Annotated in this window: 47 protein-coding genes, 2 tRNA genes and 1 pseudogene (1 of these 50 running past the window's edge); 27 read left to right on the top strand and 23 right to left on the bottom strand. The window is 63.9% G+C overall.

The window, feature by feature from the left end:
• The 5 genes and pseudogenes from AWB82_RS23260 to AWB82_RS23240 form a co-directional block, all read left to right on the top strand.
• Window positions 1-1199, top strand: partial view of an MATE family efflux transporter gene (locus AWB82_RS23260; RefSeq protein ID WP_086971440.1) — the 3' portion only. It extends 163 nt beyond the left edge of the window; the window shows 1199 of its 1362 coding nt (coding positions 164-1362); its start codon lies beyond the left edge, outside the window; the stop codon is at window positions 1197-1199.
• 117 nt (window positions 1200-1316) lie between these two features.
• Complete coding sequence (locus tag AWB82_RS23255) at window positions 1317-7313, top strand: Ig-like domain-containing alpha-2-macroglobulin family protein (protein ID WP_086971399.1); 5997 nt, start codon at window positions 1317-1319, stop codon at window positions 7311-7313.
• Window positions 7314-7317: 4 nt separating this feature from the next.
• Window positions 7318-9564, top strand: a complete 2247-nt coding sequence (pbpC, locus tag AWB82_RS23250) for a penicillin-binding protein 1C (RefSeq protein ID WP_086971398.1) — start codon at window positions 7318-7320, stop codon at window positions 9562-9564.
• A gap of 204 nt (window positions 9565-9768) precedes the next feature.
• Window positions 9769-10353, top strand: a complete 585-nt coding sequence (locus AWB82_RS23245; RefSeq protein WP_086971397.1) for a ComEA family DNA-binding protein — start codon at window positions 9769-9771, stop codon at window positions 10351-10353.
• 139 nt (window positions 10354-10492) lie between these two features.
• Window positions 10493-10969: pseudogene (locus AWB82_RS23240) on the top strand (YidB family protein); the annotation flags it as partial.
• A gap of 63 nt (window positions 10970-11032) precedes the next feature.
• Here AWB82_RS23240 and AWB82_RS23235 read toward each other — a convergent pair.
• The 4 genes from AWB82_RS23235 to AWB82_RS23220 form a co-directional block, all read right to left on the bottom strand.
• On the bottom strand, window positions 11033-12379 hold the full coding sequence (locus AWB82_RS23235; RefSeq protein WP_086971393.1) for a HipA domain-containing protein: 1347 nt from the start codon (window positions 12377-12379) through the stop codon (window positions 11033-11035).
• A complete protein-coding gene (locus tag AWB82_RS23230; RefSeq protein ID WP_086971392.1) occupies window positions 12369-12686 on the bottom strand; it encodes a helix-turn-helix domain-containing protein in 318 nt (105 codons plus the stop codon). Before AWB82_RS23230 ends, AWB82_RS23235 begins: the two co-directional genes overlap by 11 nt.
• A 210-nt stretch (window positions 12687-12896) precedes the next feature.
• Window positions 12897-15494, bottom strand: coding sequence for an ATP-dependent chaperone ClpB (gene clpB, locus AWB82_RS23225; protein ID WP_086971390.1), 2598 nt, complete (start codon window positions 15492-15494; stop codon window positions 12897-12899).
• Between the two features lie 179 nt (window positions 15495-15673).
• Window positions 15674-16183, bottom strand: coding sequence for an Rrf2 family transcriptional regulator (locus AWB82_RS23220; protein WP_086971438.1), 510 nt, complete (start codon window positions 16181-16183; stop codon window positions 15674-15676).
• A gap of 297 nt (window positions 16184-16480) precedes the next feature.
• Between AWB82_RS23220 and AWB82_RS23215 the strand changes: the two genes are divergently transcribed.
• Entirely contained in the window at window positions 16481-17026 is a 546-nt protein-coding gene (locus AWB82_RS23215) for a group III truncated hemoglobin (protein ID WP_086971435.1), read from the top strand.
• A 5-nt stretch (window positions 17027-17031) separates the two neighbouring features.
• On the opposite strand, the gene moaE is transcribed toward AWB82_RS23215, so the two are convergent.
• The 3 genes from moaE to AWB82_RS23200 are packed head-to-tail and all read right to left on the bottom strand — an operon-like array spanning window position 17032 to window position 19004.
• Window positions 17032-17505 (bottom strand): molybdopterin synthase catalytic subunit MoaE, encoded by a 474-nt coding sequence (moaE, locus tag AWB82_RS23210; RefSeq protein WP_086971388.1) that lies wholly within the window; start codon window positions 17503-17505, stop codon window positions 17032-17034.
• A gap of 1 nt (window position 17506) precedes the next feature.
• On the bottom strand, window positions 17507-17764 hold the full coding sequence (gene moaD / locus AWB82_RS23205; RefSeq protein WP_061178639.1) for a molybdopterin converting factor subunit 1: 258 nt from the start codon (window positions 17762-17764) through the stop codon (window positions 17507-17509).
• A gap of 13 nt (window positions 17765-17777) precedes the next feature.
• Window positions 17778-19004: a molybdopterin molybdotransferase MoeA gene (locus AWB82_RS23200; RefSeq protein WP_407643036.1), complete on the bottom strand. Its 1227-nt coding sequence runs from the start codon at window positions 19002-19004 to the stop codon at window positions 17778-17780.
• 243 nt (window positions 19005-19247) lie between these two features.
• On the opposite strand from AWB82_RS23200, the gene AWB82_RS23195 reads away from it, so the two are divergent.
• The 6 genes from AWB82_RS23195 to AWB82_RS23170 all read left to right on the top strand — a co-directional run bounded on the left by AWB82_RS23195 (window position 19248) and on the right by AWB82_RS23170 (window position 24364).
• Window positions 19248-19793 carry an NUDIX hydrolase gene (locus AWB82_RS23195; RefSeq protein ID WP_008349294.1) on the top strand — a complete coding sequence of 182 codons (546 nt, stop codon included), beginning with the start codon at window positions 19248-19250 and terminating at the stop codon, window positions 19791-19793.
• A gap of 49 nt (window positions 19794-19842) precedes the next feature.
• Window positions 19843-20574: a leucyl/phenylalanyl-tRNA--protein transferase gene (aat, locus tag AWB82_RS23190; protein WP_086971385.1), complete on the top strand. Its 732-nt coding sequence runs from the start codon at window positions 19843-19845 to the stop codon at window positions 20572-20574.
• A gap of 112 nt (window positions 20575-20686) precedes the next feature.
• Entirely contained in the window at window positions 20687-21514 is an 828-nt protein-coding gene (locus AWB82_RS23185) for an arginyltransferase (protein WP_086971383.1), read from the top strand.
• Window positions 21515-21619: 105 nt separating this feature from the next.
• The gene (locus AWB82_RS23180) at window positions 21620-22642 is read left to right on the top strand and encodes a quinone-dependent dihydroorotate dehydrogenase (RefSeq protein WP_086971381.1); all 1023 of its coding nucleotides are present in this window, start codon (window positions 21620-21622) and stop codon (window positions 22640-22642) included.
• A 121-nt stretch (window positions 22643-22763) separates the two neighbouring features.
• Complete coding sequence (locus AWB82_RS23175) at window positions 22764-23564, top strand: cystine ABC transporter substrate-binding protein (RefSeq protein ID WP_086971378.1); 801 nt, start codon at window positions 22764-22766, stop codon at window positions 23562-23564.
• 140 nt (window positions 23565-23704) lie between these two features.
• Window positions 23705-24364: an amino acid ABC transporter permease gene (locus tag AWB82_RS23170; protein WP_086971432.1), complete on the top strand. Its 660-nt coding sequence runs from the start codon at window positions 23705-23707 to the stop codon at window positions 24362-24364.
• A gap of 37 nt (window positions 24365-24401) precedes the next feature.
• Here AWB82_RS23170 and AWB82_RS23165 read toward each other — a convergent pair whose 3' ends face one another.
• The 4 genes from AWB82_RS23165 to AWB82_RS23150 all read right to left on the bottom strand — a co-directional run bounded on the left by AWB82_RS23165 (window position 24402) and on the right by AWB82_RS23150 (window position 28705).
• Window positions 24402-25388 carry a Gfo/Idh/MocA family protein gene (locus tag AWB82_RS23165; protein WP_086971376.1) on the bottom strand — a complete coding sequence of 329 codons (987 nt, stop codon included), beginning with the start codon at window positions 25386-25388 and terminating at the stop codon, window positions 24402-24404.
• A gap of 157 nt (window positions 25389-25545) precedes the next feature.
• Entirely contained in the window at window positions 25546-26301 is a 756-nt protein-coding gene (locus AWB82_RS23160; protein WP_086971374.1) for a FadR/GntR family transcriptional regulator, read from the bottom strand.
• A 484-nt stretch (window positions 26302-26785) separates the two neighbouring features.
• Window positions 26786-27937: a glycosyltransferase family 4 protein gene (locus tag AWB82_RS23155; protein ID WP_086971430.1), complete on the bottom strand. Its 1152-nt coding sequence runs from the start codon at window positions 27935-27937 to the stop codon at window positions 26786-26788.
• Between the two features lie 234 nt (window positions 27938-28171).
• The gene (locus AWB82_RS23150; RefSeq protein ID WP_086971373.1) at window positions 28172-28705 is read right to left on the bottom strand and encodes a GNAT family N-acetyltransferase; all 534 of its coding nucleotides are present in this window, start codon (window positions 28703-28705) and stop codon (window positions 28172-28174) included.
• A 377-nt stretch (window positions 28706-29082) separates the two neighbouring features.
• Between AWB82_RS23150 and AWB82_RS23145 the strand changes: the two genes are divergently transcribed.
• The 3 genes from AWB82_RS23145 to AWB82_RS23135 all read left to right on the top strand — a co-directional run bounded on the left by AWB82_RS23145 (window position 29083) and on the right by AWB82_RS23135 (window position 33342).
• The gene (locus AWB82_RS23145) at window positions 29083-30111 is read left to right on the top strand and encodes a DUF1839 family protein (protein WP_086971371.1); all 1029 of its coding nucleotides are present in this window, start codon (window positions 29083-29085) and stop codon (window positions 30109-30111) included.
• A gap of 1029 nt (window positions 30112-31140) precedes the next feature.
• A complete protein-coding gene (locus tag AWB82_RS23140; protein WP_086971370.1) occupies window positions 31141-31887 on the top strand; it encodes a Crp/Fnr family transcriptional regulator in 747 nt (248 codons plus the stop codon).
• A 33-nt stretch (window positions 31888-31920) separates the two neighbouring features.
• A complete protein-coding gene (locus tag AWB82_RS23135; RefSeq protein WP_086971428.1) occupies window positions 31921-33342 on the top strand; it encodes an undecaprenyl-phosphate glucose phosphotransferase in 1422 nt (473 codons plus the stop codon).
• A 75-nt stretch (window positions 33343-33417) separates the two neighbouring features.
• Here the strand turns inward: AWB82_RS23135 and rpiA are convergent, their stop codons facing one another.
• From rpiA to rnr, 6 genes are all read right to left on the bottom strand, one after another.
• A complete protein-coding gene (gene rpiA, locus AWB82_RS23130) occupies window positions 33418-34107 on the bottom strand; it encodes a ribose-5-phosphate isomerase RpiA (RefSeq protein WP_086971368.1) in 690 nt (229 codons plus the stop codon).
• Between the two features lie 66 nt (window positions 34108-34173).
• Complete coding sequence (locus AWB82_RS23125) at window positions 34174-34569, bottom strand: SirB2 family protein (RefSeq protein ID WP_086971367.1); 396 nt, start codon at window positions 34567-34569, stop codon at window positions 34174-34176.
• Between the two features lie 18 nt (window positions 34570-34587).
• Window positions 34588-35421: an N-acetylmuramoyl-L-alanine amidase gene (locus tag AWB82_RS23120; protein WP_086971425.1), complete on the bottom strand. Its 834-nt coding sequence runs from the start codon at window positions 35419-35421 to the stop codon at window positions 34588-34590.
• A gap of 5 nt (window positions 35422-35426) precedes the next feature.
• Window positions 35427-36377 carry an HNH endonuclease gene (locus tag AWB82_RS23115; RefSeq protein WP_086971365.1) on the bottom strand — a complete coding sequence of 317 codons (951 nt, stop codon included), beginning with the start codon at window positions 36375-36377 and terminating at the stop codon, window positions 35427-35429.
• Between the two features lie 40 nt (window positions 36378-36417).
• Window positions 36418-37161, bottom strand: a complete 744-nt coding sequence (gene rlmB, locus AWB82_RS23110) for a 23S rRNA (guanosine(2251)-2'-O)-methyltransferase RlmB (protein WP_061120393.1) — start codon at window positions 37159-37161, stop codon at window positions 36418-36420.
• Between the two features lie 103 nt (window positions 37162-37264).
• Window positions 37265-39811 carry a ribonuclease R gene (rnr, locus tag AWB82_RS23105; protein ID WP_407643035.1) on the bottom strand — a complete coding sequence of 849 codons (2547 nt, stop codon included), beginning with the start codon at window positions 39809-39811 and terminating at the stop codon, window positions 37265-37267.
• A gap of 174 nt (window positions 39812-39985) precedes the next feature.
• Here rnr and AWB82_RS23100 point away from each other — a divergent pair.
• The 3 genes from AWB82_RS23100 (at window position 39986) to AWB82_RS23090 (ending at window position 41865) form a co-directional block, all read left to right on the top strand.
• Window positions 39986-40072, top strand: a tRNA-Leu gene (locus tag AWB82_RS23100).
• A 136-nt stretch (window positions 40073-40208) separates the two neighbouring features.
• Window positions 40209-40295 (top strand) — tRNA-Leu (locus AWB82_RS23095).
• Between the two features lie 352 nt (window positions 40296-40647).
• Window positions 40648-41865: an MFS transporter gene (locus AWB82_RS23090; RefSeq protein WP_086971362.1), complete on the top strand. Its 1218-nt coding sequence runs from the start codon at window positions 40648-40650 to the stop codon at window positions 41863-41865.
• Between the two features lie 51 nt (window positions 41866-41916).
• On the opposite strand, the gene AWB82_RS23085 is transcribed toward AWB82_RS23090, so the two are convergent.
• Together AWB82_RS23085 and AWB82_RS23080 are read right to left on the bottom strand one after the other, a co-directional pair.
• The gene (locus AWB82_RS23085) at window positions 41917-42351 is read right to left on the bottom strand and encodes a hypothetical protein (RefSeq protein ID WP_086971360.1); all 435 of its coding nucleotides are present in this window, start codon (window positions 42349-42351) and stop codon (window positions 41917-41919) included.
• A 200-nt stretch (window positions 42352-42551) separates the two neighbouring features.
• Entirely contained in the window at window positions 42552-43127 is a 576-nt protein-coding gene (locus AWB82_RS23080) for a hypothetical protein (RefSeq protein ID WP_200818189.1), read from the bottom strand.
• Window positions 43128-43401: 274 nt separating this feature from the next.
• On the opposite strand from AWB82_RS23080, the gene AWB82_RS23075 reads away from it, so the two are divergent.
• From AWB82_RS23075 to AWB82_RS23035, 9 genes are all read left to right on the top strand, one after another.
• Window positions 43402-45894, top strand: a complete 2493-nt coding sequence (locus AWB82_RS23075; protein ID WP_086971357.1) for an acyl-CoA dehydrogenase — start codon at window positions 43402-43404, stop codon at window positions 45892-45894.
• A gap of 44 nt (window positions 45895-45938) precedes the next feature.
• A complete protein-coding gene (locus tag AWB82_RS23070; RefSeq protein WP_086971356.1) occupies window positions 45939-47366 on the top strand; it encodes a 3-oxoacyl-ACP reductase in 1428 nt (475 codons plus the stop codon).
• 13 nt (window positions 47367-47379) lie between these two features.
• Complete coding sequence (locus AWB82_RS23065) at window positions 47380-48288, top strand: MaoC/PaaZ C-terminal domain-containing protein (RefSeq protein ID WP_086971354.1); 909 nt, start codon at window positions 47380-47382, stop codon at window positions 48286-48288.
• Entirely contained in the window at window positions 48285-49580 is a 1296-nt protein-coding gene (locus AWB82_RS23060) for an acetyl-CoA C-acetyltransferase (protein ID WP_235023406.1), read from the top strand. The genes AWB82_RS23065 and AWB82_RS23060 overlap by 4 nt, the downstream gene beginning before the upstream one ends.
• 44 nt (window positions 49581-49624) lie before the next feature.
• On the top strand, window positions 49625-51367 hold the full coding sequence (locus tag AWB82_RS23055; protein WP_086971351.1) for an AMP-binding protein: 1743 nt from the start codon (window positions 49625-49627) through the stop codon (window positions 51365-51367).
• Between the two features lie 15 nt (window positions 51368-51382).
• A complete protein-coding gene (locus AWB82_RS23050) occupies window positions 51383-52270 on the top strand; it encodes a DUF1571 domain-containing protein (protein ID WP_086971350.1) in 888 nt (295 codons plus the stop codon).
• A gap of 194 nt (window positions 52271-52464) precedes the next feature.
• Window positions 52465-52707 (top strand): hypothetical protein, encoded by a 243-nt coding sequence (locus AWB82_RS23045; RefSeq protein WP_086971348.1) that lies wholly within the window; start codon window positions 52465-52467, stop codon window positions 52705-52707.
• A 94-nt stretch (window positions 52708-52801) separates the two neighbouring features.
• On the top strand, window positions 52802-53590 hold the full coding sequence (gene surE, locus AWB82_RS23040) for a 5'/3'-nucleotidase SurE (protein WP_086971346.1): 789 nt from the start codon (window positions 52802-52804) through the stop codon (window positions 53588-53590).
• 89 nt (window positions 53591-53679) lie between these two features.
• Window positions 53680-54144 (top strand): DUF2147 domain-containing protein, encoded by a 465-nt coding sequence (locus tag AWB82_RS23035; protein WP_200818188.1) that lies wholly within the window; start codon window positions 53680-53682, stop codon window positions 54142-54144.
• A 76-nt stretch (window positions 54145-54220) separates the two neighbouring features.
• On the opposite strand, the gene AWB82_RS23030 is transcribed toward AWB82_RS23035, so the two are convergent.
• The 4 genes from AWB82_RS23030 to AWB82_RS23015 all read right to left on the bottom strand — a co-directional run.
• Window positions 54221-54610, bottom strand: coding sequence for a transposase (locus tag AWB82_RS23030; RefSeq protein WP_086971343.1), 390 nt, complete (start codon window positions 54608-54610; stop codon window positions 54221-54223).
• A gap of 143 nt (window positions 54611-54753) precedes the next feature.
• Window positions 54754-55851, bottom strand: coding sequence for a cell division protein ZapE (gene zapE / locus AWB82_RS23025; RefSeq protein WP_086971341.1), 1098 nt, complete (start codon window positions 55849-55851; stop codon window positions 54754-54756).
• A gap of 94 nt (window positions 55852-55945) precedes the next feature.
• Window positions 55946-57376: a dihydrolipoyl dehydrogenase gene (gene lpdA / locus AWB82_RS23020; protein WP_086971340.1), complete on the bottom strand. Its 1431-nt coding sequence runs from the start codon at window positions 57374-57376 to the stop codon at window positions 55946-55948.
• 87 nt (window positions 57377-57463) lie between these two features.
• A partial coding sequence (locus AWB82_RS23015; protein WP_200818187.1) for a 2-oxo acid dehydrogenase subunit E2 occupies window positions 57464-57671 on the bottom strand: 208 nt, incomplete at its 5' end.

Genomic DNA, 57671 nt, shown 5'->3' with positions numbered 1-57671 from the left:
ATATCGGGCTGACGGGAATTCTGGTTGCGTTGCAGCCGATCGCCGGTCAGCTTTTCGGCGCGGGCCGTGAAAGCGAAATCGGCGAGGAGACGCGTCAGGCGTTCTGGCTCGCCGCCGTGCTCGCCGTGATCGGCTTCGTGCTGCTCTTCCATCCCGAGCCGCTTCTGTCGCTCGCGAAGACGCCGCCCGCGCTGCACGACCGCACCGTCGACTATCTGCGCATTCTCTCGTTCGGCCTGCCCGCGAGCCTCGCGTTTCGCGTCTACAGCTCGCTCACGAATGCGGTCGGCAAGCCGCGTCTCGTGATGTTCCTTCAGGTCGGCGGCCTGCTGCTCAAGTTTCCGCTCAACACGTGGTTCATTTTCGGTGGCGCAGGCATGCCCGCGCTCGGCGGTCCGGGCTGCGCGCTCGCGAGCACGCTCATCAACTGGGTCCTCGCGATCGTCGGCATGACGGTGCTATTCAAGGTCGAGTTCTTCCGCCCGTTCGGCATCTTCTCGCACTTCTGCTGGCCGGTCTGGCGGCGTCAGCTCGCACTCCTGCGACTCGGCATTCCGATGGGTCTTTCGTATCTCATCGAGGTCACGTCGTACACGTTCATGGCGCTCTTCATCTCGCGCTTCGGCACGACGACGCTCGCCGGCCATCAGATCGCGGGCAATCTCGGCGCGGTGCTGTACATGACGCCGCTGTCCATAGGCATCGCGTCGTCGACGCTCGTATCGCAGGCGCTCGGCGCGCAACGCTACGACGACGCCCGCTCGATCTCGCGTCACGGCATCGGCATGGCATGCGTGCTTGCGCTCGCGTACGGCGTGATCCTGCTCGCGGCGCGTCCCCAGGTGATCGCGGCGTACACGCCCGATGCCAACGTCATCGCGGCCGCCATGCCGCTCGTGCTCATCATCTTCTTCTATCACCTGAGCGACGCGCTGCAGATCACGACCGCGTTCATCCTGCGCGCGTACAAAGTGACGCTCGTGCCGACCGTGATCTACGCGATCGCGCTGTGGGGCATCGGGCTTGGCGGCGGCTATCTGCTCGGATTCGACGTGGGCGGCGGCGTGCCCGAATGGCTGCAGGGCGCGCGCGGCTTCTGGATCGCGAATTCGGCGAGTCTGGGCGTCGCGGGCGTCGGCCTGTTCCTGTACTGGCGGCGCGTCAGTTCGCGGCATCTGAACAGGATCGACGCGACCTGAACCGCTTGCAATCGATGCGAAGAATTTTCTGAAAAGACATCATGGGTATGCATCGGCGGAAAGATTATCGTAAGGCTCCAGTAGAATTTCGCGTCGGGGAAAACTCGGAGCGAGTGGATGAGCCGCATTACAACGTCACAAAAAAAATGGATTCTGGCCGCAACCACGCTGATCGCCGCGCTGGGCTTCAGCGCTGTGCTTCATCGGGCCGATGCCGCGCGCATCGCGAGCGTGTCGCCGCAAGGCAAGGTCGCGCAAGTGCGGCAGGTCGTCGCCAAGTTCGACGAACCGATGATCGCCTTCGGCAATGCGGCCGCCGCCGCGCCCGGCAAGATCGTCTGTAGCGGCGCGAGCGCATCGGCTACCGCCGGCTCCGGCCGCTGGATCGACGCCAAAACCTGGGCCTTCGACTTCGAGCGCGATCTGCCGCCCGGCGTACGCTGCGCGCTCGACCTGCCCGACAGCCTGAAATCCACGGCGGGCAACGCGCTTTCCGGGCCGCGCCACTTCGCGTTCCAGACAGGCGGGCCGTTCGTCACGCGCATCATGCCGAGCTACGGCGACATCGAAGAGAATCAAGCCTTCGTGTTGCGCCTGAACGGGCCGGCGACGCAAGCTTCCGTGCTTCAACATGTCTGGTGCGAATCGAACGCGCTGGGCAACCGTATTCCGGTTCGCGTCGTCGACGACGCCACCCGCGCGGCGCTGCTCAAGCATTTCAGTCTGGAGAAGGAAAGCGATCGCGTGCTCACGCTCGCGTGCCAGCAAACGTTGCCGTCCGCGACGAAGATGCAGCTCGTATACGGTGAAGGCGTGACGGGACCGAGCGGCATCGCCAACGACGTCGAAAAGCGCTTCGACTTCGACGTGCGCAAACCCTTCGCGGCGAGCTTCTCGTGCGAGCGCGAGAATGCGAAAGCGCCGTGCACGCCGCTGCGCCCGCTGCGGCTGAGCTTCAGCACGCCGATCAGCCGCGCCGACGCGCAGAAGTTCGCGTTACGCGGTCCGAAGGGCAGCGCGGCGCCTCGATTCGATGCGAACGACAAGGACGCGGAAGTGAGCGACATCGAGTTCGCCGCGCCGCTGCCCGAGCGCGCCGATCTCGTCATCGAGGCGCCCTCGAATCTGAAAGACGTGAGCGGTCGCCCGCTCGCGAACGCCGATCTCTTCCCGCTCAAGACCGCGACCACCGCAATGCCGCCGCTCGCGAAATTCTCGTCGGGCACGTTCGGCATCATCGAGCGATTCGCGGAGCCCGGCATGCCCGCGATGCTGCCGGTCACGCTGCGTCACGTCGAAGCGGACCTGCATATGCAAGGGTTCAACTCGGGCACGTCGCAGATCACGAAGCTGAGACTCGACGCCGACACGGACATTCGCCAGTGGATGCGCGCCGTCGATATGTTCGACGGCATTTCGCGGTCGCGCTCGGCGATCGAGAACGACATGCCCGAGATGCTGAATAACGGCATCAAGCCGGTCATCATCCCGAACAGCGACGGCTCGGTGTCGAAGGATCCGGATATCGACGTTCGATCGCTGTCGATGCTCGCGAAACGAAGCGGCGTCGAAACCCTCACGCTGCCCCCTGCCGATCCCAAAGCGCTGCGGCCGTTCGAAGTCGTCGGCATTCCGCTGACGAAGCCGGGTTTCTATGTGGTCGAACTGGCCTCGCCCGCGCTCGGCGCGTCGCTGCTCGGCAAGAATCAGGCGATGTACGTGCGCACGTCGGTGCTCGTCACCAACCTCGGCGTGCATTTCAAGCAGGGACGCGAGAACAGCGTCGTGTGGGTCACGACGCTCGACAAGGGCAAGCCCGTCGCGAACGCGTACGTGCGCGTCACCGACTGCAACGGCGACGAGATCGCCACCGCCAAGACCGATGCGCAAGGCATCGCGAGAATCGGCAAGCCGCTCGTGGCCGAGCGCCGATGCAACGAGCACAGCCTCGCGTGGGGCGGCTTCTTCGTGTCGGCGCGCGTGGACGATGCCGTCAGCGGACCGGACATGGCGTTCGTGACGTCGGACTGGAATCGCGGCATCGAATCGTGGCGCTTCAACGTGCCGACCGACATGAGCGCGGCGCGCACGACGCACGCGCATACCGTGTTCGACCGCACGCTGCTGCGCGCGGGCGAAACCGTGTCGATGAAGCATCTTTTGCGTGTGGAGACGCTCAACGGCTTCGCGTTTCCGACGCGCTATCCGAGCCGCGTGACGATCCGGCACGTCGGCAGCGGACAGACGTGGCATCTGCCGCTCAAATGGGCGGCGGATCATAGCGCCGATTCGACCTTCTCCGTGCCCGCCGCCGCGAAGCTCGGCGAGTACAGCGTGGCGCTCGACGACGGCGCGGCTTCATCGGACGACGACGATAACGACAACGCGATAACGCAGTCGTATGAATCGGGCAGTTTCCGCGTGGAGGAATTCCGCCTGCCGGTGTTCAAAGGCTCGATCTCGGCCGGCGACGCCAAATCGCCCGGCCTCGTGGGGGCGCAAGAAGCGCCGGTCGCGGTGCGGCTCGAATACGTGCAAGGCGGACCGGCATCGAATCTGCCGGTGCAGGTTTCCGCGCTCGTGCGCGATGCCTCGCCGCCCTTCGCTTCGCAATACGAAGCGTTCAGCTTCGCGCCCTATCGCAAGCCGACGGACGACGGCGCGAGCGCGAGCGCCGAAGACGAAGACAGCGAGCAGCAGGACAACACGACGACGAAGCTCATCGCCGACAAGCTGCGGGTCACGCTCGATCGGGACGGCGCGGGCAAGGTCACGGTGAAGCCGCTGCCGACGGTCGATTCGCCGAAGCGTCTCGCGCTCGAAGCGAGCTTCGCCGATCCGAACGGCGAGATTCAGACGATTAGCGGCGGCACGACACTGTGGCCCGCCGCGGTCGCGGTCGGCGTGAAAGCGGGACACTGGGTATCGATTGGCGGTGCACTGCCGGTTCAGGCTATCGCGCTCGATTTGCAGGGTAAGCCCCGCGCGGGCGTATCGGTCGAGATCAAGGCCATCGCACGCGTGATGTCGAGTTCGAGGAAGCGCATGGTCGGCGGCTTCTATGCGTACGACAACCACACCGAGATCAAGGACCTCGGCACGCTGTGCAGCGGCAAGAGCGACGATCACGGCATCGTCTCGTGCGATGCGAAGCTGAAGGAATCGGGCAACGTCGATCTCGTCGCGATCGCCAAAGACGGCGACGGGCGCGCGGTCAACGCGAGCACGTCGGTGTGGGTCACGCGCGCGGACGAGCTGTGGTTCGGCGGCGAAAATACCGACCGTATCGACGTGTTGTCCGAGAAAACGAGCTACGAGCCCGGCGAAACCGCGCGCTTTCAGGTGCGCATGCCCTTCCGCTCGGCAACCGCGCTCGTCGCGGTCGAGCGCGAGGGAATCGTCGAGACGCGTGTCGTCGAACTGAATGGCACGGACCCGACCATCGAGCTGAAAGTCGAGGAGTCGTGGGGACCGAACGTGTACGTATCGGTGCTGGCGTTGCGCGGGCGTATCCGCGAAGTGCCGTGGTATTCGTTCTTCACGTGGGGATGGAAGGCGCCGGTCGAATGGGCGCGCTCGTTCTGGTACGAAGGCCGTCAGTATCAGGCGCCGACGCCGCTCGTCGATTTGAGCAAGCCCGCGTTCCGTTACGGGCTTGCATCGATCAGGGTCGGCACGGCGGCGCACAAGCTCGCGGTCAGCGTGAGTCCGGACGCGAAGTCCTACACCGTGCGAGGCAAGGCGCACGTGAAGGTGAAGGTCGCGATGCCCGATGGCAAGCCCGCGCCCGCTGGCACGCAAATCGCGGTCGCAGCTGTCGATGAAGCCTTGCTCGAACTCATGCCGAATCAAAGCTGGGACGTGCTCGACGCAATGCTGCAACGGCGCGCGTATGGCGTCGCGACGTCGACCGCGCAGATGGAGATCGTCGGGCGGCGTCACTTCGGGCGCAAGGCGGTGCCCGCGGGCGGCGGCGGCGGACACAGCGCGACGCGCGAACTGTTCGACACGCTGTTGCTGTGGAATCCGCGCGTCACGCTCGATGCGAAAGGCGAAGCCACCGTCGAGGTTCCGCTGAACGACGCGCTCACGCGCTATCGGATCGTCGCGGTGGCCACGGTCGGCGCGGGACAGTTCGGTTCCGGCAGCGCATCGATTCAAAGCACGCAGGACTTGCAACTGATTTCGGGATTGCCGCCGCTCGTGCGCGTGGGCGATGCGTTCCGCGCGCAGTTCACGCTGCGCAACACGACTGCGCGGACGATGCGCGTCGTCGTCACGCCGCGTGCCGGCGCGCTTGCGCTCGATGCGCGCACGGTCGAGCTTGCGCCGGAATCGTCGCAGGAGGTGGCATGGGAAGTGACGACGCCCGACGTGCTCGGCGCGGAATCGTCCGCGGCTCTGGAGTGGAACGTGAGCGCGTCCGAGCAAGCCGGACCCAAGGCAAGCGATGCCGTCAAACTGACGCAAAAAGTCGTCGCGGCGACGCCGGTGAACGTGCAACAGGCGACCATCGCACAAGTCGATGGCACGCTCACGCTGCCCGTCGCGCCGCCCCCCGATGCGGGCAAGTCGAGCGATGGCGCGGTGCGCGGCGGCATCGCGGTATCGCTGCAGCCGAAGCTCGCCGATGGCCTGCCTGGGGTGCGCCGCTGGTTCGAGCGTTATCCGTACAGTTGCCTCGAACAGCAAACCTCGCGCGCGCTCGGCCTGATGAACGCAGCGCAATGGCAAGGCGTGCTCACGAAGATGCCGTCGTATCTCGACCGCGACGGTCTCGCGAACTACTTCCCGCCGGCCGACGACGAGCGCCCGACCGGCAGCCCCGCTCTCACGGCGTATCTGCTCGCCGTCACCGATGAAGCCGCGAAGCAGGACCGCCGTTTCGCCCTGCCCGACGATCTGCGCAATCAGATGGCGGCCGGCCTTGCGAATTTCATCGACGGCAAGATCGAGCGCAAGTTCTGGGCGCCGCGCAACGGTCTCGACTTCGAGAAGCTCGCCGCGATCGAGGCCTTGTCGCGCTATGGCCTCGCGCAAGCGCGCATGCTCGGCTCGATCACGGTCGCGCCCGATCAGTGGCCAACATCGGCGGTGCTCGATTACTACGCGATCCTCTCGCGCGTCGAGGGCATTCCCGGTCGCGACGAGAAGCGCGCGCAAGCCGAGCAGATCATCCGCGCGCGGCTGACTTATCAGGGCACGCGCCTCACGTTCTCGACCGAGCGCGACGACGATCTCTGGTGGCTCATGACCGGCGCCGAAACCAACGCCGCGCGCACCGCGCTCATCTTCGCGGATGCGCCCGAATGGAAGGACGAGATGCCGCGCCTCGTCGCGGGCCTGCTCGCGTTGCAGAAGAACGGCGCGTGGCAAACCACGACGGCCAATCTCTGGGGCGCGCTCGCCGTCGGCCAATTCTCGCGGCTTTTCGAAAGCACGCCGGTCACGGGTCTCACGTCGATTCAACTGGGCACGTCGATGCAAAGCGTCAACTGGAGCGCCGCGGCCATGCCTGCGCCCGCTTCGGCCACGCCCGCGACGAAGAGCGCGAACACGCGCAGCGTGATGCTGCCGTGGAGCAGCGCCTCGCTCACGCTCACGCAGGACGGCACCGGCAAGCCATGGGCGACGATCGAAAGTCTCGCGGCCGTTGCGTTGAAGGCGCCGTTCGCGGCGGGCTATCGCATCGTGAAGACCGTCACGCCGGTCGATCCGGCCGTGAAAGGCGTGCTCTCGCGCGGCGACATCGTGCGCGTGCATCTCGACATCGACGCGCAAAGCGACATGACATGGGTCGTCGTCAACGATCCGATTCCGGCGGGCGCGGCGATACTCGGCTCCGGCCTCGGACGCGACTCCGAAGCGGCGACCCAAGGCGAAAAGCAGGATCGCGGCGCGTGGCCGGCGTTCGTCGAGCGCGGTTTCGACGGTTATCGCGCGTATTACGGCTATCTGCCGAAGGGCAAGCTGAGCGTCGAATACACCATGCGTCTCAACAATCCGGGCACGTTCGGCCTGCCGCCGACGCGCGTCGAAGCGCTTTACGCGCCGTCGTCGTTCGGCGCGTGGCCGAATACGCCGGTGGTCGTCAAACCGCTCGCCGGGAAGTGACGCGATGAAGCGCGCAGCGGCTTGCGTCATCGCGTGCGTTCTGTCGGCGGCGGCGCACGCGCAGCCGAGCTTCGACGATGTGCGCGCGAATTGGCGCAGCTCCGACTGGGTGCTGCTCTCACGCGAGGGCGAGCCGCTCGCGCGCACGCGCATCGACAAGCACGCGCGGCGCGGCGACTGGATCGCGCTCGCGGACGTGTCGCCGGCGTTGCGCGAGGCAATCGTCGTATCCGAGGACAAGCGCTTCTACGAGCACGCGGGCGTCGACTGGCGCGGGGCCGCCGCCGCCACGTGGGGCAATCTGTGGAACACGCGCACGCGCGGCGCATCGACCGTGACGATGCAGCTCACCGGTCTTATCGACGACGATGACAAGCCCTCGGGCCGACGCTCGATCGGCGAAAAGGCCGGGCAGTCGATCGGCGCGCTGTGGCTCGAACGCACCTGGCGCAAAGATCAGATTCTTGAGGCCTATCTGAATCTCGTGCCGTTTCGCGGCGAGATCGTCGGTTTGTCGGCGCTATCGCAGACGTTGTTCGGCAAAGCGCCTTCCGGTCTGGACGAACGCGAAGCAGCGCTCGCCGCCGCGCTGGTGCGCGCGCCGAACGCGCCCTATACGAAAGTCGCGGCGCGCAGTTGCGTGATTCTGCGCGACATGCGCTCGCTGCACGGAGTCGCCCGCAGCGTCGATCCGTGTATCAATCTCGACAGCTATGTTCAACTCGCGCTCACCCGCACCGCCTCCGCGCCCGCCTTCGCCCAGGCCGACGACGCGCTCGCGCCGCATCTCGCGCGACGCATCGCGGGCGAAGTGCATCCAACGGCGGGCGCGCGCGTGCGCTCCACGCTCGACGCGCGCCTGCAACGTTTCGCCCGCGATACGCTCGCCCGCACGCTCGCCGAACTGAACGCGCGCGCGCATCCGCGCAACGTACACGACGCGGCGGCCATCGTGATCGACAACCGCTCCGGCGACGTGCTCGCGTGGGTCGGCTCGGCGGGCGGCCTGTCGAACGCGCCGGAAGTCGACGCCGTGCTCGCCGCGCGTCAGGCCGGCTCGACGCTGAAGCCATTTCTCTATGCGCAGGCGATCGACGAGAAGCGCGTCACCGCCGCCACGCTGCTCGACGACGCACCGCTCGATCTCGCTACCGGCGGCGGCCTATACATTCCGCAGAACTACGATCACGACTTCAAGGGCTGGGTGAGCGTGCGCACCGCGCTCGGCTCGTCGCTGAACGTGCCGGCCGTGCGCACGCTCGTGATGGTCACGCCGCATCGTTTCGCGAAGACGCTCGTCGCGCTCGGGCTGCCTTTGTCGCAAGCGGGCGACTACTATGGTTTTTCCCTCGCGCTCGGCAGCGCGGACGTGACATTGGCGACGCTCGCCAATGCCTACCGCACGCTCGCGAACGGCGGCATCGCACGCCCGTTTTTCGATCTCGCGGACGGCCCGAGGGAAGTTCCGTCAGGGCAACGTCGAACCGAACCGGCGGCCACGCGCGTCTTCAGCCCCGAAGCGAGCTTCATCGTCACCGATATCCTCGCCGACAACAACGCCCGCACGCGCACCTTCGGCTTCGACAGCGTACTGGCCACGCGCAGCTTCAGCGCCGTGAAAACCGGCACCAGCAAGGACATGCGCGACAACTGGGCGGTCGGTTTCACTGCGCGATACACCGTGGGCGTGTGGGTCGGCAATGCCGACGGCGCGCCGATGTGGGACGTTTCAGGCGTGACGGGCGCGGCGCCGGCATGGAACGCTATCGTCAACTATCTGAACCGGCGATCGGATAGCCGCGCACCGCAAGCGCCCTCGGGCGTCGTGATGACGCGCGTCACGTATCAGAACGACATCGAGGCGGCGCGCAGCGAATGGTTCGTGCGCGGTACGCAGATGAGCGCCGTCGGTCTCGCGGCGAACGCGGCGCCGCCCGCGCGCAACGCCAACGCCGATGCCGACGCGCAGGCGGCACGTATCGGCGCACCCACGGACGGCACGATCTTCGCGCTCGACCCGGACATTCCGCCCGCGCGCCAACGCGTGTGGTTCGCGCGCGCGGACAACGGCGTGCGCCTCGCCTGGCGGCTCGACGGCAAACCCTATGGCCTTGACGCCCGCGCGGCGTGGTTGCCCTGGCCCGGCCGGCACGTGCTCGAACTGGTGGATTCAAAGGGCAACGTCGTCGATAAAGTCGGCTTCGAGGTTCGCGGCGCCTTTGCGAAAGCGCCCGCCGGCACATCGAAGTGATGCGCGGCACGCCGCCAAGACGGCGGCGTCATCCATCCGGCGGTTCGCAACGTTAAAGATTGTGCGGGGCCGAGGTGCGCGCGGCGGGGTCGTGCACAATGCGAGCGTCATCGTTCGGGACGGTTTTTTGCCCTATCCTTAACGGCATCTTCCCAATTGCCCGAACTTATCGATTCATCCTTCTCTCAAGCCTGGAGTGCCGTCATGCTGAAAAAGCTGCTGATGTTGTGCCTAGCGTTCATGCTGTCCATGGGAACGGCTTTTGCCGCGGTCGATGTCAATACCGCCGACCAGGCCGCACTGGAATCGGTGAAGGGTCTCGGGCCCGTGAAATCGAAGGCGATCATCGACGAGCGCACGCAGCACGGCCCGTTCAAGGACGCCGACGATCTCGCGACGCGCGTCAAGGGTCTCGGCACCAAGTCGGTGACGACTCTGGAGCAGAACGGCCTGACGGTCGGCGGCTCGTCGCTGCCGCCGACGGGCAAGACGTCGAAGCCCACGACTTCGTCGACGCAAGGCGGCAGCGCCGCACCGAACTCGACGGTCAAATCCTCGACCGCGGCCACCGGCGCGACTTCCCCCGCCGCCACGACGGCGCAGACGCCGGCCACGACGCCTGCCGCTCCCGCATCGGGAACCAAGGCGTCCAAGAAGTCGAAGAAGGACAGCGCGGCGTCGGCGTCGGCGAGTGCATCGAGCCCGTCAGCCGCGAGCGAAACGAAGCCCGCCAAGTCGAAGCGCAGCAAGAAAGACAAGGCCGCCAGCGCCGCGGCTGCCAGCCAGTGATTCCTCGGGGAACCTTGTCGAAGGGAAATTGCCTTCGTATGACCATCGTTGAACGGCCGCTCGCGGCCGATGCCCGCACCGCCCGCGCCCGGTTTCGAGCCGAACGCGGCAGTGCAGGCGAACCCACCCCGCAACTTCTCGTAGTGAGACTGCCATGAGCCTACTCGATATCCTCGCCTCCACCCTCGGCAATTCGTCGCAACAACAAGGCGGTCAACCCGCCCAGTCCGGCCAGGCCGCGCTGATCACAGCGGCGCTTGCATTCGTCAACAGCCAGCCGGGCGGTATCATGGGCCTGATCCAGCGCTTCCAGCAACATGGCGCAGGCGATGTCGTCCAGTCATGGATCGGGACCGGCGAAAACAAACCCATCAGCCCCGATACGCTCACGAACGTGCTCGGCCAGGACAACGTCGGCGCGCTCGCCCAAAAGGCCGGCGTCTCGGGCGATCAGCTTTCGGGCATGCTCGCGGCGGTGTTGCCGCATATCGTCGATCGCGCGACGCCGAACGGCCAAGTGCCGCCCGAAGGCCAACTCGATCTGAGCAGCGTGCTCGGCTCGCTCGGCGGCCTGACGGGTCTTTTCGGCAAGAGCGAAGAGCCGAAGCAGGGCTGAACACGCTTTTCGGCATTGCATTCAAAGCCCCGCAGGCATTGCGCCGCGCGGGGTTTTTGCATTTCAGGAAGCCGCGAGTTTGCGTGTCATGTCCTCGATGATCGTGTAGCGGATCACGCGCAGGCACATCAGTTCGCCGCCGAGCGTCGCGGCGAGTTGCGGCCGTGCGGCGAGAAGCGCCGCGTTCTCATCTTCTACGTGCGCGTACAGATCGGCAGCCGCGCGCACGATCGAGGCCGCGAGCGCATCCAGCAGTCGTTCGGCTGTCTTCCGTGCGATACCGAGCGCTTCGCCCGCACGCAGCATCAGCGTGCGGTCGAAGTCGTCGTAGTAGCGCGCGCCGAGTATGTCCCACGCGAACGATACCCGCTTCGGCCAAACGGCCTTCTCATACGACGGCGTGGCGTACGCGGCCACGCTCAGCAGGTCGTAGAAGGGCGCGAGCTGGATGCCTTCGCGTGAAACGAGGAAGCTGAGGTTCTTCAGATGCGCGTCCGAATTGCCCACTAGCACGTTGAACACGAGCCACGAGAAAAGCCGCGCGCGCGCCGCCGCCTGATTGCGGCAACGCGCAGCGAGCGTCGCGAGTTGCTCGACGCTACCCTGCTCGTACTTGAACGTACGCGCGAGATCGAGCAACTGGCACGCGTCGATGCTATGCAGCCGGCGCCATTGTCCCGCGCGCGATTCGCGGTCGAAGCGATCGATGAGATACACCGGGGACGGCACGTAGCGCCGATGCACGACGGGCACGCCGAGCCGCAGCTTGCCGGCGAGCTTCATCACGAACCATTCGTTGATGACCGAGTGCGGATAGTCATTGGTGTCCTGATGATTCGGCTTCAGGATATGCGTCGACGGCGTGCGGCCCGCGGGCTCAAACAGCGAGCCGTCGCGCAGCACAACCGCAAGCTTGTGCTGCGCGCCGGCGAGCGACATGCGCTTGAGCGCGTCGTGTGTGAGCGGCACGCTCGGCAACGCGTCGATGCGGGCCTGCAACGCTTCGTCGGGCAGAAAGCGCTCCGCGGGCGACGGCTCGTCCCTCGCACCGGGCGGATGAAGCGTCACCGAACCCGCCGATTCCGCGCCGTAGTGCGCGAGCAGCGCGAAGGCATCGGCTTCGTTGCGAATGGCGGCATCGCGCGCAAGCAGCGTGCGCTGGCCTTCTTCCGGTAGAAGGTTGTCGAAGTACCACTGCACCGAGCGGCGCGTGCTGCCGTCGCGCGATACGTCCGCTTGCAGCGGCAGCGCGGGACTCAGGGGATAGCCGTCCGCGCTGTCGCGCCATGTCGGCAGATAAGAGAACGACCAGATGTCGTCGTCGGCGTTGAGCACGCCCACTTCGACATCGTTGATGCTCGCAATCAGATTGCGTCGACCTTCGAGCGTCGCGATGTTCTCAGGACTCATCCGTGTGCTCCGGTGCACGACGGCGTTTCGCCGCCCGCTCGACGCGCGCGTAACGCTTGATCTCCTCTCCCGCGAAAAGCTCGCCTGCTTCGTCCGGTATATCGACAATCACGCGCACGCCCAGGCCATCGAGCACCTGAAAAAGTTTGCCCCAATGCACGCTCTCAGCGCCCTTTTCGACCTTACCGAGAAAGCTCTCGCTGATGCCGATGCTGCCGGCGGCGTCGTCCTGGCGAAGCCGCTGCGCCTTACGCGCGGCGCGCACCGCGACGCCGATGTCGTGCGCGTTTCGAATGTCGATTTCCATGATTAAAATCCGTGCAATTGCAAGGAAAAAGTGGACTTATTGTATGTGGTCAAAATAATCCATGCAACTGAACAGATTTCTCGCGATTCGAGCAAATTTGGCGAAGAAACCTGACGATCGAACGGATTATGAAAACAAAAAAAGCAACGAATCGCTCCGTTGCCTTTTTGCATGAATGACCGTCCCGTCACCGGGACGACCCGATCGCTCTCAATGCACCACGCGATCGAACACGAATTTCCCTTCCCGCACGTCGACCGGAATGACGTCCTTCGGGCCGAATCGTCCGCCGAGAATCAGCTTGGCGACCGGATTTTCGATCTCCTGCTGAATCGCGCGCTTCAGCGGCCGCGCGCCGAATAGCGGGTCGTAACCGACCTTGCCGATCTGCTCAAGCGCCGTATCCGACACTTCGAGCTGCATGTCGAGCTTCGCGAGACGCTCCTGCAGACGATGCAACTGAATCCTCGCGATCGACTCGATGTTCGTGCGATCGAGCGCATGGAACACGACGACATCGTCGATACGGTTCAGAAATTCCGGCCGGAAGTGCAGCTTCACTTCTTCCCACACGGCGTCCTTCACTCGTTCCTGCGGCTCGCCGACCATGCCCTGAATGACTTGCGAACCGAGGTTCGACGTCATCACGATCACCGTATTCTTGAAGTCGACGGTGCGGCCCTGGCCATCGGTCATGCGGCCATCGTCGAGCACTTGCAGCAGCACGTTGAACACGTCCGGGTGCGCCTTCTCGATTTCGTCGAGCAGGATCACGCTGTACGGCTTGCGACGCACGGCTTCGGTCAGATAACCGCCTTCCTCGTAACCGACGTATCCCGGCGGCGCGCCGATCAAACGCGCGACGCTGTGCTTCTCCATGAACTCGCTCATGTCGATGCGGATGAGATGATCCTCCGAATCGAACAGGAACGCGGCCAGCGCCTTGCACAGTTCCGTCTTGCCGACGCCCGTCGGGCCGAGGAACAGGAACGAGCCATACGGCCGGTTCGGGTCCGACAGACCCGCGCGCGAACGACGAATCGCGTCCGCCACCGCGCCGATCGCCTCGTCCTGGCCGATCACGCGCTCATGCAGCTTGTCCTCGATCTGCAACAGCTTCTCGCGCTCGCCCTGCATCATGCGCGATACGGGAATGCCGGTGGAACGCGACACGACTTCCGCGATTTCCTCCGCGCCGACTTGCGTGCGCAGAAGACGCGGACGCGTCGGGTTGTTCTGTTCCTGCGACTCGGCCTGCGTCACCTGCTTGAGACGCGCTTCGAGTTCCGGCAGCTTGCCGTACTGCAACTCGGCGACCTTTTCGAGCTTGCCTTCGCGCTGCAAACGCGTGATATCCGCACGCACTTTTTCGATCTCTTCCTTCAGTTGCGCGCTGCCCTGCACCGCCGCTTTCTCGGCAGTCCAGATTTCCTCCAGATCGGAATACTCGCGATTGAGCCGGTCGATTTCCTCTTCGATCAGTTGCAGACGCTTCTGCGAAGCCTCGTCCTTCTCCTTCTTCACCGCTTCGCGCTCGATTTTCAACTGAATGAGACGGCGTTCGAGCTTGTCCATCTCTTCGGGCTTCGAATCGATTTCCATCTTGATGCGCGACGCGGCTTCGTCGATCAGATCGATGGCCTTGTCCGGCAAAAAGCGGTCCGTGATATAGCGATGCGACAACTCCGCCGCCGCGACGATCGCCGGATCGGTGATCTCGACGCCGTGGTGCAGCTCGTACTTCTCCTGCAAGCCACGCAGAATCGCGATGGTCGCCTCGACCGACGGTTCGTCGACGAGCACTTTCTGAAAACGCCGCTCAAGCGCCGCATCCTTCTCGATGTACTTGCGGTACTCGTCGAGCGTGGTCGCGCCAATGCAATGCAGCTCGCCGCGCGAGAGCGCGGGCTTCAGCATGTTGCCCGCGTCCATCGCGCCTTCGGCCTTGCCCGCGCCGACCATCGTGTGAATTTCGTCGATGAAGACGATGGTTTGCCCTTCGTCCTTCGCGATATCGTGAAGCACGGCCTTCAGACGCTCCTCGAATTCGCCGCGATACTTCGCGCCCGCGAGCAGCGCGGCCATGTCGAGCGACAGCACGCGCTTGCCCTTGAGCGTTTCCGGCACTTCGCCGTTGACGATGCGCTGCGCGAGCCCTTCGACGATCGCCGTCTTGCCCACGCCCGGCTCGCCGATCAGCACCGGATTGTTCTTCGTGCGGCGCTGCAGGATCTGAATCGAGCGGCGAATTTCGTCATCACGGCCGATCACCGGATCGAGCTTGCCCGCGCGGGCGCGCTCGGTCAGATCGACGGTGTATTTCTTGAGCGCCTCGCGCTGGCTTTCGGCGTCCTGGCTATTCACCTGCGCGCCGCCGCGCACGGCGTTGATCGCCGCTTCGAGCGCACGGCGCGTGAGGCCGTGTTGCTTCGCGAGACGGCCCACGTCGCCACGATCGTCCGCGACGGCGATCAGGAACATCTCGCTCGCGATGTACGTGTCGTTGAGCTTCTGCGCTTCCTTGTCGGCGGCGTTGAGCAGGCCCGCGAGGTCGCGGCTCACTTGAACGTTGCCGTCCGTGCCCTGCACTTGCGGCAGACGGTTGATCGCTTCGTTCAGCGACGCCTGCAGCGCCTGAACCTGCACGCCCGCGTGCGACAGCAACGAGCGCGCGGAGCCGTCCTGCTGCGCGATGAGCGCCGCGAGCAGATGCACGGGCTCGATGTACTGGTTGTCGCGCCCGACTGCCAGGCTTTGCGCGTCGGAGAGTGCTTCCTGAAATTTGGTGGTGAGTTTGTCGATTCTCATTTTTTAAAAGCTCCAATTCTGAATACGATCAAAATGAGGCGCTTTTTATCACTTTCAAGCGCGGATTAGCGCGAAAAGTGCACTTTTTTGTTCTTCGACAATAACGGCGGCAACCGCCTCAAGCTCAGGATTGACCTGCGGCGTCCGGGTTTCGTTCAATGCGTGGCGCGTCGAATCTCTCAGGAAGACGCACGAATCGGCTCGGACGGACCCGCCGGAAGCGGCACGATGCGCACGATGCCGAGCAGCCGCGCGAGATCGTTCGCGGGTTGCGCGAGTTCGCCGATCGTGTGCTTGTCGAGCTCGGCGAGGAAGGCGTCGCGCGCGAGCGCGAGCACACCGCGCAGACGGCAGCTCGGCTGAATCACGCAGCGCTGATGCGGTGAGGTTTCCAAATTCGCCGACTCACTCGCGAGGCAACCCACGAGCGCGAAATCGCTCTCGGTCTCGCGCACGATATCGCCGATGGTGAGGTCGTTCGTCCGCGACGCGATCCTCAGTCCACCGTTGCGCCCACGCACGGTCTCGACCCAGCCGAGTTCGCCGAGCTGCTGGACGATCTTCATCAGGTGATTCTTCGAAATGCCATACGCATCCGAAATTTCCTGAATCGTCGAAAGGCCGGAAGGTCGAACCGAGAGATAGAGCAGGACGCGCAGCGAATAGTCGGTGTAGTCGGTGAGTCGCATGATCTTGCGCGGAGAAATTTGGATGCAAAAGCGCATCCGTAATTCGACGGGACGCGCGTATCGTCAAAGAGTCCACGTAAAGACGAGGGACGATGACACGAACAGACGCGGCTGACTTACCATCGGCGCACCGCTTGCCGGCGTCGAAGCCCAAAGGCGCGGCACATGAAAAACCATGCCATTCGTACGCCTCTGGCCGCGGGAAACGAATTCGCGCGTGAAAGCGCCATTTTGCGACATCTTGACGTTCTTCGCCCGAAAAATCTGAACCGCTCGCCCCTACTGTTTCACCGATCGATGATGAACACCGAACACCCTTCCACTAACGCGCCGCGCGAACGCGAGCCCACCGAAGCCAACGTCCGCGCGCTGGTCGAAGCCTTCTATCGCCGTGTCGACGACGATCCGCTCCTTGGCCCGATCTTTTCGCGTGCGCTGACCGGCCGCTGGGACGAGCATCTCGCCAAGATGACGACTTTCTGGTCGAGTCTCGTGCTCGGATCGAAGCAATATCGCGGGAACGTGCAGGAGGCGCATCGTCCGATCGACGATATCGAGCCGCAGCACTTCGCGCGCTGGCTGTCGCTGTTTCTGAACACCGTCGAGTCGCGCTACGAACCGGCCGCCGCCGTGCAGTTCATGGAGCCTGCGCTGCGCATCGCGCAGAGCTTGCAGTTGAGCAAGTTCGGCTGGGATTATCAGATTCCCGTCGAGCAGCAGGAACTGCTCGCGGCGCTGAAGCGTCAGCGCACGGGAGGCGCGCCCGAACCGCGCTTTCCCGAACGTCCGGACGCCGAGCCGTTTCCCGCGAAGTTCATCGGCAAATCCGCCGACGGGAAGTGAGGCAGTCAGGACCGCCCGTCTTGCCAGCGCGCGAGCGCCGCATCGTCGGATTCGCGCGCGTCGACCCAGCGCTCGCCCGCTTCGGTCTTTTCCTTCTTCCAGAACGGCGCCTGCGTCTTGAGATAGTCCATCACGAAAGCGCACGATTCGAACGCTTGCGCCCGATGTTTCGCCGTCGTCGCGACGAGCACGATCTGGTCGAGCGGCTTGAGTTTGCCCACGCGATGCACGATCAGCACGTCTGAGCCACGCCAGCGCTCGCGCGCCTGATCGGCGATGGCTTCGAGCGATTTCTCGGTCATGCCGGGGTAGTGTTCGAGCTCCATCGTCTCGACGGCGCTGCCTTCGTTCAGATCGCGCACCGTGCCGACGAAACACGCGATCGCGCCCACTTTAGGATTGTCGGCGCGCAACGCGGCCACTTCCGCGCTGATGTCGAAATCGGCTTCCTGCACGCGGATTCTGGAATGCGTGCTCATGTCAGCCACCCGTGACAGGCGGAAAGAACGCAACCTCGCAGCCCTCGGTAATGCGCTGCGACGGATTCGTCATCACGTGATTGCAGGCCATGCGCAACGCGCGGCCTTCGGCGAGCGCCTCTTCCCACGCGCCGCCGCGCATGCGCAGCCACGCGCGCACGTCGCCGACGTTGACCACCGTGTCCGGCACGCTGACCGTCTCGTTCGCGACGCCGAGCGCTTCGCGCACGCTCGCAAAAAACCTCAGTTCAACTTTCATGTCCAGCTTGTCCTTACCGCATTAGTTCTGAAAATGGGATGAAGCGCACGATCTCGCCCGTGCTGATCGCGTGATTCGGCGGATTGTCGATGAGACCGTCGCCCCACACGGTCGATGTCAGCACGGCCGAGCTCTGGTTCTCAAAGAGATCGAGGCCGCCCGACTCGTTCACCCGCGCGCGCAGGAATTCGTTGCGGCGGTCGCCTTTTTTCTGGCTGAAGTCGGCGCGCATCGAGAAGACGCGCGGCGCGACGTTCTTCACGCCCGCGAGCCGCAGCAGGAACGGCCGCACGAACAGCAAAAACGTACAGAAGCTCGACACCGGATTGCCCGGCAAGCCGATGAAGTACGCTTCGCTGCCCGAATCGCCGCGTCGCACCGCGCCGAACGCGAGCGGCTTGCCCGGTTTCATCGCGATCTGCCACATCGAAATGCGCCCTTCGGCTTCCACCGCCGGTTTCACGTGATCTTCCTCGCCGACCGACACGCCGCCGCACGTCAGGATGAGATCGTGATCCGTCGCGGCGCGCCGCAAGGTTTCGCGCGTCGCGTCCAGCCGATCCGGCACGATGCCGAGGTCGGTCACTTCGCAGCCGAGCTTCGCGAGCAGCGCGCGCAGCGTGAAGCGGTTCGAGTTGTAGATCGCGCCGGGTTCGAGCGGCTCGCCCGGCATGCGCAATTCGTCGCCGGTAAAGAAGATCGCGACGCGCACGGGCCGCACGACATCGAGCTGCGCGCATCCGACCGACGCCGCGAGTCCGAGCGCCTGCGGCGTGAGGCGCGTGCCCGCGGGGAGGATCACCGAATCGCGCCTGATATCCGCGCCTTGCCGCGTGATCCACTCGCCCGCCGCGGGCGTTTGCGCGAACGCGACGCGCCCGTCGTCCGAGACTTGCGCCATCTCCTGCATCACGACGGCATCGGCGCCGGGCGGCACGGTCGCGCCGGTGAAGATGCGCGCGGCCGTGCCCGCCGCGAGCGGCTGGGCCGCGTGCCCCGCCGGGATGCGCTGCGACACCGGCAACGCGATGTTCGCGCCCTCGCTCGCGCCGGCGAGATCGGCCACGCGGACGGCGTAACCGTCCATCGAACTGGTGTGCATCGGCGGGACATCGAGCGGCGAAGTTACGTCGGCGGCGAGGACGCGGTCGAGCGCATCGAGCGTGTCGACGCGCTCGCGAGCGTCGACCCGACGCGCGGCGTCGAGCAGACGGCTGAGCGCCTCGGCGGTGGCGAGCATCGGAGGACGGCTGGAAGCGGCTGGCGTGGATGACATGGCGTTCGTTTCGGACGCGCGCGGCGGCCTGATCGTGAAAGGGATATTGCAATTCCGGTCAACTATTGTAGCGACAAGGCAGGCGTCGCACCTCCGGTTCCGGGCAAGCCAGTCATGCGGCGCGACCGATACCGCGATCCATTTGAGCCCCTCAAAGCCGCCACGGCGCGGTGATACACTCGCAGCACACTTCCCACGTCCATTTCCATGAAATTCTGTTCCCTCTGCGGCCACGAGGTCGGTCTCGCCATTCCGCCTGGCGACAACCGCGAGCGATTCGTCTGCAATAACTGCGGCACCGTTCATTATCAGAATCCGCGCAACGTCGTGGGCACCGTGCCGGTGTGGGACGACAAGGTGCTGCTGTGCCGCCGCGCAATCGAGCCGCGTTACGGCTACTGGACGCTGCCCGCCGGCTTCATGGAAATGCAGGAGACGACGAGCGAAGGCGCCGCGCGCGAAACGCTTGAGGAAGCGGGCGCGCGCGTCGAGATTCAAAGCCTCTTCACGCTGCTCAACGTGCCGCACGTGCATCAGGTGCATTTGTTCTATCTCGCGCGGCTGCTCGATATCGAGGTCGATCCCGGCGAAGAGAGTCTGGAAGTGAAGCTCTTCGAGGAAAGCGAGATTCCATGGGACGAGATCGCCTTTCCGACGGTCGGCCAGACGCTGCGTTTTTTCTTCGCCGATCGCGCCGCCGGCAATTTCACGCTGCACACGGGCGACATCTTCCGCACGCTGCGCGACGGCTGAAACGCACGCCTGTCCGACGAAAACACCGAACGCCGCCCTCCCCGAGAACATGGTTCCCTGGCTCGCCGACGACGATCCCTTCCCGCCCGTCGAGCGCGCGCTCGACGCGGCGAGTGGCGCGCCAGGCCTGCTCGCCGCGAGCGCGGATCTGCTGCCGTCGCGGCTCATCGACGCCTATGGGCGCGGTATCTTCCCGTGGTATTCGGACGGCCAGCCGGTACTGTGGTGGAGTCCCGATCCGCGCATGGTGCTCTTTCCGGCCGAGTTCAAGGTGTCGGATTCGCTGCGCAAGACCTTGCGGCGCGTCGTGCGCGATCCCGTCTGGGAAATCCGCGTCGACGACGATTTTCCGGCGCTGATGCGCGCCTGCGCCGAGACGCCGCGCGACGGCCAGCGCGGGACATGGATCACCTCGGACATCGTCGATGCGTACACGAGCCTGCATCGCGCGGGCAACGCGCACAGCGTCGAGACGTGGTACGACGGCGTGCGCGTGGGCGGACTCTACGGCGTGTCGTTCGGGCGCATGTTCTTCGGCGAATCGATGTTCGCGCACAAGACCGACGCGTCGAAAATCGCGCTCGCCGCCCTCGTCGGACACTTGCGCCGCAATCAAATTGAGATGATAGACTGCCAGCAGAACACGTCGCATCTGGCGTCGCTTGGCGGCCGCGAGATCGCGCGCCGGGCGTTCGTCGCGCATCTGAGACGGGCGACGGCGCAACCGGCGATCGGCTGGCGCTTCGACAAATCCGTCCTTCTCGACGTGCTGGCACGCTGAAAGCTTCAAGCGTAACGCCCGAGCGACACATGCAATGCAGCCGCCGCGCGCCTGAAGACGACTTCGCGCGCCGGTCGGCCGCGACGAGACGACGCCTGCGAGAGCCGCCAACGTGACACATCCGAACGAGCTGCCGCTGTCACCGCTTTCCGCGCTGCAATTCTATGCAACAGCGCCCTACCCTTGCAGTTATCTGGAAGGGCGCGTCGCACGCTCGCAGGTCGCCACGCCGAGCCATCTGATCAACTCCGACGTCTACACCGAACTCGTAAAAGCCGGATTCCGGCGCTCGGGCGTCTTCACCTATCGCCCGTATTGCGACGGCTGCCGCGCCTGCGTGCCAGTGCGCGTGCCGGTCGCGCGCTTCGTGCCGAACCGCGCGCAACGGCGCGTCTCGCGGCTGCATGGCGGTCTCGTGGCAAGCGTCGCGCCGCTGCACTACGACGAAGAGCACTACGCGCTTTATATGCGCTACCAGTCGGCGCGGCATGCGGGCGGCGGCATGGACCGCGACAGCCGCGATCAGTACGAGCAGTTCCTGCTGCAGAGCCGGATCAATTCGCGTCTCGTCGAATTCCGCGAACCCGCGCATCCTGGGCATCCGGACGAGCCCGGCGTATTGCGCATGATCAGCATGATCGACATTCTCGGCGACGGGCTTTCGTCCGTGTACACCTTCTTCGAACCCAATCTGCCGAAGACGAGCTACGGCACGTTCAACATCCTCTGGCAGATCGAGCAGGCCAGAAGCCTCGACTTGCCGCACGTCTATCTCGGCTACTGGATCCGGGAAAGCGAAAAGATGGCGTACAAGGCTAATTTCCGGCCGCTGGAAGGCCTGATCGACGGCAGCTGGACGCTGCTCGATCCCGCGAACACGCACTCCGCCGGCACGCTGCCGATGCCGGGGCGCATCCACGGCCCGAGCCAGCCGAAATAGCCACCAAAGCAGCCACCAAAGTAGCCGCCGAAGCAACCCGGCGCGCCGCCCGAAACCGCTAAAATAGCGGTCTTAAAAAAATTCGCCGTCGCCGGCTTTCATTCCGTGTTCAGCTCCCTCTACCCGATCGCGCGTTCGCATCTCTTCAAGATGGACGCGGAAGACGCTCATCACCTGACGCTGCGCATGCTCGGCGCCGCCGGCCGCACCGGGCTCGCCGGCATGCTCGCCAAGCGCGGCCCCGATTCGCCCCGCACCGTCATGGGCATCACGTTCCGCAATCCGGTCGGACTCGCCGCGGGCCTCGACAAGGACGGCGCGTGCATCGACGGGCTCGCCGCGCTCGGCTTCGGTTTCATCGAAGTGGGCACCGTGACGCCGCGCGCGCAAGCAGGCAATCCGCGTCCGCGCATTTTCCGGCTGCCCGAGGCGAGCGCGCTCATCAACCGGATGGGCTTCAATAACCGCGGCGTCGATCAGTTCGTGGCGAACGTGAAGGCCGCGCATTATCGCGGCGTGCTGGGGCTGAATATCGGCAAGAACGCCGATACGCCGATCGAGCGCGCCGCCGAAGACTATCTGTATTGCCTCGAACGGGTCTATCCGTTCGCGAGCTATGTGACCATCAACATTTCGTCGCCGAACACGAAGAATTTGCGGCAACTTCAGGGCGCGGGCGAACTCGACTCGCTGCTCGGCGCGCTCAAGGAGAAGCAGGCGCGGCTGTCGGATCTGCACGGCAAACTCGTGCCGCTCGCGCTGAAGATCGCGCCCGATCTCGACGACGAGCAGATCAAATCGATCGCGGGCACGCTGCTGGCGCACAAGATCGACGGCGTGATCGCGACGAACACGACGCTCGCGCGCAGCGCCGTGACCGGCATGAAGCACGGCGACGAAGCCGGCGGCCTCTCCGGGCGTCCCGTATTCGATGCATCGAACGAAGTGATCCGCAAGCTGCGCGCGGAAGTCGGAACCGACGTGCCGATCATCGGCGTGGGCGGGATTTTTTCGGGCGAGGACGCGCGCGCGAAACTCGCGGCGGGCGCGTCGCTGGTGCAAATTTACACAGGGCTGATCTATCGCGGTCCCGCGCTCGTGAAAGAGTGCGTCGAGGCGCTCGCGTAAATCCACCCAAGCCATATAAACATAAGCAAACGATATTACGTGGCGATTGCATATTCACTATGATCGCCGCATCTATAAAGTCGCTGCAAGACGCTGTGCCCATCAAGAGGAAAACAATACGATGAAACTGTCCACGCTCAAGAAGCTCGTCGCCGCCAGCCTGATCGGCGCCGCATTCACCGCCGTCACGACGGCCGCCCACGCCGACGATCTGCTGGATCAGGTCAAGCAGCGCGGCACGCTGCGCGTCGGTCTCGAAGGCACCTTCCCGCCGTTCAATTCGAAAGCGCCGAACGGTGAACTGGTCGGCTACGACGTCGATATCGCCAAGGCCGTCGCCGCCAAGCTCGGCGTGAAGCCGGAGTTCGTCACGACCGAATGGAGCGGCATCATCGCGGGCCTGCAGGCTGGCAAGTTCGACGTGATCGTGAACCAGGTCGGCATCACCGATGCGCGCAAGCAGACGCTCGATTTCTCGCCGGCCTACACCTACTCGAACGCGCAACTGATCCAGCGCAACGACGACAAGCGCGAGTTCAAGTCGCTCGAAGAACTGAAGGGCAAGAAGCTCGGCGTCGGCCTCGGCACGAACTACATGGACATGGCGAAGTCGGTGCCGGGCATCGACGTGAAGACGTACCCGGGCGCGCCCGAATATCTGCGCGACCTCGCCGCCGGCCGTCTCGACGCGGCGCTCAACGACCGCCTGATGCTCGCGTACCTGCTGAAGAATTCGCAATTGCCGCTGCGCACGGGCGCGAGCGTCGGCGCGGGCAATCCGTCGGGCATTCCGTTCAAGAAGGGTAATCCGAAGTTCGCGAAGGCGATCGACGACGCGATGACCCAGCTCGAAGCCGACGGCACGTTCGCGAAGATTTCGGACAAGTGGTTCGGCATCGACGTGACGAAGCCGGCGAAGTAAGTCGCGGTCTTCGCGTCACCGGGGGGCGGCATCGTCTGACGATGCCGCCCTTCGTTTTTTCGCTGCCGGTTTATGATGTGCGCTTTGTGCGCGTCGAACGATCCAAACAGCGCACGCGTTCTTTCACCGCCTTCCCCTTCATGTCCACGACATCCCTGCTCGTACAATCGGCGCCCGTGCTGGCGCAAGGCGCGCTACTGACGATCAAGTTCGCGCTCTACTCGATGTTCTTCGGCCTCATCGCGGCCGTCGCGCTGGCGTTGATGGGCATCAGCCAGAGCCGCACGCTCGTCGCGATCGGACGCGGCTACGTCAGCGTGTTTCGCGGCACGCCGCTGCTCGTGCAGATCTTCGTCATCTATTACGGCCTGCCGAGCCTCGGCATCTCGCTCGAACCGACGCCCGCGGGCGTGATCGCGCTGTCGGCGAACGTCGCCGCGTATCTGTCGGAGAGCATGCGCGGCGCGATTCTCGGCATCCACGCCGGTCAATGGCTCGCCGCCTACAGTCTCGGGCTGTCGCGCGGGCAGACGCTGCGTTACGTGATCGGGCCGCAGGCTTTGCGCATCGCGGTGCCGAGCCTGTCGAACAGCCTCATCAGTCTGATCAAGGACACGTCGCTCGTGTCGGTCATCACCGTGACCGAATTGTTGCGCAGCGCACAGGAAGTGATCGCGGCGACCTATCAGCCGCTGCCGCTCTATCTCGCGGCCGCGTTCGTGTACTGGATTCTGTGCAGCGTGCTCGAATTCGTGCAGCGGATTTTCGAGCGGCGTCTCGCGCTGCCCGGACGCCATTGAACCCCAAGCAAAGCCGCTGAAAAGCGGCTTTTTCGCATCAGTCGGTCTCGAAGGGAAACTTCAGATTCAGATCGCGCCGCGCGGCGTCGATGATCGCGATCATGCGCATCGACATCGCGTGCGGCATCACCGGGCTTTCGGTTTCTCCGGCGCGCAGCAGTTCGCAGAAATGCGCGGTTTCGTAGTTGAGGCCGCCGCCCTCGAAGGGCTCGTCGAGTTCGACCTTCCTTCCGTCCGTGTAGGCGATCGTCGCGCGCGCGGGGTTCCACCAGTTCTCGTGGATCGTCGCCGTGCCGAGCGTGCCGCCGATGAGCGCATCGCCGCGACCTTGCAGATCGAGGCCGCAGAACAATTGCGCGATGCCGCGTTCGTGGCGCACGTTCAGGCTCGCGAAGACGTCCACGCCGGTCGCGCCGAGCCGGCCGATGGTCTGCACGTCGAGCGCCTCGCCGAGCCAGTCGACCGCGAGAAACGCCTCGTAGATGCCGATATCGAGCAGCGCGCCGCCGCCCGCTTCCAGCGAGAACGACGGATGGTCGAGCGGCACGTTCGCTATCGAGCAGCCCGCGCGCACGAGTCCGATCTCGCCGATCGGATCGCTTTGCAAATGCTCGCGCAGGCGGCGATAAAGCGGGTAGAACGGCGGCTTCATCGCTTCCATGAAAAGCAGATTCGCCGCGCGCGCCGCGTCGATCATGCGCTGCAGGTCGCGCGCATTCACGGCCGCGGGCTTTTCGCACAGCACGGGCTTGCCCGCCGCGAAAGCGCGCAACGCGTACTGCGGATGGCTGTCCTGCAAGGTCGCGATGTAGAGCGCGTCGATGTTGGCGAGCAGCGCGTCGAAATCGGTGAACCCGCGGGCATCGAATGCATCGGCCAGCGCGCGCGCCGGCTCCTCGCGGCGCGACCAGACGCCCGCGAGCCGCGCCCCTTCGACGTGCGCGAGACTGTCCGCGAAGCGACGCGCGATGCGTCCCGCGCCGACGATGCCCCAGCGTATCGTTGCCGTGTTCGTATGTGTCAAGCCTGCCTCCGTGCGTCGGATTCGTCGTGCGACGCATTGTGCCTGATTGCATCGAATGACGGATTCGCGCGGCGTGCGCAGACGGCAAAAAGCCGGGACATGTCCCGGCTCCGTGCTTCCAACTCAGCGGCCCTCGACCGACGCGTCGAAGAACCCGTCAAACACCCGCGGGCGCGTTCACGTTCGGAGGCGGCGCTGGCTGGCTGTTCACGCGCTCCAGCGAGAACGCGCGGCCGACTTCTTCCGCGGCGAGATCGACGAGCGCGCGCGTCGCGGATTCGGCGGCGGCGGAATCTTTCGATTCGATCGCCTCGACGACGCTTTTCTGCGCCGCGAGCGTCGCCTCGCGCACGGACTCGATGCCGTCGACGATCGGATTGACCGTCACCAGCGCGCCGCGCACGATCGCCGTCATCTGACGAAAGAACTGGTTGCCGCTCGCCGACACGATGCGCGTGTGCAGCACTTCGTCGGCCGCCTGATATTCCGGCTCGCCGACCTGCAGACGCGACAGCGTGTCGAACGCGTCGCGAATCCCGGCAATCTCGTCGGGCGTTGCGCGCGCGGCGGCCAGCGCTGCGGCGCGCGGCTCGATCAGCATTCGGAATTCGATTACATCGCGCAAAAATGTCTGATCCGGCTTGGCGCGAAAACGCCAGCTCACCACGTCCTCGTCGATGAGACGCCAGTCGCTCATCGGACGAATACGCGTGCCGGTTTTCGGCCGCACGTCCAGCATGTGCCGCGCGAGCAGCATCGACAGCGCCTCGCGCATGACGGTGCGGCTCACGTCGAACTCCTTCGAGAGGATGTCCTGCGGTGGCAGTATCGCGCCATATTTTTGCTCGACGATCCCTGAGACGAGTCCGTCCATAACCTTCGCCACCAGCGATCGCTCTTTGTTGTCATCCATCTCGCTTCTCCCCTTCTCGCCTGTTCCGTAGCCGTGTGTATGAGCGCATCGCTTTCGCTTGCCAGGCTGCGAAAGGCACGACGGGTTCCCGACAGGTCCATTCGTCGTGCTTGATACGTTGCGTCTTCGTTGCTTCGAATGCCAGTGAGGAATTTCCTGACAGGGTAATCCCTCTGACATCCACGTCACTGTTTCGTTTTTCTCTTTCTTACCGCTTGACGTGCATCTGTTGCGCTTGCGCCGCGCGCGCGCAGGCATTCATCAGGGAAACTGAAGAATGGCGGCGTCGCGGCGCGGCGTGTGCGTTCTTTTTCGGTCCACTCTCGTCATCGGACCGATCATGCACTCATTTGAGCAAGCATCTCGTAGGCTTTCTGTGCGACCGCGAACGGAAGGCGGCTCGGATTTGCCTTTTGTATGATCGGATGGTTTGAACGAAAGTACCGTGGCGAGGCGCAAGCGGGGCGATTTGTCAGCCCTATGCTTAAATCGCGCCATCTGTCGTTCGGGGTGTTCGCGCATCGAGATTGACCTGCCGGCGCTTCATCGCTTCGCGCTCGGTAAGCGCTTGCTGATACACCGCGAGGTACTCGTTGCAGACGCGTTCGACCGAAAGCGGCTGGAGGTTTTGCCCCGCGCGCGCCGCCAGTTGCTCCCGCGCCGGCCGGTCGAGCAAAAGCCAGCGCAGCTTCGACGCCGCCTGCCCGATGTCGCCGGCGGGCACGAGCAGGCCCGCCGCGCCCTCGTCGAGCATTTCGGGGATACCGCCCACGCGCGTCGCGACGATCGCGCAACCGGCCTCGCGCGCCTCCGCGATGACGAGCGGACTCGGGTCCTGACGCGACAGCAGCGCGAAAACATCCGCGCTCGTGAAATACGGCCGCGCATCGGCGACGAAACCGGTGAAGTGCGTGACCTCCGCGATGCCGAGTTCGGCCGCGAGCGCTTCCATCGAACCGCGATCGGGGCCTTCGCCGACGAGATACAGATGCGGCTCGGGCATGAACTCGCGCTCGCTCGCGGACTGCTCGCGCACGAGCGCGAACGCCTCCAGGAGATCCGCGATGCCCTTTCTGCGATACATGCCCGCCACGCAGACGATATTCGGATGCTTCAGCCGCACCGGCTTCGCGGCCGGCCGGGTGACGAGACGCGGCGCGCCCACGGCGCCGTTGAGCACGATCGACATGCGCGCGGGCCCGATGCCGCGCGCCTCCAGATCCAGCGCGAGCCCGCGGCTCACGGCCACCATGCGATCGCCGGCGCGCACGAGCGACGCGCTCTTCTGCAGTTCGTGATGCACCGTGGTCACGAGCGCGAAGCGCCGCCGCATGCTGCCGAAACGCGAGATGAGCGCGCCGGTCATCATGTGCGCATGCACGATGTCGGGATCGAAACGATCGATGAGACGATTGAAGCCCGCGATCATCGATGGCACGCGCCACGGCTGCCGCGACTGCTGCAGCGAAATATGCGTGATGCCGTGACGCCGAAGCAGCGGCTCGAAGCCGCCGCCGGACGAAGCGACCACGACCTCCTGCCCCATGCGCGCCTGCATGCAGGCAAGATCGACCATCATGTTGACGGTGCCGTTGCCGATCGTCTGCGCGTGGTTGGCGAGATGGACTATTCGCATGAGATTGGGCTGTTTTGCGCTCGCCGGCACATGCCGGCGGCGTCGATCTTATTGTTTCGAGGACGCGTACCGGGGCGGACTGCGCCGTGCCGATCGCGTTGTTATTGCGTTGTTATCGCTTTGTTATTGCCTCGATGCCCGGACGGTCCACGCCTCTGATGCTGTTGGCTGCTGCGTTGGCTTCTTTCGCCGCGCGCGCCGGTTGCGGCACGCGCGGCGCGTCTCTGGTGGCGCTTAAAGCAACTCGTAGGTCGTCGCGCTCTCGCCCGGCGCGAACTGAGCGTTGTTCGCGCCGGATGTCTCGCGCGGCTGACGGCTCTTTCTCGTCAGACCGATATAGGGCATGCCATGTTCGAGGAACGGTCCTTCGGTCTTGCGGAAGCCGAACGCCTCGTAGAAACCGCGCAGGCTCACCGGCGCGGTCAGTCGCACGCGGCGGCCCGGCCAGCGCTCGGCGGTCACTGCGAGCACACGCTCGATCAGCGCGTGCGCGGTGCCGTCGCCGCGACGCAGCGGGCTTGTCAGGATCTTGTCCACCACCACTTCCGGATCCTCCGCGTCGCCCTCATGAATGCGTGCATAGGCGAGCACGGGCATCGAACGGCTCATGTCTTCGGCCGCGAATACGTGCGTGCCGGTTTCATCGCGACCATCCGGGTCGAGATGGACATGCGACTGTTCGACGACGAACACCGCACTGCGCGCGCGCAATATCAAATAAAGCTCCCGCGCAGTGAGTTGTTCGAAATCCAGCGTTTTCCAGTTCATCGATTATCTCCATGCTTGACCGGTAATAACCGGCGTTGCGACGATCAAACGTTACGTGCCGACCCGCCTGAATTCAGTGCGCCATCGCACCGACCCAGGCCTTGCGCGCCTTTCAAATAAGCTCGACCACACGCAGAAAAGGCGTCCCGGGGAAAAAGACGCCTGCCCGACCCTGAACGTGACCACGCGCAGCCCTCGATGCGGGCCGCCGCGCGCGCGTCGCATGGCGTCGATAGCGCTCGCGTATTACGGCACCTTCATGGGAAAATCAAAATGCATACCGCCATCGAACGCGATAGAGACGCACAACTCAAAACACACTCGCTCCAGCGCGCACGCGGTATCGAACGCCGGCCTTTCCGGCCCGAGGTCACGGCATGAGCGCGTTCCATACGAGCGGTGTGACGGATTCAGGCGCAAGTCGTTCCCGCGTCGTGTCACTCGATCCTCTGCGCATGCGGGCGCGGCGCCATCACGCGCACGCGCTCCATCGCGGCGAACGCATCTGGCGTGAAGCCGTCGCACCCATCGACTTATGGATCGAAATCCTGCACGGCAACGGGCTCGAACCGCGCGCCGCGCTCGCGTTCACCGTCGCTCAGGACTTCGAAGCCGATCAGTTTACGCTCGGCAAGCTGCCGTTCGAAGACATCGAAAAACTTTACGGCCTGCAGGTGCAGGAGCTTTCCGTGTTCGATTCGCTCGAAGAGCGCGCGCTCGTGCAGACGCGCCGCGCGAATATCGTGCTCGTCGAAGTCGATGCGTTCTTTCTGCCTGACATGCGCACGGCTTCGTATCGCCGCGAGCATGCGAAGACGACTATCGGCATCGATGTGATCGATCAGGATGCGCGGCGTCTCGGCTACTTTCATCACACGGGTTATCACCTTCTCGACGGCGAGGATTACGACGGCGTGCTGCGCTCGAATGCAACGCCCGAGCCCGCGCTCTTTCCGCACGTCGAATTCGTGAAGCGGGTGCGCGAGCCGCTGTCGGGCACGCCGCTCGCGGAAGTCTCGGCGGATCTGCTGTGCGCGCATCTGTTGCGGCGGCCGCTGCACAATCCGATCGCACGCTGGCGCGCGGCGTTTCCCGAGCATGTCGATACGATGATCGCGCGCGGCGAATCCTATGCGCGTCATTACGCGTTCAACGTGATGAGGCAACTCGGCGCGAACTTCGAATTGCTCGCGCATTATCTGCAGTGGATGCGTGAACAGGGCTTCGATATTCCCGTTCAGACGTATGCGGGCGCGCGCAAGATCGCGAGCGAAACGATGGTGATGCAGTGCCGGCTCGCGCGCGCGCTTTCGCGTGGACGGCGCGAGCTTTGCGAGACATCGTTCGACTTGATCGAGGACGCATACGAACGCGTCATTCCTCCTCTCGCGGATATTGTCTGCTGACCGTAGCGGACGCCTTCGAATTTTGCGTGCTTTCGTCTCAGCGAACGCTTGCTGAAAAAAACATATTCGAGCCCTTGTTTCAAGGGGTTTTTCACTCGCTTACGTTGTCGTCGGATATTCGCTTTTATGACCTCGTGACGTTTTCGCGACAATTTCAGCGAAGATCATTTCCCTCGTTAATCGGTTCCGCATGAGATTGTCCTCGATGAAACATTTCGGGGCGTCTCGCGCGGAGCTGAAATGCCCCGTCGTGGATCATGAATCCGACGAAATGGGCGCAAACGGTTTTACGGTGGAATGCCTTTCGTTCAGATCCCGGGAGGCCTCCTGCAAGCCGCGTGTGGGCTATCGCGCGCTTTCGGGAAACCTGTCGAAGCACCTGTGCGCACGCAACCGCGCATGGATTTTTCACTTCGTGCAATCGGCGCAACGTTTCCGCTTCATTTTCCCTTTCACGCAACGTCATTCGACACACGTTACCTGTCGCCCGCAAAGCCTTGTCCGGCAAGGCGTCGCGGGGAATCGAGCGCCGTTGAATCAAACGCGCGTTCGATAGCTCGCGAAGTCAATGGAACACAGATGAATCATTTTTCATTGTCCCTACGAAAGAAGGTGTCCTGTCGAAGGGACGTCGACCTGTGAGGCCTGTCGCACGGTGATCAGAAAATCCCATACCGCCATTCGGGGGGTATGCACTGATGAAACTCATCGGGGCTCACACGTATTCCTAAGACCACCGATGTTCAAGACTGAAACAAAAACGCAGCGCTGCGCTGCATCAAGAAAAGTGCATGAGTTATGAGGCCCCGCCAGCATTGCGATTGCCCGCCTTGGCACAGTCCTCGCTAATAGAGGCACGCAACCCAGACCAGTGCGATTTATAAAAATCAATTCAAGCGCCAACGGGCGGCTACGGGGCTGATGTGATGCTTCTTCGAAAACCGTCGCAAGCGGCAATCTTCGAAAGTGGTCACGCCAGTAAATAAAAATTGAAGCGCAACGCGCGAAAGTTACGAGAGAGAACAAATCATGCTGACCCTCCAGTCGGACCTGCACGGCAACCATCTGCTAGGCGCGCTTCCTGCGCACGAATGGCAGGCGCTCACTCCTCATCTCGAACTCGTGCAACTGCGCACCGAGCAACTGCTGTGCGACTCGGGCCAACGAATTCACCACGTTTATTTCCCGACGACGGCGATCGTCTCCCTGTTGCACACGATGGAAGACGGCGGCTCGGTCGAAATTGCCGCAGTGGGCCGCGAAGGCATGACGGGCGTGCCCGTTCTGACCGGCGGCGAAACGATGCCGACGCGCGTGCAGGTGCAGTGTCCCGGCTTCGCCTATCGCATGAGCGCGCAAGCCCTGCGCGAACAGTTCGGCCGCTCGGACTTCCTGCGCCGCCTGATGCTGCTCTATATGCAAGCGCTGCTTACGCAGGTCGCGCAGACGGCGGCGTGCAACCGGCACCATTCGCTGAACAAGCAACTTTGCCGCTGGCTGCTGATCGAAATCGATCGCACCGCGTCGAACGAGTTGCAAGTCACGCAGCAACTGATCGCCGACATGCTCGGCGTGCGCCGCGAAGGCGTGACCGAAGCGGCGGGCAAGCTTCACGACGCAGGTCTCATTCATCACAGCCGCGGCTGCATCAAGGTCGTGGATCGCGAGGGACTCGAAGCACGCGCATGCGAGTGCTACGGGCTCGTCAAGCGGGAGTTCGATCGACTACTTCCGCGTCTCCGTGCAACCGAGGCAGCAACGGCCTCAAGTGTCTAACGGCCTGGATTAATGCAAGATAAAAATACTGATTTGTTCTCATGGCTGGCGCGTTTTCTGGATGTCTCTCTCATCATCGCGGGCGGATTGATCGCGCATGACGTACGCTTTTCCTCGCTGGATTTCAGCGATATCGAAAGGCTTCTGATCGCGTTCAATTCCGCACTCGCCCTCCTGCTCTTCCCTGCTTTCGGCGTATACGAAACCTGGCGTGGCAAGCCGTTCGCCATGATGCTGGCGCGCGTCACGCTGGCGTGGATTGCTGTGGTCGCGGCGGGTCTCTTGCTCGCGTTTACGCTGCATCGCATGGACGCGGTGTCGCGGCTCTGGTTCGCATATTCCACACTGATTTCCGGCGCCCTCATCATCGCTTCGAAGCTGGTCGTGTATTCGGCTTTGCGCCTGATGCGCGGGCGCGGTCTGAACCAGCGCAGCGTGGCGATCGTCGGCGCACAAGGGTTCTCGCGAACCTTGCTCGCGCATCTGTGCAGCACGCCCGAGCAGGGCTTCACGCCCGTGTGCATTCTCGACACGACCGGCGACGAGGAACTGCACGCGAGCGGCATCAGCGGCATGTCGGCGCCGACGAGCGCGATCGGCATGGGAGGCAATCGTTTGCCCGTGCTGAACGATTTCGACGAGCTAGTCGACAAGGTGCGCGCCGAGGATATCAACGAAGTGTGGCTCGCATTGCCGCTCTCGCAGGAACACACGATCTACCGTTTTGTCCACGCGCTGCGACACGATTTCGTGAATCTTCGCCTGATTCCGGACACGCGCAGCATTTCGCTCTTCAATCATTCGATGACCGATGTCGCCGGGCTCGCGACCATCAATCTGACGACTTCGCCGGTCAGCACTTTGCAGATGTGGCCGAAGATGCTGTTCGACCGCCTGTTCGCCGCGACCGCGCTGCTCGCGCTCTCGCCGCTCATGATCGCGATCTCGATCGCCGTGAAGACGACCTCGAAGGGTCCGGTTTTCTTCACGCAGCATCGCAAAGGCGCGGACGGACGGCCGTTTCGCATCTACAAATTCCGTTCGATGGGCGTGCATCGGGAGAACACGGGTCACGTCACGCAGGCCACGCGCAACGATCCGCGCGTGACCCAGGTCGGCGCATTCCTGCGGCGCACGAGCCTCGACGAGCTGCCGCAGTTCCTGAACGTGCTGTTCGGACATATGTCGGTCGTCGGTCCGCGCCCGCACGCGATCGAGCACGACGATCTCTACAAGGAGCTCATCTACGGCTACATGTTCCGCTACCGCATCAAGCCCGGCATCACGGGCTGGGCGCAGGTGAACGGCTATCGCGGCGCGACGGAAAAGGTCGAAAAGATGCAAAGCCGCGTGAAGTTCGACCTCTTCTACATTCACAACTGGTCGTTCTGGTTCGACATCAAGATCGTCGCGATGACGATGTTCAAGGGATTCATCGGACGCAACGCGTATTGATTGGTCGCGCCATGCAAAAGGCCCGGCGATGCGCTTCGATGCGCGTCGCCGGGCCTTTCGTTTTTCGCGGATGACTTACTTGTATTCGATCCGCTCGACGCCGGTTTCCGTGCCGAGCAGGCAGATATTCGCGCCGCGCGCGGCGAACAGGCCGACCGTCACGACGCCCGGCCACGCGTTGATCTGCGCTTCCAGCGCGCGCGGATCGGTGATCGAAAGACCCTTCACGTCGAGGATTTCGTTGCCGTTGTCCGTGATGAACGGCGAGCCGTCCTTCGTCACGCGCACGATCGGCACGCCGCCCAGCGCCACGAGCTTGCGGCCGATCGCGGTGCGGGCCATCGGCACGACTTCGACGGGCAACGGGAACGTGCCCATAACCGGCACGCGCTTGCTAGCGTCGGCGATACACACGAACACGTCTGCCACCGACGCGACGATTTTCTCGCGCGTGAGCGCGCCGCCGCCGCCCTTGATCATCGCGCCGCTCGCGTCGATTTCATCGGCGCCGTCGACGTAAATGGACAGCGTTTCGATCTCGTTCAGATCGAACACCTTGAAACCGTGCGATTGAAGGCGGGCGGTGGTCGCGAGCGAACTCGACACCGCGCCGCGATAACGCGCCTTCGACTTCGCGATGGCGTCGATGAAGCAGTTCGCCGTCGATCCGGTGCCGACGCCGATGATCGCGCCTTCAGGCACGTTCGCGTTCACGTAGTCGGCGGCGGCCTGGCCGACCAGTTGCTTGAGTTCGTCTTGAGTCATGGGAGCGGTGCTGTTGTATCGGAGAAAACTGGGATTTTATCGGAGCGCGCGACGCAACCGCGCGGATCATGCAATCGCGCGCAGGAAGCCGAGCGGATCGTGCGTGCGCGCCACCGACGCGATGAACGCGAAGACGACGATCGCCAGCACGCCGTAGACGGCACGCGCGCCCTTCGTGCGGCCGCGCTTGAGCGCCAACGTGCCGAGCACGATATAGACGACGAGCCCCGCGATTTTCGCGCCGAGCCACGCCGCGTTCGCCGAAAAGCCGATAACCGCGACCAGCGCGATGGCGCTCGCGAGCAGCAACGTATCGACGATGTGCGGCAGGATTTTTGCCGCGCGCGCGTTGAGGAGACGCGAATTCGTCAGCATCCAGATCCAGCGCAGCACGAATCCGGCGATGGAAAGGCCCGCGCACGTCATATGGATCGCGCGCAGCGGCAGAAAATATTCGCCCATCGTGGGCTCCTTTTAGCTTTAGTTGGCGAAGTACTTGTCGAGCAAGGCCTGGGCGATGGCGTCGCTTTGCGCGTCCGCGTTGCCCGCATAGTCCGACGGGCGAAAGTGCATCTGGAAGGCGCTGAAGACGCGGCGCGTCTTGTCGTCGAGCACACCGTCGGTCGCGACGTCGTAGCCGTATCGCTTCAGCTTTTCCTGCAGCGCGCGCACGTCCGATGGCGCTTTCGGATCGCGACCGGCAAGATGCGCGGCGACGGTCGCGTCGTCGGGCCATGCGCCCACACCGGCATCGTATAGCGCGTGCCATGGGAAAAGCGGGCCCGGATCGATCTTGCGTTGCGGCGCGATGTCGCTATGGCCGACGACGCGCGTCGGCGGAATGCCGTAGCGCGCGACGATATCGCGAGAGAGTTTGATGAGCGCGTCGATTTGCGCGGGCGGATACGGCTGCCATTTGCCATCGCTCAACGGACCAATCGGGCCGAGATTCACGTTCTCGATGCCGATGGAGGACGCATTCAGTTCCGTCGCGCCTTGCCACGAACTCACGCCGGCGTGCCAGGCGCGCTTGTCTTCCGGCACCAGTTGATAGACGACCGGCTCGCCCTTTTCGATGCGCGGCGCATCGGGCACCACGTAGTGCACGCTGACCTGATTGCCCGTCAGCACCGCGAGGGATTCGGCTTCGTCGATCTCCGTGTAGTGCATCACCAGGAAACGGATGCGGGCGTCGGCGTTCTTCGCGTGGTATTGCGTGTCGGCGAGATAGGCGCCGCGGTCTTGGATCGTGGTGGTGCAGGCGCAGAGGATGCACGCTGATATCGCCGCGGCTAGCGCGATGGCTTTTCTCATGCCCGTCACGATTGCTGTTTCCAGATCGATTGCACCAGCGTCCAGTGCGTATGGAGCGCCGCGACGCTCGGCCGATGCGCGGGGTTCGCCGGTAGGCGAAGCGGATGTCCGGCGAGCGCGGCGTACTGCGATGCCTTCAACTCCGGCGCGATCGATACTTCGTGACACGCGGGATCGATCGCGATCAACGCGCGGTCGTAGAGCGTGTGCAAGTCGGCGCGCAGCAGGAGGCCGTTTCGAACGTCGTTGGTTTCAGGGCGCAGGTAGCCGCAGATGTGCGCCGCTTCGAGAACCGCTTCGACCGCGCAGTCCGTGAGCGCGCAACGGCGCTCGTACGCTTCGAGGAGTTGCTTGCGGAACGCGGGTTGGCCTTGCCTTATGACGATCGAGGCGAATGTCTTCTTGCGGGCGTCTTCGAGATTCGATGGATCGAATGCCGTCACGACTTCAACGGCTTGTTCAATTCGATCGATGAGTGGCGCGTTGTCTTCTGAGGAATCGAACCGGGTACTCTCCAGCTCGAAATAGCCGTCTTGCCAATCAGCCACGAACGCCAAGCCGAGAACCCGATAACGCGGCCTTGGCTTGGGCGTGACTTGGCGCAGAACGCCGACAGGAACCCCATCATTCATACACGCCATGAGCGCGCGATTTGTGAACTGACTATCACGTTCAGCGGGATCGCGTTGCTCTTGGAAATACCGGTAGGTCCAAGAGCCATCGAACCTTGTGATCGGCTCGTGATCGGCATACGGGCTATTCAGCGACTGACGCACGCTCACCGCATAGTCGATGCCTTTTGGCTTATGAATGCCCTTGGCTTTGTTGACTATAAAAGTCCCGTCCGGCAAAGGCTTGGGCCAATCGACTTCTTGCCCTGCGAAGTCTTGAAACCATTGCAAAGCGGCCCGATGAGAGGGAGCGAGCCGTGCGAGTGTTGTCTTAAGCGATGCCATGGAGAAGCTGCAACGAGTTCTTGTTCGATGCTGCCCGCCGTTACTTCTTAACCTGCCTTTGCCGCACCGCCTCGAACAAACACACGCCGCTCGCCACCGACACATTCAGACTCTCGACCGTTCCCGCCATCGGGATATTCATGACTTCGTCGCAGGTCTCCCGCGTGAGCCTGCGCATGCCCTCGCCCTCCGCGCCGACGACGATCGCCACCGGACCATCCAGCTTGGTCTCGTAAAGCGACGCCGTCGCCTCGCCCGCCGTGCCGATAACCCAGACGCCGGCATCCTTGAGCTCGCGCAGCGCGCGCGCCAGATTCGTCACGGTGATATACGGCACGCTCTCGGCCGCCCCGCTCGCCACCTTCGCCGCCGTCGCGTTCAATCCCGCCGAGCGGTCGCGCGGCGCAATCACCGCATGCGCGCCGGCCGCATCCGCGACACGCAGACAAGCGCCCAGATTATGCGGATCGGTGACGCCATCGAGCACCAGCAGCAAAGGCGTGCCCGAAATGCCATCGAGCAGTTCGGCGAGATTCTGCGCAAGCGGCAGATCGTTCGCACGCGCGACGATTCCCTGATGCTGAATGTTGCCCGCGAGCCCCCACAGACGCGATTCGTCGGCCGCGATCAGGCGCACGCCCGCTTCCTTCGCGGTCCGCAGAAAGTCCTGCATGCGCCGATCCTTGCGCGTGGGGTCGTACAGCACCTCCTCGATCGACGATGCATCCGCGCGCAAACGTGCGGTCACTGCGTGAAATCCGTATAGAACCTTGAGACGTGACATGACTGATCCGAACCTTCGGTGAAAACTTGAAAAGCACGACGCGGTCCGAAGCACGAAGCATCGGACCGCGCGTATTCGATGGCGGCTGTTTTAACGCGCCGCCCTAACGTTTCTTGCGCGCCGGCCGCCCCTGCGGTGCCGACTTCGACGCCGCCCCGCGCTTCCTCGCCGCGCCGCCGCGCGGTCCCGCCGCGAGCGACGCGTCCTTCTTCGTGCCGCCACGGGCGCGCGTGCTCGGGGCATCGTCGTCGCCGAAGGGACGCACACGCGGTCCCGCCGCGCCCGCGCCGGCACCGGCCGCATCGACCGCACCCGCCAACGGACGCGGCGACGACGGCTTTACTGGCGTGTCGCGGACGAGCCGGAAATCGATCTTGCGCGCGTCGAGATCGACGCGGCCCACCTGCACGCGCACGCGATCCGACATCCGGTAGCGAATGCCCGTGCGCTCGCCGCGCAGTTCGTTCTTGATCTCGTCGTACTGGAAGTAGTCCGAGCCGAGTTCGGTCACATGCACGAGGCCTTCGATGAAGAGCGAATCCAGTTGCACGAAAATGCCGAACGACGTCACGCCGTTCACCATGCCGCCGTATTCCTCGCCGAGCTTGTCGCGCATGAAATAGCACTTGAGCCACGCTTCGACGTCGCGCGAGGCTTCGTCGGCGCGGCGCTCGTTCGAGGAGCAATGCAGCCCGAGTTCTTCCCAGATCGCGACGCTGTTGCGCGCGCGGCCACGCGCGGTGTCGTCGGCTCTTTGCATCTCGCGGGCCGCTTTCGTGAGACCGGTGCTGAGCGACACATCGTGACCGACGTCCGGCAGATACTTCTTGCCCTGCAGAATCGCATAAATCGCGCGATGCGTGAGCAAGTCGGGATACCGTCGAATCGGACTCGTGAAGTGCGCGTAAGCCTCATACGCGAGACCGAAATGGCCGATGTTGTCGGGACTATAGACGGCCTGCTGCATCGAGCGCAGCACCATAGATTGCAGCATCTGCGCGTCGGGCCGGTCGCGAATCTGCGCGATCAGCGCCGCGTAATCGCTCGCGTGAGGCTTCGCGCCGCCGGTCAGCGTCAAGCCGACGCCGCGCAGGAACACGCGCAAGTTCTCTAGTTTCTCTTCCGTCGGACCCGCGTGCACACGATACAAACCGGGGTGCTTGTTGCGCTTCAGAAAGTCCGCCGCGCAGACGTTCGCGGCCAGCATGCATTCCTCGATCAGCCGATGCGCGTCGTTGCGATGACGCGGCACGATCTGCTCGATCTTGCCCTGCGAGTTCACGACGATATACGTCTCGGTCGTGTCGAAGTCGATCGCGCCGCGCTTCTGACGCGCGGCATGCAGCGACTTGTAGACGCCGTAGAGGTTCTGCAACTGCGGCAGGAGATCGGCGCGCTTGGCCGCTTCCGGACCCTTCGTGTTAGTGAGCACGGCCGCGACTTCGGTGTACGTCAGGCGCGCCGCCGAATGCATCACGCCCGGATAGAACTGATACGCCTTGATCTCGCCGCGCGCGGTGATGACCATGTCGCACACGAGCACACAGCGATCGACATCGGGATTCAGCGAGCAAAGTCCGTTCGAGAGCTTCTCCGGCAGCATCGGAATCACGCGACGCGGGAAATACACCGACGTGCTGCGATCGAGCGCGTCGATGTCGAGCGCTTCGTTCGGCCGCACGTAGTGCGATACGTCCGCGATCGCGACCAGCAAGCGAAAGCCCTGGCCCCGTCCGACCGCGACCGGTTCGCAATACACAGCGTCGTCGAAATCGCGGGCGTCTTCGCCGTCGATCGTGACGAGCGGCACGTCGCGCAAATCGACGCGATGGCGGATGTCGACCGGGCGCACTTCGTCGGGCAGCTTCGCGGCAATCGCAAGCGCGGCGTCGCTGAACTCATGCGGCACGCCGTATTTGCGCACCGCGATTTCGATCTCCATGCCGGGATCGTCGATATCGCCGATCACTTCGGCTACGCGACCGAGCGGCTGCGAATGGCGGCTCGGGAAATCCGTCAGATCGACGGATACCACTTGCCCGACCTTCGCCTTCTTCGCATTCTGCGTGATGAGAATATCGTGCCCGATGCGCTTGTCTTCGGGCACGAGAATCAGCGCGCCGTTCTCGTTGACGAGACGCCCGATGATGCGTTTGTTGGCGCGGTCCGTCACCTCGACGATATGCCCTTCCGGCCGCCCGCGCCGGTCATAGCCGACGATGCGCGCAAGCACGCGATCGTTGTGCATGACCTTCTGCATTTCGCCATTGGGGAGGAATAGATCGTCCTGGCCGTCGTCGCGAATCAGGAAGCCGAAGCCGTCGCGATGTCCCTGCACGCGCCCCGCAACAAAATTTGACGGATGCGTGAGTTGATAGTGGCCGCGCTTGTCGAGGCGAATTTGCCCGTCGCGTTCCATGGCCGCCAGTCGCTTGAAAAACCCTTCGCGCTCCTGGCGCTTGATCGACAACGCCTCGGCGATGTCGTTCGCGGCATGCGGTGTCTCGCTCGTGCGCAGCACGCCGAGAATTTCTTCGCGGCTCGGAATCGGATACGGATATTTGCTCAAGGGCGTAGTCGTGTTTTTTCTCGTTGGACGGGACTTTTGCGGTGCTTTGCAACCAATAATGCGGCCATCGTTGCGGGCCATTCTAACACCCGTCTTTTAAGCGCCACGGACGCCTGAGGCCGACGCCGCACGCGCCGCGGCGCCTTCCTGACATTACACCGAAACGCTTGACAGGCACGTTGCGCTCGCTATAATGTCGTTCTTTGCTGCTGAACACTCAGTGAAACGCAGCGAATTGCAGTAACACGCACCCTTGCCCAGGTGGCGGAATTGGTAGACGCACTAGGTTCAGGTCCTAGCGGTGGCAACACCGTGGAGGTTCGAGTCCTCTCTTGGGCACCAGATGTTTGAAAAAGCCACCTTCGGGTGGCTTTTTCTTTTTGTGCGGAGACCGTGTTTTGTTTCAATTGAGTCGTACGACTTTTCGATTGACACGGCGTCCGTTCCCGCTAGAATAGCGGGCTCGCTGTACCCCTTGGCCCAGGTGGCGGAATTGGTAGACGCACTAGGTTCAGGTCCTAGCGGTGGCAACACCGTGGAGGTTCGAGTCCTCTCCTGGGCACCAAGGTCCCTCTTTCGCGAGACGCTCGTTTGAGCGCATCGCACGCAAAAACCCCACGCATCGTCGTGGGGTTTTTTGTTTTCCGCCTTCGTTTTCCATGCGACTTTCTTTCGTTTAATATTCGATCGTCTCCGCGTCGAACCAATAATGAATTAAATCCGTATTCTCCGATTCAGATAATAACGTGTCCTAAACCGACTAATCGGCACGCTTCGAACACACGATTTATCCGCGCGTATCCCCTATTCGCACGAAACGCCGTCACGCCCGGCTGGCGCGGGTTCGGCCGGTTCGTAAATTGCTGAGTCGCATTGCAACACTCGGCAATCGACTATTCGAAACGGAGAATTCGGCAATGACCTGGACACGCGAACAGAGAAACGTGACGATAGCCGCCTATCTGGGCTGGACACTCGACGCATTCGATTTTTTCCTGATGGTCTTCGTATTGAAGGACATCGCCGCCGAATTCAATACGAAAATCCCCGACGTCGCATTCGCGATCACGCTCACACTGGCGATGCGTCCCCTCGGCGCACTGATCTTCGGCCGGCTCGCCGACAAGTTCGGCCGTCGCCCGACGCTGATGATCAACATCGCATGCTATTCGTTGCTCGAACTGCTGTCCGGCCTCTCGCCGAATCTGACGACGTTGCTGATTCTGCGCGCCCTCTTCGGCATTGCGATGGGCGGCGAATGGGGCGTAGGCTCCGCGCTGACGATGGAAACCGTGCCGCCCTCGGCGCGCGGCCTGGTATCGGGACTTCTGCAGGCGGGCTATCCGAGCGGCTATCTGCTCGCGTCGATCGCTTTCGGCGTGGTGTATCCGCTCGTCGGCTGGCGCGGGATGTTCTTCATCGGCGTCGCGCCCGCGCTGCTCGTGATGTACGTGCGCGCGCACGTGCCCGAATCGCCCGCGTGGCGCGCCATGGAAAAGCGCCCGCGCCCCAGCCTCGTCGCGACGCTCAAGCAGAACTGGACTCTCTCGCTCTACGCGATCGTTCTGATGACGGCGTTCAATTTCTTCTCGCACGGCACGCAGGATCTCTATCCGACCTTCCTGCGCGAGCAGCACCATTTCGACCCGCATACCGTGTCGCTCATCACGATCACGTTGAATATCGGCGCCATTGTCGGCGGGCTGTTTTTCGGCGCGCTCTCGGAGAAGATCGGACGACGCGTGACGATTTTCATCGCCGCGCTGATCGCGTTGCCAGTGCTGTATCTGTGGGCGTTCTCGACGACGCCGGTCATGCTCGCAATCGGCGCATTCCTCATGCAGATTTCCGTGCAAGGCGCGTGGGGTGTGATCCCGGTGCATCTGAACGAAATTTCGCCGGATGAAATTCGCGCGACCTTCCCAGGACTCGTTTATCAACTCGGCAACCTGCTTGCGGCGGTAAACGCCACGATGCAGGCGTCCCTCGCGACATCGCACGACAACAATTACGGCATGGCGATGGCGATCGTCGCTGGCGTCGTCGCCGTGGTGATCGCGGCGCTGATCTTCTTCAGCCGGGAGCGCAGGGGCATCGATATGACCCGGTCCGCGCAGGAAGTGGGCACGGGATAGCCCCGCCGCATTCGGGTGCGCGGCGCGGCGTGCGATCCAGCGACGTCTCGCTTATCGCCCCTCGCCGCCGCCCGGAAAAGCAAGTATCCGCAGCAGGGAGTTCGTATTCTGAGGACGCAGCGCGACAAGGCCTTTCAGCTCCCTGCGATATCGATATGCCGTCGTCGCCGATAAGCTGACACCGCGCGAAACCGCCGCGACCGACGCGCCATCGTGCAACAAGGCCAACGCCTGGAATTTTCGCTTGAAATCGATTGGGCCCCGGACGTTACTATCCGGCGATGCCTCGACAATGCGAAATTCCTTGCCTATTTTTTTGGGTGCCGTCCAGTCCAGCCGAACGGACCGGTAGCTATAGCCTTCGGCTTCGTTGCTGAACAGATAAAGCTTGTTGTCGAAAATGTAGCTTCGGTCGATCGCGGCAACCTCTCTGAGTAGAGAGTTAATTTTCAGCTCGACTCGGTAAACGGATTTATTTAGGAACACTTACTCGCCTGATTGCCCCTTGTTCAGGGCCGGTAATTGCTGTCTACAGGAGACAACTGGTGTTTTGCGATCGTCGTGAGCGGGTTCGCCAACCTGATCACGACATTCCCACGGTTCTGGCTTTGCTTGAGCCAGGCCGGTACCGACACTCACCCGCGCGCTCGGACTTGCCGAAGATCGCGTGCGAGTGCTCGATCTTTTTATCTCATTTCCCCTCCGTCTCGAGCAGAAGATTCCGAATTGGCGCTGCCCACAATCCGACAAGCCGGACATGTCCCTTTCCGCTCGAATGTCGGCCGGCGAGTCAGTGGCAATCGGCTATCAAGATCGATGCCACCGGCAAGGTGCCGGACATCGAGCAACCTGTTTATCGTCGCTTCCGACATGTCCAGTTCTCGCCTGATGGCCTGCAGCGGCACGTTCCGCTGCAGAAAAAACAACGCCAGATATGTGGCGAGCGGTGTCGGCTCGCCTCTGCTGTCACGATATATGCCGCCTTCGTCGCGCACGGCCGACTCCCGGACGCTTTCGAGCAGTTTCAGATCGAGCGGAACGTGCAGATAACTCACCTCGCCGCTGCGACGGGCCAGCAAATAGAGCATATCGCCGGTGAGAAGCATCCAGTCCGAAATGCCCGATTCTTCCGGAATCGCCCCGATGTTTAGCCTGACTAAGTAATCTATTTTCTCCACTTTCAAAATATGCTCCGGCTCGCCACCGTAGGTGTGGCAGGTGGTCACAATGGAGGCTCTCCGTTGTGATTTGCTGTGGCGCATCCCGCGAAGATCGATCCACAGCGCCCTTTGACGCCCCGCCTATGCGGGGCATCAAAATCCTCCGAATTCGACTCGTCCGGCAAAACGAATCGATCATTCACTCTTTCGTTATTAAGATGAAAGATGAGACAAAAGCATAACCTCCGGATCCGACGTTTGAAGTAGATGCGTCTCAAAGAGGCTCACTTCCGAGGAACGGCTCTAATCGGACCGAACGCTCGTTTCTCTTCTGTGGCATGGTGTACTTCTAGTGTGGAAAGACTGGAGACTCGTGATGCCCGCCGTATACATCATCGCTTTCCTCCTGCTCGCCGGCACGCTCACGTTCCTGCAAGCGCGTGCGCTCGCGTGGCTCGTCGGGCTTGCCATCTGGGTGGCGGCCGGCGCGCTGATCGGCTTGACGGGCGCTATCACCGTCGCGCTGCTCGCGATCGTCTTCGTGCTTCCCGCGCTCGTGCTCGCCCTCGCACCGCTGCGTCGCGCGCTCGTCAGCCGCCGCGTGCTCGCCGTGTTTCGCAAGATCCTGCCGGAGATGTCGTCGACGGAACGCGACGCCATCGAAGCCGGCACCGTCTGGTGGGACGCCGAACTGTTCTCGGGCCGCCCGCAATGGGACAGCCTGCTCGCGCACGGCGCGCCGAAACTCACGCGCGAAGAGCAAAGCTTCATCGACGACGAATGCGCGCGTCTGTGCGAGTTGTCGAACGACTGGGATACGACTGCCATCTGGCAGGATCTGTCGCCGCAAGCGTGGGCCTACATCAAGGAACACGGCTTTCTGGGCATGATCATTCCGAAGCGATACGGCGGAAAAGCCTTCTCCGCGTATGCCCATTCGCAGGTCGTCATGAAGCTCTCGACGCATTCCTCGGCTGCGGCCGTCTCGGTGATGGTGCCCAATTCGCTCGGTCCCGCCGAACTGCTCCTGCACTACGGCACCGAGGAACAGAAAGACCACTATCTGCCGCGTCTCGCGCGCGGCGACGAAATTCCGTGCTTCGCGCTCACCAGCCCTTACGCCGGATCGGACGCCGCGGCGATTCCGGATATCGGCATCGTGTGTCACGGCGTGCACGACGGCCGCGAGACGCTGGGATTTCGCGTCACGTGGGAAAAGCGCTACATCACGCTCGGGCCAATCGCGACCGTGCTCGGCCTCGCCTTTCGCGCGCTCGATCCCGACCATCTGCTCGGCGATGACGAAGCGCCCGGCATCACCTGCGCGCTCATTCCGGCGAGCCATCCCGGCGTGAACATCGGACGGCGGCACTGGCCGCTCAACGCCGTGTTCCAGAACGGCCCGAACTGGGGCAAGGACGTGTTCATCCCGATGGAATGGGTCATCGGCGGACGCGCGCAAGTGGGCAACGGATGGCGCATGCTGATGGAATGTCTCGCCGCCGGGCGCGCGATTTCGCTGCCTTCGTCGAACGTCGGCATGGCGAAGCTCGCCGTGCGCGGCACCGGCGCGTATGCCGCCGCGCGCCGCCAGTTCCGCACGTCGATCGGCCGCTTCGAGGGGATTCAGGAAGCGCTCGGGCGCATGGGCGGCAATCTGTACGTGATGGACGCGGCGCGGCAGCTTTCGGCGCAGGCCGTCGACCTCGGCGAGAAGCCCTCGGTCATCTCGGCGATCGCGAAGTATCACATCACGGAACGCGCGCGCAAGGTGATCAACGACGGCATGGACGTCGTCGCGGGCAAGGGCATCTGCATGGGGCCGTCGAATTTTCTGGCGCGCGCGTATCAGCAGATGCCGATCTCGATCACCGTCGAGGGCGCGAATATCCTGACGCGCTGCCTCATCATCTTCGGACAGGGCGCGATCCGCTGTCATCCCTACGTGCTGAAGGAAATGGCCGCGACGCGCGAAAACGATCTGCGCGCGTTCGACGCCGCGTTCTTCGGACACGCGGGCTTTCTGGCATCGAACGCGATGCGCAGCTTCGTGTACGCATTCGGCGGCGGCGTGTTCAGCGCGAAGCCCGCGCGCGCCGATGCGCGTCTTTTGCCGTACTATCGCGCCGCCACGCGCCTGTCGAGCGCCTTCGCGCTGTTCGCCGACGTCTCGATGCTCACGCTCGGCGGCGAGCTCAAGCGCCGGGAGCGTCTTTCCGCGCGGCTCGGCGACATCCTTTCGCAGTTGTATCTGCTATCCGCGACGCTCAAGCGTTTCGAGGACGACGGCCGGCCCGAAAGCGATCTGCCGCTCGTGCGCTGGGGTGCGCAGGACGCTCTTTATCAGGCGCGCGTCGCGTTCGAAGGCTTGCTCGCCAACTATCCGAACCGCGCGGCGGCGGCGTTTCTGCGCGTCGTCGCGTTTCCGTTCGGCCTGCCGCACGCACCGAGCGCCGATGCACTCGGCAATGACATCGCGAAGCTGATGCAAACGCCCGGCGATGCCCGCGAGCGGCTCGTCGCGGGCTCGCATGTGTCGGCGTGCGTTGCCGACCCGATCGCGCGCGGCGAAAAGCTGCTTGCGCTCACGCCCGCCGTCGCCGCACTGGAAGCGCGTCTGCGCGACGCCGTCAAGACGGGCGACAGCGCCCCGCTGCCGCAGAGCCCGCAAGACATCCAGGCGTGGGCGCAAACGGCCGCGGCGCGCGGTCTCATCGACGAAAACGAGCGCGCGCTCGTGACCGAATGGGCCGCTCATGCGCGCGAGGCGGTGAAAGTCGATGATTTTTCCGCAGACTTCGGTATCCTCGAAGCATTGCAAAAGCGCAGCGCGGCGCTTGAGCGGCAGTTGCCCGAAACAATCGCCTGAAGCATCCAGACCCCGCCGCGCGCCCGACGACCGATCGCCAATCGATGAAAGACCGCTATCTCGACTTCGTCAATTCGCCCTTCGGCACGAGCATCGCACGTTCGCTCGGCCTCCCGCGTCCCGAGGTATTGCGCCGCCATCGCGCGGATCATGCCGAGTTCGGCGGCATGGCCGCGATCGGCGCGGGGCCGTCGCCCGCGCTCTTCGACGAGCTGATGGCTGTGCTGTCTGCCATCGGCATGACGGGCATCGCGCACGAGAGCGCGTCCGGCTGGCTGCCCGTCGCCGCGCGGCACGGCGCGATGAGCGGCCGCTTCGAGCCACGCGCGCGAGACGCATCCGCGAGCGACCGGGTCGAGGCGCTGATTTTCGATGCGACCGGCATCAACGAAAGCGCTCAACTCCATTCGCTCTACGCGTTCTTCCACGATGCGCTGCGCTCGCTCGCGAAGAACGGACGCATCGTGGTCATCGGGCGTCCACCCGCCACGCGCGCGAACGCGCCGGCCGCGACCGCGCAGCATGCGCTCGAAGGGATGGTCCGCTCGCTCGGCAAGGAAGCGCGCAACGGCATCACGTCGAATTTGCTGCGCGTGGCCGACGGCGCGGATATCGAGTCGGCGCTGCGCTTTTTCCTTTCGCCGCGCTCGGCCTACGTCTCGGGCCAGGTCGTATCCATTGATGCGCCCGCGGCCGCGCCGGAAAGCTGGGCGACGCCGCTCGCCGGCAAGCGCGCGCTCGTGACGGGCGCGGCGCGCGGCATCGGCGCGTCGATCGCGGCGGTGCTGGCGGAGCGCGGCGCGATCGTCACCGGTCTCGATGTCGACGCCGCCCGCGACGCGCTCGATCAGACCATGCTCGCGATCGAAGACGCGTCGCCCTCGGCCGGCGCGCACGCGGCGCTCGTCGCGGATATCGCCGCGCCCGAAGCGGCCGCCGAGATCGCGGCTGCGCTCGCCGCGTCGGGCGGCGTCGATATCGTCGTGCATAACGCGGGCATCACGCGCGACAAGACCATCGCGCGCATGACCGGCGAGATGTGGGACAGCGTGATCGACATCAATCTGCTGGCACAGGAGCGCATCGACGACGTCTTGCTCGCGCGCAACGTGCTGCGCGCGAACGGGCGCATCGTCGCGGTGTCGTCGATCAGCGGTATTGCGGGCAATCGCGGGCAGACCAACTACGCGACATCGAAAGCCGGCGTGATCGGCCGCGTGCACGCGATGGCGCCCTTGCTGCGCGAGCGCGGCGTCACGATCAACGCGGTCGCGCCGGGCTTCATCGAGACGCACATGACCGCGCGCATGCCCTTCGGTGTGCGCGAAGCCGGCAGACGGCTCAACTCGATGGGACAAGGCGGCTTGCCCGTCGATGTCGCCGAGACCGTCGCGTGGCTCGCGAGTCCGGGCAGCGCGGGCATCACGGGCAACGTGGTGCGCGTGTGCGGCCAAAGCCTCATTGGTGCGTGAGGAGACGACACGCATGCACGCACCGATCATGCCGCGCGCCCGCACCGTCGTCGTCGAAACGCTGCCGCCGCCCGCGAAGCTCTACGGGCGCGCGCTGCCCGCGCTTTTCAGGCGCGCGCGCTCGCCCGAGTTGCCCGCGCTCCGGCTCGTGCGCCCCAATGTCAGGCTCGACGCCGAACAGGTCGGCCGTTACGCGCGCGTGTGCGGGTTCATTCCCGAACATGGCGTGCCGCTCACGTTCCCGCACGTGCTCGCGTTCCCCCTGCATCTGATGATGCTCACCGATCCGTCGTTTCCGTGGTCCGCGCTTGGCGTCGTGCATCTGTCCAACAGCGTGTGGCTGCGGCGTCCGCTCGTGGCGGGCCAGGCGTTGCGCATCGAAGTGGAATGCGGGCCGCTCGTGCCGCATCAGAAGGGTCAGGCGTTCACGCTGCATACGCGCATCTACCGGCGCGGCGAGGCGGTGTGGGACGGCGACAGCGTTTATCTGAAGCGCGGCGTGCGCAGCGAGAGCGCCGCGCCTTCGATCATCGAGATGGCCGATGGCGCCGATCCGCGCGTCCCGCTGCTTGCCCGCGAAGCGCGCTGGCAACTTCCGCCGCAACTCGGCCGCGACTACGCGAAGGCGTCGGGCGACTTCAATCCGATCCATCTGCACGTGCTGACCGCGAAAGCGTTCGGCTTTCCACGCGCGATCGCGCACGGCATGTGGACGCTCGCGCGCACGCTTGCCGCGCTGCATCCGGTCAAGACGCTCGCCGCCGGTCACGCGCATGGCGACTTCAAGACACCGCTTTACATTCCCGGCGACGCGACACTCTGGAGCGCCGCGCCCTCGCCTCTCTCGCGCGCTTTCGAAGTGCGCGATCTCGCTGGCGACCGGCCGCATCTGCGTGGCCATTTCGAATGGGAGCTGCCATGAGCGAATCTCGTCGTGTCGCCATAATCGGCAGCAACCGCATTCCGTTCGCGCGCTCGAACACGGCCTACGCGAGCGCGTCGAATCAGGACATGCTGAGCTTCACGCTGCAAGGACTCGTCGACCGCTTCGATCTGCACGGCATGCGCCTCGGCGAAGTCGCGGCGGGCGCGGTCGTGAAGCATTCGCGCGACTTCAACCTGACGCGCGAAGCCGCCCTCTCGACCACACTCGCGCGGCAAACGCCCGCCTACGACGTGCAGCAGGCGTGCGGCACCGGGCTCGAAACGGCGATTCTGGTCGCGAACAAGATCGCGCTCGGGCAGATAGACGTCGGCATCGCGGGCGGCGTCGATACGGCGTCCGACGCTCCGATCGCGGTGAACGAGCGCATGCGCAAGATCCTGCTCGAAGCGAATCGGGGACGCTCGGCGACACAGCGCGTCGGCGCACTCGCGAAGCTGCGGCCCGGCATGTTCTTCAGGCCGCTCTTGCCGCGCAACGCGGAGCCTCGCACGGGCCTTTCGATGGGCGAGCACTGCGAACTGATGGCCAAGCGCTGGAAAATCTCGCGCGAGGCGCAGGACGCGCTCGCACAGGACAGTCACCGCAAGCTCGCGGCGGCCTACGGGCGCGGCTTCTTCAACGACCTGATGACGCCGTACAAGGGCCTTGCGCGCGACAACACGCTGCGTGCCGATGTGTCGCTCGACCAGTTGTCGGCGCTTACGCCCGTCTTCGATCGCGACGCGGGCACGCTCACCGCGGGCAACTCGACGCCGCTCACCGATGGCGCGTCGGCCGTGCTGCTCGCGTCCGAGCAATGGGCCGCCGAGCGCGGTCTGCCGGTGCAGGCGTTCCTGACCTTCTCCGCGAGCGCCGCCGTCGATTTTTTCGACCAGCGCGAAGGTCTGCTGATGGCGCCCGCCTACGCGGTTCCGTCGATGCTCGCGCGCGCCGGCCTCGCGCTGCCCGACTTCGATTTCTACGAGATTCACGAAGCATTCGCGGCGCAAGTGCTGTGCACGCTCGCCGCTTGGGAAGACGAAGAATATTGCCGCACCGCGCTCGGACTCGACGCGCCGCCCGGTTCGATCGACCGCGCGCGTCTGAACGTGAACGGCAGCTCGCTCGCGACGGGTCATCCGTTCGCGGCGACGGGCGGGCGTATCGTCGGCACGCTGGCGAAGCTGCTCGCGAACGCGCCCGCCCGCGCCGACGGCAAGCCGCTGCGCGGACTGATCTCGATTTGCGCGGCGGGCGGCCAGGGCGTCGTCGCGATACTGGAACGGTAGCCGGATACATCGGCGCAAAAAATATAAGCCGACGGAGACACCACATGAGCCCGGGACAGGCAGCGCCGCGCGGGGCTTCGGAGACGCACGCGACGGACGGCATCTGGTACGCGTCGTATCCGCCGGATGTCGCGCGCGAAATCGATCCTTCGCGTTATCGCTCGCTCGCGCATTTCTTCGACGAGTGCGTCGCGCGGTTTCACGATCACGTCGCGTTCGTGAGTCTCGGCTCGGAACTGAAGTTCGCGACGCTCGGCGAGAAGGCTCACGCGTTCGCGTCGTATCTGCAGAGCATCGGTGTTGCGCCCGGCGATCGCGTCGCGCTGATGATGCCCAACACGCTCGTCTATCCCGTCACGCTCTTCGGCACGCTGCTCGCGGGCGCAATCGTCGTCAACGTGAATCCGCTCTATACCGTGCGCGAGCTCGGCCATCAATTGAAGGATAGCGGCGCGCAAACCGTCGTCGTGTTCGAGAAGTTCGCGAAGACCGTGCAGGACGCGCAGCCCGGAACGCGCGTGCGCAACATCGTCGTGACCGGGCTCGGCGATCTGCTCGGCAACGGCCTCAACGTAAAAGGCCGCGCGATCGATCTGTTCCTGCGTCATGTGAAGAAGGAGGTGCGCGCCTATGCGCTGCCCGACGCCGTGCGCCTGCCGCAGGCGCTCGCGCGCGGCGCGCGGCACAAGTTCGAGCCGGTGCGCATCGGTCACGGCGATATCGCGTTCATTCAATACACCGGCGGCACGACGGGCGTCGCAAAGGGCGCGATGCTCACGCATCGCAACGTGATCGCCAATCTGCTGCAGGCGCTCGCGTGGGCGGGCGGACGGCTTGTCGAAGGCGAGGAGACCGTCGTCACGCCGTTGCCGCTTTATCACATCTATTCGCTCACGGTAAACGCGCTCGCGTTTCTGGCGATCGGCGCGCGCAACGTGCTGATCGTCAATCCGCGCGATATCGACGGCCTCATGCGCGCGCTGCGTCACGAAAACTTCACGGCGATCACCGCGCTCAACACGCTCTATAGCGCGCTCATGGACAATGACGCATTCCGCCAGCGCGATTTCTCCGCGCTCAAGCTCGCGATGGCGGGCGGCATGGCGACTCAGCGCGTGATCGCCGAGCGCTTCAGGGCGATGACGGGCCAGACGCTCGTCGAAGGCTACGGCTTGACCGAATGCTCGCCGCTCGTCGCCGCGACGCCGCTCGACGTGCACGGCGATAGCGCTTTCGACGGAACCATCGGCGTGCCGGTGCCGTCCACGTTCGTGCGCCTGCGCCGCGATGACGGCGCGTGGGCGAACGTCGGCGAAGCGGGCGAGCTTTGCGTGCAAGGCCCGCAAGTGATGAAAGGCTACTGGAACCGGCCCGACGACACGGCGAAAGCCATCGACGCGAACGGCTGGCTCGCGACCGGCGACATCGGCGTGATGAATGCGCGCGGCATCATCCGGCTCATCGACCGCAAGAAGGACATGATGATCGTGTCGGGCTTCAACGTGTATCCGAACGAAATCGAGGACGTGCTCGCGGCGCATCCGAAAGTGCGCGCGGTCGCGGCCGTCGGCGTGCCCGATCCGGTGACGGGCGAGCGCGTGAAGGCGTTCGTCGTGCGTCGCGATGACACGCTCACGGTGGAAGAACTGCTGAAGTTCGCCCGTTTACACCTGACCGGCTACAAAGTGCCGTCGTATGTCGAGTTCCGCGACGCGCTGCCGCTCACGCCGATCGGCAAGGTGCTCAGACGCGAATTGCGCGATGCCGAATCGAAATCGCAGGACTGACTCTCGGAGATATTCATGCCGCGCACGCGATGCCGCCGGGCTCCCGACTTGCGTTTCGCTTGCGCGAGCGTCTTGTGTCTCGCGCTCGCGCTCGCGCCTTTGGCTACGCGCGCCGATACACCCGAGGACGCTGCGCGCATCGGCGGTCTGGACGTCGAGCAGCAAGTGCAATGGCTGTCGCAATCGGCTGCGAGCGGCGGGCTCGCGAAACTCGACGACGCGCAACTCGTCGCCCTCTTTCGCTCGCTCGACGCGCGTACATTGCCGCGCTATCTGCAGGAAGGCCTGCACGATTTCGATTCTTACGAACTCACGATGCGCCGGCGCGAGCGCATCAAGGGCAAGTGGCCGACGCGCGCGGATCACATGCTCGTGCGCGTCACGCGCGAGCCGCTGCGCATCTACGCGAAATGGCTGCCCGATGGCGCGCACGCGGGCCAGGAGGTCATCTACGACGATTCCAGGCGTCCCGACCAGCTTTACGGTCATCTCGGTGGCTTTCTGGGCGTCGTGCCGATCTGGGCGTCGGTGAACGGCGCGCTCGCCCGCGCGCAGTCGAATCATTCGATTCGCGAACTCGGCGTCGATGCCGTCACGCAGCGCTTTATCGACGAAGGGCGCAAGTTCGCCGACGCGGGGATCACGAAACCGTCGAATATCGAGGTGAAGACCGTCGACGGACTGCGCGTGGTGGCGCTTACGTATGAAACGGCTGAAGGCCAGCCGACCTTCTACGCAAAAAAAGAAGTGCTCGGACTGGACCTCGACCGGCCGGTTTTTCGCACGCTGGAGTCGTTCGACAACGACGGCGAGATTTTCGAAAGCGTCGTGTTCGAGCGCATCGAAACCAAACCCTTCGACGACCTGACGTTCGACCCGAATAATCCCGACTATCGGTTCTAATCGAAACGCCAATGAAATGCCCGCTGAGTTCGTGACATCGGGTGTAACAACTGGCCGCGCGTGCAAAAGCGCATTTTAAGTTTCGCCTAAGAGTCGGCCGATAACCTGCCCGGATTCCATCGACATCGAGGTCCGCGTTCAGGCTTCACGCCGGAAGCGCCGCACATCGTCATGCAAACTTGAGGACATCGTTCATGAACCTCCGCCGTCCGGCTTCCGCACCCGTGCGGGCCATCAAGAAGCTTCTCAGCCATCACGAAATCGCCACGCTGCTCTTGTTGATGCACGCGCCCATCGACGTGATGGCGGCCACGCCCGATGTCGCCTCGCTGCAGGAATACGGCTATGTCGAGATCGTGTCGCCGGACGCCGGCGCCTCGAAAGTGCGTTTGACCGAGGACGGCAACGCGGTGCTGCGTGGCCTCGGCGTCAAGTAAGGCCTCGCACTGGCGCGGGCGGCGGACGCCCGAAAACGCGAACTCTGCAATAATCGGCCGATACTTTTCATCACCGACCAAGGAGTGATTCGCGATGTCCGCCCTCTCACCTATCGTGCAGCGTGTGCTCATCACCAACGACGACGGCATCGACGCGCCCGGCCTCGCCGTGCTCGAAGCGGTCGCCGCCGAACTCGCGCACGAAGTCTGGGTCATCGCGCCCGAGCACGACCAGAGCGGCACGTCGCACTCCATCAGCCTGCATTCGCCGCTGCGCATCTCGCGTCAGGGCGAGCGGCGCTTCGGCGTGCAAGGCACGCCCGGCGACTGCGTCGTGATGGGCGCGCGCCACATCATGAAAGACGCGCCGCCCACGCTCGTGCTGTCCGGCATCAATCGCGGCGCGAATCTCGGCGTCGAGACGATGTTCTCCGGCACCGTCGGCGCGGCAATGACCGGCCTTCTTCTCGGCCTGCCGTCGATCGCGCTCAGCCAGACCTTCACCGACCGCGAAAACGTGCGCTGGGATACGGCGCGCGCGCTGGCGCCGGGCGTGATCCGCGAGTTGCTCTCGATCTCTCACGACGCGCCCACGTGCCTGAATGTCAACTTCCCCGATTGCGATGCGTCCGCCGCCGGCCCGCTCACGGTGACGCGACAAGGCGTCGGACTCGTGGATGGCATCGACGTGTTGCCGCTCGTCGATCCGCGCGGCATCGACTATCACTGGCTGCGATTTCAGCGCAGCGCGCGCCCGAATTCGCCCGATAGCGAGACGGCGGTGGTCGGGTCCGGCCGCGTGTCGGTCACGCCGCTGCATTTCGATCGTACCGACGAGCGCACGTTCGCCACGCTCGAAGCGGGTCTGAAGCGCGGCGTCTGAGTGCCACTCCGCGCGCGTCTAGAACGGTTCCTCCCAGACGTGAACGATTGCTTTCTCGTATGCTCGATCGTTCACGACAAGGAGGCGACATGACCCGTTTCATCGGCTCGCGCGGCGCGCGCGTGACGCTCGGCGCGCTTTGCGCCACCTTCGCGGCGAGCGTATTCGCGCAAGCGGCGACGCCCGTCGGCACGTGGCAGACCATCGACGATCACACCGGCAAGGCGAAAGCGATCATCCAGATCGCCGACGACGGCAGCGGCCAGTTGTCCGGCAAGGTCGTGCGCGGCATCGGCGAGTTCGATCATCCCGACAAGCGCTGCACGGCCTGCACCGACGATCGCAAGGATCAGTTGGTCAAGGGCATGACGATCATCACCGGAATGCGGCAGGACGGCGATGCGTGGGACGGCGGCCAGATTCTCGACCCCGAGAGCGGCAAGCTCTACAAATGCAAGATGAAGCTCGAAGACGGCGGGCAGAAGCTCGTCGTGCGCGGGTATGTCGGCGTGTCGTTGCTGGGACGCTCGCAGACCTGGCTACGCCAGCAATAGGCTCGTATAAAGACAAAGCCGGTCGAAGACGAATCTTCGACCGGCTTGGCTCATCTCGCGAGCGTGCTCGACGAGATCATGCGGCGCGACGATGTTGCGTGTCGCCTTGCGCATCGGCGGGCAGGTTCGCCTCGTCGAGCTGGATTTCCCCCGGCACGCGCATGCGCGATGTCATCAACGCATAGAGCGATTCTCCGGCCGGCCCGAACAACTGCGTCATGACGCGCAGCAGGACGCCCGTCTCGTGCCACGCCTTGAAACGACGATGGCACGTCTGATACGAGGGATATTTGCGCGGTAGCGTGGACCACGACGCCCCGCTGTACATCACCCAGAGCACACCGTTGAGCACGGCGCGGGTATTGGCGAGCGGCCGGCCCCGCAGCTCCGAACGCGGACGCAGTTCGGGAAGCAGCGGTGCAACCATCTGCCATTCTTCGTCGGACATGTCGCGATAGGGCTTCACGGTAGATTCTCCAATTTGCTGACTGATAACCGATATCGACGATACCGAGTACCCGAAAGCCCGCAAATCAGAGTGGTCCGAATCTTGAAATAGTCTTCAAAGCCTTGTGCTAACTGGCTAGCCGCAGATTTTTGATTCTCGTATTAGGTTAACGAAATATCGGTGACGCGCCGTGGCGCCTCCAGATACTCTTTCGACTGCATTTCGACGATGCGCGACACCGTGCGGGCGAACTCGTTGGCCATCGGCCCTTCCACGTAAAGCTCCTCCGCAGGCACGGCCGCCGACATCAGAAGCTTCACCTTGTGGTCGTAGAACACGTCGATGAGCCACGTGAAGCGGCGCGCTTCGGACGCCATGCGCGGCGTCATTTGCGGTACGTCCGCGAGGATCACCGCATGAAAACGATTCGCCAGTTCGAGATAGTCGTTTTGCGAGCGCGGCCCGCCGCACAGTGTCGCGAAGTCGAACCACACGACGCCGTCCGCCTTACGCATCGCCTTGATCTCGCGCTTTTCAATGTGCAGGATCGGGCTTTCGTCGGGCACGGCCGCGAGCTTGGCGAAGTCGGCGCGCAACGCCTCGCTCGCCGCCGCGCCGAGCGGCGTGTGATACGCCTTCACTTGCGAGAGCGTGCGCTTGCGATAATCGGTGCCAGCATCGACGTTGAGCACATCGAGATGCTCCTTGATGAGCTCGATCGCAGGCAGAAGGCGGTCGCGATGCAGCCCTTCCGGATACAGCGCGTCGGGCTGGTAATTGGAGGTCATGACGAACTGCACGCCGGCCTTGAAAAGGCGGTCGAGCAGGCGATACAGAATCATCGCGTCGGCGATATCGGAGACGTGGAACTCGTCGAAGCAGATCAGCCGATAGCGCTTGGCGATGCGTTTCGCGAGCTCGTCGAGCGGATCGGCCTGCCCTTTCAACTCTTCCAGTTCGCGATGCACTTCGCGCATGAATTCGTGGAAATGCAGACGCGTCTTGCGCTGCACCGGCACGACCGCGTAAAAGCTGTCCATCAGGAAGCTCTTGCCGCGCCCGACGCCGCCCCACATGTAGACACCGCGCGGCAAATCCGGACGCACGAGAAACTTCTTGAGCGCATTGGAGCGGCGCGCCTTGTACGCGACCCATTCCTCATAGCAGCGCTGCAGACGCGCGACCGCCGCGAGTTGCGCCTCGTCCGATTGATAACGCCGCGTGCGCAGTTCGTTTTCGTAGTATTCGGTGACGTTCATGATGCCGCGTCGTATGTGCTTGAAAGTGACGAAGGCGAGCGGTTCGATCCGCTCGCCTTCGTTGCGATGCTTTACTGCCCGAAGCCGAGCCGCCTTACATGTTCAGCGCACGCTTGTCGACGGCGAGCGCCGCTTCACGCATCACTTCCGACAGCGACGGATGCGGATGGCAAATGCGGCCGATATCTTCCGACGCCGCCTTGAACTCCATCGCGACGACCGCTTCGGCGATCAGATCCGACGCGTCCGCGGCAATGATGTGCACGCCGAGGATTTCGTCGGTCTTCGCGTCCGCGATCATCTTGACGAAGCCTTCAGCTTTGCCAATGCCGAGCGCGCGGCCGTTCGCCATCATCGGGAACTGGCCGGTCTTGATCTCGCGGCCTTCGGCCTTGAGTTGCTGTTCCGTCTTCCCGACCCACGCGATTTCCGGTTCCGTGTAGATGACCCACGGCACGCAGTTGTAATCGATGTGCGGCTTCTGACCGTCGATGATCTCCGCCACCGCCACGCCTTCGTCTTCTGCCTTGTGCGCGAGCATCGGGCCGCGCACGACGTCGCCGATCGCGTACACGTTCGGCACGCTCGTCGCGCAATGATCGTCCACGTCGATGAAACCGCGCTCGTTGGCCTTCAGGCCGATCGCTTCGAGACCGAGGTTGTCCGTGTTCGGCACGCGGCCGATCGACACGATCAGGCGATCCGCTTCCAGCGTTTGCGCGTTGCCCGCGTTGTCCGTGTAAGCGATGGACACGCCGTTGCCCGCGGTCTTCACTTCGCCGATCTTCACGCCGAGATGAATGTCCAGACCCTGCTTCTTGAACTGCTTCGCGGCTTCCTTGGCGAGCGCATCGTCCGCTGCGCCGAGGAATTGCGGCAGCGCTTCGAGCACGGTCACGTCCGCGCCGAGACGCCGCCACACCGAGCCGAGTTCGAGGCCGATCACGCCTGCGCCGATCACGGCGAGCTTCTTCGGCACGGAATCGAACGACAGCGCGCCTTCGTTGTCGGCGACCAGCTTGTTGTCGACCGGAATGTTCGGCAGATGACGCGCCTTCGAACCCGTCGCGATGATCACGTTCTTCGCCGTGACGACTTGTGTCTCACCTTCGCCCGACACTTCGATCTGCACGCCGGAAGCATTCTTGCCGGCGAACTTGCCGTGACCCTGGAGCCACGTGATCTTGTTCTTGCGAAACAGGAACTCGATGCCCTTCGTCATCTTCTCGACGATGCCGTCCTTGCGCGCGAGCATCTTCGTCACGTCGAGCTTCACGTCCGACACGCTGATGCCGTGATCGGCCAGATGCTTCGACGCATTCTCGAATTCTTCCGACGACGCGAGCAACGCCTTCGACGGAATGCAGCCCACGTTCAGGCACGTGCCGCCGAGCTTCAATGCGCCTGCCGGGTTCTTCCACTTCTCGATACACGCAACGGTCTTGCCGAGCTGCGCTGCGCGAATCGCCGCGATATAGCCGCCAGGGCCCGCGCCGATCACGACGACATCAAATTCCTTGGACATGACTTTCCTTGTGTGAACTCCGCTCTTGCGGAGACGCCTCGAAGGGCGCGCGCGAGCCTATCGCGCGCGCCGAGGCAACAATGCCTGTTACAGGTCCAGCAGCAGACGGGCCGGATCTTCCAGCGCATCCTTCATCGCGACCAGCGACAGCACGGCTTCGCGGCCGTCGATGATGCGGTGGTCATAGGACAGCGCGAGGTAGTTCATCGGGCGGATCACGATCTGGCCGTTTTCGACGACCGCGCGTTCCTTCGTCGCGTGCACGCCGAGAATCGTGGACTGCGGCGGGTTGATG

It is taken from the genome of Caballeronia glebae, from assembly GCF_001545035.1.
In the GTDB taxonomy this organism is placed as follows: Bacteria; Pseudomonadota; Gammaproteobacteria; order Burkholderiales; family Burkholderiaceae; genus Caballeronia; species Caballeronia glebae.
Note: the sequence above shows the minus strand (reverse complement) of the source record. Positions and strands in the feature narration are given on the sequence as shown.

Bases quoted from the DNA above. Each gene is read 5' to 3' on its own strand.
- AWB82_RS23255 (WP_086971399.1), top strand. From the start codon at position 1,317: ATGAGCCGCATTACAACGTCACAAAAAAAATGGATTCTGGCCGCAACC.
- pbpC (WP_086971398.1), top strand. From the start codon at position 7,318: ATGAAGCGCGCAGCGGCTTGCGTCATCGCGTGCGTTCTGTCGGCGGCG.
- AWB82_RS23245 (WP_086971397.1), top strand. From the start codon at position 9,769: ATGCTGAAAAAGCTGCTGATGTTGTGCCTAGCGTTCATGCTGTCCATG.
- AWB82_RS23235 (WP_086971393.1), bottom strand. From the start codon at position 12,379: ATGAGTCCTGAGAACATCGCGACGCTCGAAGGTCGACGCAATCTGATT.
- AWB82_RS23230 (WP_086971392.1), bottom strand. From the start codon at position 12,686: ATGGAAATCGACATTCGAAACGCGCACGACATCGGCGTCGCGGTGCGC.
- clpB (WP_086971390.1), bottom strand. From the start codon at position 15,494: ATGAGAATCGACAAACTCACCACCAAATTTCAGGAAGCACTCTCCGAC.
- AWB82_RS23220 (WP_086971438.1), bottom strand. From the start codon at position 16,183: ATGCGACTCACCGACTACACCGACTATTCGCTGCGCGTCCTGCTCTAT.
- AWB82_RS23215 (WP_086971435.1), top strand. From the start codon at position 16,481: ATGATGAACACCGAACACCCTTCCACTAACGCGCCGCGCGAACGCGAG.
- moaE (WP_086971388.1), bottom strand. From the start codon at position 17,505: ATGAGCACGCATTCCAGAATCCGCGTGCAGGAAGCCGATTTCGACATC.
- moaD (WP_061178639.1), bottom strand. From the start codon at position 17,764: ATGAAAGTTGAACTGAGGTTTTTTGCGAGCGTGCGCGAAGCGCTCGGC.
- AWB82_RS23200 (WP_407643036.1), bottom strand. From the start codon at position 19,004: ATGCTCGCCACCGCCGAGGCGCTCAGCCGTCTGCTCGACGCCGCGCGT.
- AWB82_RS23195 (WP_008349294.1), top strand. From the start codon at position 19,248: ATGAAATTCTGTTCCCTCTGCGGCCACGAGGTCGGTCTCGCCATTCCG.
- aat (WP_086971385.1), top strand. From the start codon at position 19,843: ATGGTTCCCTGGCTCGCCGACGACGATCCCTTCCCGCCCGTCGAGCGC.
- AWB82_RS23175 (WP_086971378.1), top strand. From the start codon at position 22,764: ATGAAACTGTCCACGCTCAAGAAGCTCGTCGCCGCCAGCCTGATCGGC.
- AWB82_RS23170 (WP_086971432.1), top strand. From the start codon at position 23,705: ATGTCCACGACATCCCTGCTCGTACAATCGGCGCCCGTGCTGGCGCAA.
- AWB82_RS23160 (WP_086971374.1), bottom strand. From the start codon at position 26,301: ATGGATGACAACAAAGAGCGATCGCTGGTGGCGAAGGTTATGGACGGA.
- AWB82_RS23155 (WP_086971430.1), bottom strand. From the start codon at position 27,937: ATGCGAATAGTCCATCTCGCCAACCACGCGCAGACGATCGGCAACGGC.
- AWB82_RS23150 (WP_086971373.1), bottom strand. From the start codon at position 28,705: ATGAACTGGAAAACGCTGGATTTCGAACAACTCACTGCGCGGGAGCTT.
- AWB82_RS23145 (WP_086971371.1), top strand. From the start codon at position 29,083: ATGAGCGCGTTCCATACGAGCGGTGTGACGGATTCAGGCGCAAGTCGT.
- AWB82_RS23140 (WP_086971370.1), top strand. From the start codon at position 31,141: ATGCTGACCCTCCAGTCGGACCTGCACGGCAACCATCTGCTAGGCGCG.
- rpiA (WP_086971368.1), bottom strand. From the start codon at position 34,107: ATGACTCAAGACGAACTCAAGCAACTGGTCGGCCAGGCCGCCGCCGAC.
- AWB82_RS23125 (WP_086971367.1), bottom strand. From the start codon at position 34,569: ATGGGCGAATATTTTCTGCCGCTGCGCGCGATCCATATGACGTGCGCG.
- AWB82_RS23120 (WP_086971425.1), bottom strand. From the start codon at position 35,421: ATGAGAAAAGCCATCGCGCTAGCCGCGGCGATATCAGCGTGCATCCTC.
- AWB82_RS23115 (WP_086971365.1), bottom strand. From the start codon at position 36,377: ATGGCATCGCTTAAGACAACACTCGCACGGCTCGCTCCCTCTCATCGG.
- rlmB (WP_061120393.1), bottom strand. From the start codon at position 37,161: ATGTCACGTCTCAAGGTTCTATACGGATTTCACGCAGTGACCGCACGT.
- rnr (WP_407643035.1), bottom strand. From the start codon at position 39,811: ATGGCCCGCAACGATGGCCGCATTATTGGTTGCAAAGCACCGCAAAAG.
- AWB82_RS23090 (WP_086971362.1), top strand. From the start codon at position 40,648: ATGACCTGGACACGCGAACAGAGAAACGTGACGATAGCCGCCTATCTG.
- AWB82_RS23080 (WP_200818189.1), bottom strand. From the start codon at position 43,127: ATGCGCCACAGCAAATCACAACGGAGAGCCTCCATTGTGACCACCTGC.
- AWB82_RS23075 (WP_086971357.1), top strand. From the start codon at position 43,402: ATGCCCGCCGTATACATCATCGCTTTCCTCCTGCTCGCCGGCACGCTC.
- AWB82_RS23070 (WP_086971356.1), top strand. From the start codon at position 45,939: ATGAAAGACCGCTATCTCGACTTCGTCAATTCGCCCTTCGGCACGAGC.
- AWB82_RS23065 (WP_086971354.1), top strand. From the start codon at position 47,380: ATGCACGCACCGATCATGCCGCGCGCCCGCACCGTCGTCGTCGAAACG.
- AWB82_RS23060 (WP_235023406.1), top strand. From the start codon at position 48,285: ATGAGCGAATCTCGTCGTGTCGCCATAATCGGCAGCAACCGCATTCCG.
- AWB82_RS23055 (WP_086971351.1), top strand. From the start codon at position 49,625: ATGAGCCCGGGACAGGCAGCGCCGCGCGGGGCTTCGGAGACGCACGCG.
- AWB82_RS23050 (WP_086971350.1), top strand. From the start codon at position 51,383: ATGCCGCGCACGCGATGCCGCCGGGCTCCCGACTTGCGTTTCGCTTGC.
- AWB82_RS23045 (WP_086971348.1), top strand. From the start codon at position 52,465: ATGAACCTCCGCCGTCCGGCTTCCGCACCCGTGCGGGCCATCAAGAAG.
- surE (WP_086971346.1), top strand. From the start codon at position 52,802: ATGTCCGCCCTCTCACCTATCGTGCAGCGTGTGCTCATCACCAACGAC.
- AWB82_RS23035 (WP_200818188.1), top strand. From the start codon at position 53,680: ATGACCCGTTTCATCGGCTCGCGCGGCGCGCGCGTGACGCTCGGCGCG.
- zapE (WP_086971341.1), bottom strand. From the start codon at position 55,851: ATGAACGTCACCGAATACTACGAAAACGAACTGCGCACGCGGCGTTAT.
- lpdA (WP_086971340.1), bottom strand. From the start codon at position 57,376: ATGTCCAAGGAATTTGATGTCGTCGTGATCGGCGCGGGCCCTGGCGGC.